The sequence below is a fragment of the Anaeromassilibacillus sp. SJQ-1 genome (assembly GCF_046693725.1).
GTDB lineage: Bacteria > Bacillota > Clostridia > Oscillospirales > Acutalibacteraceae > Anaeromassilibacillus.
In genome coordinates this window covers 1-55,387 of record NZ_JBKEIV010000035.1, presented here as the reverse complement: position 1 = coordinate 55,387, position 55,387 = coordinate 1, and the positions used below count along the sequence as shown (strand labels likewise).

Genomic DNA, 55,387 nt, shown 5'->3' with positions numbered 1-55,387 from the left:
TGTTTTTGCATCTACTCGTTGGTTGTGCAAAAACCGGTAGTTTAACCAGAACGGTTTGCATATTCGTGTGAGTTTCGCATTCTCGTGAAACGCTTTGCGCTTTTCGTCACACTTGCTACGACGGGAAGCTCTTATTGGAAAATCCGCGGGGGCGATTGTGACCGCACCGGATATTGGATATTCGGCAGCAATGGACGACCGGGAAGAGCGCCAAAACTGAAGGAGGACTCCGGCCTGCATCTGATCGATTTTTCGTCCTTCCACATGCGGGAAATCCCGCGCTTCAGGAGGCCGTGGAAGAAATTTTGCGAAATTACGCATCCTCTCTGGATTTAAAAGTGATAAGCGACCGTCAGGCGCTCTTTGTTGCGGACGGCCGTATAGAAATTCTGGAATAAAGTAAACTGCGCAGTCACAAAGCGCTGTAGGAAGAAAGGACGGCCCGGCCTTTACTTGTTCGGGAGGCGTTTCTTACCACGGCGCTTTTTTCTGCGCAGTTTTTTATTTGATAGGTACCAAAAGGAGTGCTTTTCATCCGGTGAAGATCTTTTTGCTCCTTCCGGGTCAGAAACGATGGAATTGGCAATCCAATGGCGTTCTTGGAACGGAAGATTCCACTCTCAAAGGGGTAAAACCTTTAAAAGGACGCATTTCCAAACGGGCAAACGGAAAAACATCAAACCAACCAGAAATACGCCCATTCCATCAACGGAAGAACCTACAGAAAGGAATTTTTAAAGGTTGGCGGATTCCGTTGCGCCTTTTGTCTTATGGAAAATAGATACTTTTCCCATAGGGGGCAAATACATATGGGAAACGGGCATTGGGCAATAGGGGGATTCTAACGTTATCTGCGGGCCTGGCTGTCAGGAACCATCCTTTTATTTCTTATATTTGGTGATGTCACAGCAACAGACCAAGGCGGCTGGTTCATTTCGCCATGGGATCAAGGAGGCATCGGCTAACAGCCAAGAATTCAAAAGAGGCTGGTAGATTTCTAAGACGAGGCTATTTTGCGTTTCAGAAAGGCGCTGGACAGGACAATCCGCACAGGGGTAACCCTGTTGAAAAAAAGATTCGTAGCAACGTTTTCCAATGCAGGCATTTGGGAAGATAGAACTCAGCCCGCGATTGATATAGAGCAGTTCAAACGATTTGGGATCGACCAGATAAATCCAGGAGTTCTGATTGTCCAACATGGTGCAGAGGGACTCCTGTGCCTGCATGGCCTTTTGTTGTGCGCGGTGTTTCAAAAGGAAAACGCTGAGAATCTCCGATATAAAGGCCAGCGCATCCACTTGATCCTGTGTCCAAAAACGGTTGATCGAGCAGTCGTCAAAGCCCACAAACCCCTGAAAGACCCCGTTGTCATAAATTGCGCTTTGTAAGAGCGATTTCGATCCCCTGCGGGGCTAAGATGGCATAGGGTTCCTCTTCCAAGGAACAGATGTCCCGGCAGTAGAAAATCCCATCTTCATTGAAATTGTCAAGGTAGCGGTTGTTCAAATCTTCTTCGTAAGAGATGGACTGTAAATTTTCAATTTGAGGGGAGATTCCTTCATTGCACCATTCAAAGGTATTGCAGCAGTGGGTTCCGTCCTCGCTGTTTTCAAAGATATAAGCGCGGCTGACGTTGAATTTCTTCCCCACCATTTCCAGGATGGATTGTACAGCGGTCTCGACATCATGGGCTTGGTAGAGAATACGGAAGCAATGCTCTGCCAAGCGGTCGAGCAAGCCGTCTGGCTCATCGGAATCGATCTTCCCTCCGATGTATGAGACTGGCTGGGCTGTTGTGCGCAAAAAAGTCTCCGTTGTGGAGGATGTATCGTATGCATGATATTGATTTTTGCCATTCTTTTTGGCTTGATACAGCGCCAAGTCGGCATTGTGATACAATTCCTTGAAACTTTTCCCATGCAACGGATAGACCGCAGCCCCGACGCTACAGGAAAGGTGGATGGTCGGCGAATTTTCGGTACCATTGTTTACCGTCTGGATTTTCTCCAATTCATGAATAACCTGTTCCGCCTTTTTTTGCAGGATGGAAGTGCCCTGTAAATGTTCCATGAAGATGATAAATTCATCCCCGCCAATGCGTCCGACGATGTCGGTGCTGCGGAATTGTTTTTTGATTCGTTGCGCTGCTTCGATCAGGATGGCATCGCCAAAGAGATGCCCCATGCTGTCATTGATCTGCTTGAAATTATCCAAATCGAGAATCATCAATGCGGAACAGCTGTGTTCATCCAGGGATTTTAGATGTTCTTCAATGCGCTTTTGGGATGTCCCCTTATTGTACAGACCAGTCAGGGAATCGTGCTGGGCAATCTCCAGCAGTTTTTCCGCCTGCCGCTTCTCATTGTCGATATCGATTAAAACACCGATCGCATGAATGGGATGGTTGGCCTGGCTGATCTGTGCGGTCAGACGTGCGCGGCACCAGAGGTACCGGTCGTCCGCCGTACGGATGCGTAGCTCCATATCCGCATAGTGCGACCCCTTTCGGATGGAATATAAGGATTCCACTACACGGGCTTGATCGTCAGGATGAATGTGGGAATCCCCTCGAAGGATACGCGTCAAGATCTTTTCCTGCGAAGGCATATAGCCAAATTTGCGTTCCCACTTTGGCGAGCAGATGAATGAGTCGGTTTCAATGTTCCATTCGATGATAATGTCATCGGTTTGGTCCATGATGATCTGATGTCGTTCGAGACTGAGGCGCAGTCTTCTTCAAGATTTTTGCTCTCTGTAATGTCCGCTAAAATACAGCAGTAGGTATCCGGTTCACCAATCTGACGGGTCAGACGGCCCTGCTCCAAAATCCAGAGGGTTTGTCCATTGCAGTGTTTGACCTCGGTATTTGCAAACGATGGTCTTTTCCCGTGCCGCTTTGTCGCAATAAGGATTCCATCACAGCGGCGCGGTCACGTGGGTCGATCATCTCTAAAAATTTATTTTGAAATTTTCGTTGAATATCCTCCGTCGTATAGCCAAACAGGTTTAAAAAGCCCCGGCTGACATCCAAAATGGTCCAACCGGTATCTGTATAACAGCGAAAAATCCCACCGGGAATTTCACTGCTCATCAGGTGGACTTCGCCCGGCTGTACAGAACGGCCCAATGAATCGGGAGACAGGTGATCTGCCATTTTGGATTCTCCCCTTTCGTAAAAAATGTCCCATGCATACGAATCTGCAGTGGACAAAAAAGGACGGATGTGCGCAAAAAATGCGGAGAGATCGTCCGAGCATGTTTGAAAAAAATCTTTATTTTTATTATACTGTCTGATTCTATATAAGTCAAAAAGAAATATAAAAATTCTTGTACGTTTCTAGAATCTACCATGAAAGAGGAAAATATGGTATACTGAACCGGTGAACAGCGGCTTGGAGGGAGTAAAAATGAGTACGGGAGAGGCACAGAAGGTGACGGGCCGATTTGCCCCTTCGCCCAGTGGACGTATGCATGTAGGAAATCTGTTCAGCGCCCTATTGGCTTGGCTTTCGGCACGATCGGTAGGCGGCCGGATGGTTCTCCGGTTGGAAGATCTCGATCCAGACCGCACCTCACGGGCATGGGCTGACCGGATAGAGGAGGATTTGTATTTCCTCGGATTGGATTGGGAGGAAGGGGGGCATCTGGGAGGGCCGAATGGCCCTTACTATCAAAGCGAGCGAACAGAGCTTTATAAGATGGCGTTTGCACAGTTGGAGCAAAAGGGTCTTTTATATCCCTGCTTTTGTACTCGGGCACAGCTCCATACAGCCGAAGCGCCGCACAATTCAGATGGAGAAACACTTTACACGGGCCGTTGCCGGGAACTTACCCCGGAACAGATCATGCATCTTTCCCGCCTTCGACGGCCAGCGGCACGGCTGCGCCTTCCGGATGAAACCATACGGTTTGAAGACGGCCATTATGGGCGGTTGGAGCAAAATCTAGCATCGGAATGTGGGGACATCATCCTGCGCCGGTCGGACGGCGTCTTTGCCTATCAGTTGGCTGTCGTCGTAGACGACATTGCAATGGGTGTGACCCAGGTTGTGCGCGGCCGCGACCTTCTTTCTTCAACGCCGCGCCAGATGTATCTTTATCGGCTTTTTGGCGCCGAGCCGCCTCAATACATCCATGTACCCCTTCTTTTGGCGCAGGATGGACGGCGGCTTTCCAAACGGGAGCGCGATTTGGACATTGGCGCATTGCGTGCCCATGGATTTACGGCGGAGGAGATCGTGGGGCGAATAGCATACCTTGCAGGGCTTCTTCCCCATCCTTTTCCCGTACGCCCAAAGGAGCTACTTCCGTTGTTTTCCTGGGAAAAGATCCCAAAGAAGGATTTAATGTTACCGGAAGATCTGTTTTCTTGATTGCAAAAGAAGCGATTTCCATAAGGTTGTCAAAACAAATTAAAAAAGCCATCGACGAGGGAATTATCCGTTTGGGAATCCCTTTGTGCTGGTTCTGCCGGGGGGACAGGAGGAATTCGATGGAGATTCGGTTGTTGCGAAATGCTGAGACCCAAGAGGCTGTTCGTTTGATTTGGGAGGTTTTTTCTGAATTTGAAGCCCCCGTTTATTCAGCACAGGGTGTAGAGGAATTCCGGATGTTCCTGCAAAATCGTGTGGAAATGAACGCTCTTCGGATGTACGGGGCATGGGCGGATGGACAACTCACGGGCATATTGGCCATGCGCGGAGCGCATATCGCCCTGTTTTTTGTCCGGAAGGAATGGCATCGCCGCGGTGTGGGAAGGGCTTTGTTTCAAACAATGATGGCCGATACGCCATATCCGGAGATGACCGTACATGCCTCCCCCTATGCGGTGGAGGTGTATCGGCGGTTGGGTTTTTTCGCCACGGATGCAGAACGGACAGAAAATGGAATACGGTATACGCCGATGCGTTACCAGGGGCCCGAAAAATGATCCATATGTGTTCCATATAAAAGACATTTCATGCGATAAGAACAAAAGTGAAAATCATGGGAAAAGACAGAGGACTTTTCCTAGAACTTGACGCCCATCCAACAAGGGCGCACAGGATCATTCTTCCTGTGCGCCCTTGTTGGATTTTCCAGTTTTTGCGGTTCCTATGGTTCCTACCGCAGATATAGGGGTTCATTTACCGGAGAAAAATATTCCCTCAGGGTTCGTTTTGGATTCATACGGATATAATGGTTCGCTCCATTTGCCTATAGAATTTAAGTAAGGCCTGCAACGATTGTCAAGACGATCTACATTGCTTGCCTAATAGGCAAATCCGGCTAACTACCGTGGTGAATGGCTAAACCATTGAAATCTCTGTGCCGGTTCCCTTTGTAGAGCTGGAAAAGATATTTATCGCCCCAATACATTGACCGTTGACTTTTCGCCATCCAAGCGTTTGGAGAATTTGTAATGGAAATTGTTCATTTCTTCCCGCAAATAAAATCGGTGAGCGTCCGTTCGCAGTTGATTGCTAGCTGCTTCCATTTGAGTACATCCCCAATCCTTTGCAATTTGACAACCGATCGCAAACATATCCTTTCCCACGCCCCGGCTTCGATAAGCATCTGCAACGGAGAATTCCAATATTTCTGCGATGGTTTCTGCGTGGTGCAGTTGGTCCTCCATACGTAGATTCATTACAGCCACCACTGCCCCCTCTTCCTCACACACCAGGCAATAGTAGTGCTTATCCTGAACTTGACGGGTATAAATATCACAAAAGCGTTCATAGGGGAGTTCCTTCTTTTCCAGGTCGCAAATCAAGTCGTAAATGGCTTTGCAGTCCGCCAGGGTACTTTTTCGAAACATAAATGCCTCCGTCCTTTTGTTTGCTAGCTTTCAGGGGAAGTCTTTTCCATAGAAATACCGTTATGTATAAAATAGAGCGTTCCCCCAGGTCTTAATGTCGAAATCCACAGAGAAAAAACCGCCCTATCAAAAGAGCGGTGGGATAAGAAATTTTTTAGAGACAGCCTGCGGCCATCCTCTCTATTTTCTTAAAACAACGCCCTAAAAGGCACGTTGAGATCGGAAAAACCAGTGTGGACGAAAATCCATCTTCCCTAGGCGGGCCGTTAGCGCCCCTACAAGTTTCCTTAAAATGACGCTCTAAAAGGCACGTTTAGATTGGAAAAACCTGTGTGGGACGAATATCCATCTTCCCTAGGCGGGCCGTTAGCACCCCTACAAGTTTTCTAAAAACAGCGCCCTAAAAGGCACATTGAGATCGGAAAAACCAGTGTGGACGAAAATCAATCTTCCCTAGGCGGGTTGTTAGTGCCCCTACAAGTTTTCTAAAAACAACGCCCTAAAAGGCACGTTGAGATCAGAAAAACCTGTGTGGGACGAATATGAATCTTCCCTAGGCGGGCCGTTAGCACCCCTACAAGTTTTCTAAAAACAACGCCCTAAAAGGCACGTTGAGATCGGAAAAACCTGTGTGGGACGAATATGAATCTTCCCTAGGCGGGCTGTTAGTGCCCCTACAAGTTTCCTTAAAATGACACCCTAAAAGACGCATTGAGATCGGAGAAACCTGTATGGGACGAAAATCAATCTTCCCTAGGCGGGCCGTTAGCGCCCCTACAAGTTTTCTTAAAACAACGCCCTAAAAGGCACGTTGAGATCGGAAAAACCTGTGTGGGACGAATATCCATCTTCCCTAGGCGGGCCGTTAGCACCCCTACAAGTTTTCTAAAAACAGCGCCCTAAAAGGCACGTTTAGATCGAAGAGACCTGTATGGGACGAATATCCATCTTCCCTAGGCGGGCCGTTAGCGCCCCTACAGGTTTTCTTAAGACAGCGCTCTAAACAGGGCGTTGTTTTAATTTCTATATGCGTTATTCCTCTTCAGGCATATCCATCAGTTTGCTTGGATCAGAGAGCACCTGCTGTGCGGCGATAGCGGCGGCACCCATCAATACAGGATTTTCCGACATAGTGTCCAACTCGATCACAATTTCGTTGTAGATCAATGGATTTACGCAGTCGTGGACACGTTTTTGGACGATGGAGAGCAGCAGTTCCCCATCCACTTTGGTCAGCTCATCACCGATTACAATCAACCCAGGGTTGAACTGGTTAATCAGATTGATGATACCAATAGCAAGGAACCCACAGACTTTCTCATATTCCTCGCGTGCGACTTTGTCGCCCGCTTTGACAGCTTCAGAAATTTTAGCAGTACTCAGGTCGTCCAGTGACAACAAGGTGTCCTCCCCATCACGAATGCGTTTTTCAATGTTCTCACACAAAACTATGTAGGAACAATACTTTTCCAAACAGCCGTAGTTGCCACATTCACAGCGTGGACCGTTGAAGTTAATGGTGTTATGACCAAATTCGCCAGCCAGTCCACGGTGCCCTAAGACAAGCTTTCCGTCCGTAATCATACCACAACCGACTCCCTGACCAGCCAGGACATAGATCATATTGCGGATACCATATTCCTTGCTGCGATACCACAATTGCGCAAAAGCGCCTGCATTAGCATCATTGACAATTTGGATCGGCACGGAAAAATCTTTTGTCAGAGCATCCTTGATTGGGAAATTGTGCCATCCGGCCAGTTCCGTTACAAAGAAGATGCTATCCCGCTCTTCATAATACGGGCCCGGCATTGCCATGCAAACGACCGGGATTTCTGTGTCCGTATTTTCTTGTAGCATGGTATAGATCGCCGTGCGGATGCGCGTAATCGTAATCTGTACATTTTCCTTTGGGCCTATTTTGTACTGCTTGACGCCGTACAATTTTCCGGACAGGCCTGCCAGGCAGAGATAAAACGCGCTGCGCGTCATGCGGATACCGATCACTTTATATTTTTGGTCGTTGAGTGCTATACCAATGGAGCGGCGTCCCTTGCTACCGCTCATCAATCCGGTTTCTACGACTAGCCCGCAGGTGATAAATTCATTGATGATATTGGTGATGGTCGCCTGTTTCAGGCCGGACAGCTGTGAAAGGGTAGCGCGCGAACAAACCCCTTCCTGCCGCAGCAGATCCAACACCAGTGCGCGGTTGATTAATTGACTTTTTTCTTGATTGATACTTTTCCGGGTATTGAATTCGTTCATTATTTTTCCCACCCATCTAAAAGAAATGTTTGGCAAAGAAACTGGTAATTTCTTTTATTATACACGTAGCAATTCGACAAATAATTCTCATATTACAATAAATATGTACAAATAGCACCATTTTCTCGAAAAAATTTTATTTTTTATATGAACCATTTAGAAAGAACACATAAAATCTATTTTGAATAGGGAAGGTTTTAATTCATAACATATAGATAACAATTTCTGCCGGTATTTTTCATTGGACTCTCTGTGTTCCTTTGTGCAATATTCCTATTCTGTTCATCGTGCATTTTTCAAAAACTATTTGATTATGGAGAAGTTCCTGAACAAGGGTTCAGAGACAGGACCAAAGTGAAACATGGAGAGGGCCGTGGAACGATCTCTTCCCAGCGAACATAGGTACAAAATAGTATGGGACGCCCTGAATCGCGGTCTGTGGGCCGGGTACAGGGCGTCCTTTTATGTGGGTGCCTTTTAGCAACTGTTTTGCAACTGGTGGGGACGGGAAGGGCCACGCATACGATCAAAATTTACGGGTAAATAAATCGTCATTCTCTAATAGGCTCTCGACCGTTGGGAATCCTAGGCGATCCAACAGGTCGATCACATAGAGATTATCGATAGGGGTGGGCGCCGGCGCCTCCTCCCCATACCGATCGACCTCTTCACGTGCAAACTCCTTGTCGATCAGAGCGCGGGGGCCACCGACACAACCGCCGACGCAACCCATACCTTCCAAAAAGTTGGCGTCCAGCTTGCCTTCTTTTAAATCGTTCAACAGCTGTTTACAGGCAGGCACACCGCTGGCCTGTACCGCATGTACTTTGATCTTACGGTTGGGATTTAGACGTTGTACGCAGTCCTGTACGGCCTGGCTGACGCCGCCGGCACGCGCATAAATACGCCCACCCATGGAGGAATGTTCCCGATTGTCCTCAGCCATCTTTTCGGGGTGAATATCCGCAAAAGCGAAGATGTCGCGCACCTCCTGGAAGGTGAGCACGTAGTCCACTGCATCCGCGATGTCGGGTTCGCGCGCTTCCGCCTTTTTGGCCAGGCAGGGACCGATAAAGACCACTTTGGCCCCCGGCTCCAGGCGTTTGATGACCCGTCCGCAGGCGATCATGGGAGATACGGCAGCCGGCACATGCGGCATCAATTCCTTGTAGACCCGCCGCAACATGGCAATCCACATCGGGCAGCAACAACTGGTCAATTGATAGTCTCGGTCGGTTAGAATGTTTGCATCGAATTCCAGGGCTTCTTTTAGTGTCAAGATGTCTGCAAAGAGTGCGACCTCCACCATCCCGGTAAATCCCAGTGCTTTCAGGGCCGTGCGAAGCTTACCCGGGGTCACCTCTTCGGTGAATTGGCTGATGACGGCGGGAGCCACAATCGCATACACCGGCGCATCGCCCCGATGGATCATGGCCAGAGTGGGAAGAATATCTTTGCTCTCCACCAAATTTTTAGCTTTACAGCGTTCTACACAGGCGCCACAGCCTACACACATTTTACTGTTTACTGCGACATTGCCCTTTTCATCGGTATAGAGGGCGTCAAAAAGGCATTTTCCCGCGCAATTGGCTGCTTCCTCTTGCGAGCAATTGCAGTCGCCGACGCGCCAGACCGTCGGATATTTTTCTGGATTCAGCAGGCAGTCCAACTGGTGGGAATCAAAATCCTCCTGCCGGAGTTTTTCCAACTCCTCTTCGGTTTTATGGTTTACAGATGCGCGAACCAACCGGTCATACAGTGCGTTAAAGGTCGGCATATGATCAAATCCTTTCTATATGGAATCCATGGGGTTTTTCCCACCATTGCTTTTAATCGGAAAAAGTTTCTTCTGAAAGAACCAAGGGCAAATTGCGCAAAATTGCTTGAACAAACAAGGGGCCAATCAACCGGTTTCTCCCTTGTTTCGCGGGACAAAGCGTTGTTTTTTCTGTTACAGTAGGGTTACCATTTTTTCGTTCCACATTCGGACGTATGGTTCAGGTTTTCCCCTCTCCTCCTGACGCGGGCACATGGGAAGAGGCTGCCTGCCGGTACCACCCGGGGGTGACTCCTTCATAACGCTTAAAGGCGCGGTTCATTGTGATGGAATTTGCGTATCCCACCATGGACGAGATGTCTCCGATGGTGTGGTCCGTGTGGAGAATGAGGTCCTTGGCGCGCTCAATCCGGTATTTGTGCAGATAATCTAAGAAACCTATGTTTAACTCGGATTTAAACAGGTTGGAGAGCACGGGGAGGCTCATATGGAAATGCTCGGCCACCGATCCCGCGGAGAGATTGATGTCCTGGTAATGTTCCTGTATGTATTGGATAATCGGTTCGATGCGTTTTCCCTGTGGACGGCTTTGTTCCTTCTGGGTATCCAGATAATCGAAAATTCGGCGGGTACGCCGGCACAACGACTCCATCCCCCGCGCCTGACGCAGTTGTTCGGAACAACGCAAACTTTTGAGGAGTTCCGGGTCCAGGCCGCTGTCGAAAAGAGAGAGCAAGATCGAGTCTGTAAGATAAGAAATCTGGAGCTGTGCCTGTGGTAAAACAGCCGGATGACGCGTGTAAGCGTTTTCGATCTCCCGCAACATTTCAGTTGCCTGCTTGTAGTTGGCGGATTGAATGGAGTTGGACAGTTTATTGACCTGCGCCAAAAACTCGCGGTTCCCACTTCCTGCGGAAAGGACTTCAGCGAGGCGGCTGTAGACGCCAATGGAGCCATATTCCCCCGTCAACAGATGGTATTCGACTACCTGCATGGCCTCCTGGTATGCATCGTGCAGGTCATTGAGCAGAATATGTTCGTTGCTCAAAGAAATGGAAACCTGCATATGAAGCTCAGAAGCAGCGAATGCTTGCATGTTTTTTGCGCACGTCTCAACTGCTTCTATTTCCTCACCATCAAGATCTACAATACCGATATAGCGGTCCAAGTCGGCCACAACATAGGAGGAAAAACCGCCGTTTAAGAAAAAGGAACGGCAGGTTTCCTGCAAAAGGTTTCCAGTTTCTTCCCTCTGTGTGGGCGGCATTTCCGCCTCTTCTTCTTCATCGATCAAAAGGACAAATACAAGAAACCGTTTACATGCAGTTGGGAAGCCACATTGCCCCAGAGCCTCCGCAATGTCGGGCGTCAAACAGATTTCTCCTTTTAATAGACGTGTCACCAAACTGGTGGCGAGCAGGTCGCTCTGCGAACTGAGCTGATTTTCATATGTTTTTGCCTTTTTGGAAAGCTCTTGGACAGTGCTGGCGACCATTTGGAATTCACTTTGGTCTCGACAGCTCTTTTCCAGCGGCAGCGCGTCCACCATACGTTCCACTGGCCGGTACAGTGTGGCCGAGAAGAAATAGGACAGGGCGCCGCCAGCCACGAAGGTGACTGCAAAGGTAATCAAGATCGAACCTAGGATCATAGTGATCCAATCCCGGGAATCTTCGTCGGGGATGACCACAATCTGTTGCAGCGTATCGTTGGTGAATCCTTGATGATAAACAAAATAGGATTGTCCGCCCCAGGTTTCCATATGAAACGCTGGCCAGGAGGCGACCTGCTCGAACTCGAACGGAAGCTCGGGCTGTTCGTCGGCCGGTTTGGAGGTGATAATCTGGTTGTTCCGTGTTAAAAATACCGTCTGCGCGCCTTCCGGCAGATAGGAATAGCGAAGTTCCTCGGAGACCTGCTGGTCTTCCATACCGATGATCCATACAACATGGGGGTAGATCTCCCGAACATAGACGAAACGGGCAAAATCCATATTGGGATCGTGAATGATGGCACAGGCCCCCTCCTCCCCGACCTGAATCAATTGATTCCAGGTTTGGATATTCATTCCGAAATGTTCAGTGATGGTTCCATTTTCCAAGGAATCCTCTTCGGCCGTTTTACCAAAGACACGCCCGCTGTTCTGAAAATAGAGAAACATCGGAGGGTCGGTACTCGGAAGGTTGAAACGGACAGTATCGACGTATGATTGGACAAATTCTACCGCCTGCGGAGAGTCCAATGAAATGTATTCTGCACTTGCAAGTGTGTCCAGGCCTTCCAGTTGGGAGATGATCACGCTGACTTCTTCATAGAGGGACATCTTATCAGCCGTGTTGCTCATGCTCTTTTCGGCCATGGACTGATAAGAACGGATGGTTTCCTCCCGCCGGGTCTTTTCGCCGTTTAAATATTGAAGCAAAATCAATAGGCTGCACAGAAAGGTGACTGCGAAGAAAGCCGCCATCAATTTATAAAAGCTCTTTCCACGATAAGGCCTTGCTTTTTTCAAAATTGGATTTCCCTTCTTCCTCAAAAGTTTGTATAGGCCAACGGTGGTTCATAAGAGAACACCGTAAGGCGCTCTTTTGGGACAACGTTCCTATGGAATAGCTGCCGTTTGAACGAGTCATTGTGTCCCTAAAAGAGAGGATGACCATCCTACTTTTCTGGTATGGAATATTTTGAGTTATGTAGCGACAAAATCGGGTATAAATAGAACATTTCACCGAGAAATAGAAAGTTTAACTAAAAGTCTTATAATACAATGTAATTTGTTGAAGTTATAAAATGGAATTTAGACAAAATTCCATTCAAATTCGAAGATTCTATAAAAAGTTTCTTTTATAAAAAGATGTCAAGAAATATGCGCAACGATTCCGATTCAAAAAAGATGTTATCCGCAATAAATATGTCAAGAAAAAATTTATATGTCCTATTTTATCGAAAATAGTCTTCTCAATAGTAGAGAAAAAAGATTAATAAGAAAAATATTCTCTTCATTTTTTTAAAGAGCAATAGACTTTCCTGTAAAATAGTCTTAAGAGGACGTGCTATATGCAATTTTTAAGTACTAACAGATTTTTTGTTCGTGAATATAGCTAATTTACGACGGATTTGTTAGTACAAAAATAGTGATTCTTGATTTCCATCTGCACCCAACATTATACTATATCCAGTCAGATATTCAAACCGATAAATAAATGAAATTAGAAATAATGTTTTACCAAATGTTGATTTTGGCAAATCTTTACCAGAACCATTCCCTGTGAAGGAAATGCGAATTTATCGGTTTGGAATGTGTATTTTTCTATTTTGCACTGGTTGAGAGCGGACCGGTTTGGAAGGGAGGTGTTTATAGAAGAAAAATCGCTTGGGGATTCCTGCAAAAGGCCTAAAAAGGTTGGATTTACTGCCATTTTGTTAGAATGTCCAGGCAGATCGTCTGCGAATTTTCTCTTTCTCAGAAGAGGAAATTTAAAGCGTAGGACCTGTGGTTGGGGACTGGTTTTTGAAACATTCTTGGAAGACGCAATTTCAAAATGAAGGAGAATTGTATTATGAAAAGACTACGGAAAGTCGTTTCCTTGCTCCTGGCGTGCTCCATGATCGCCGGATCAACCGTGACGACCGCTCTTGCAGCGTCGCCAACGGATGAAATATCCGAGCGTGAGATTCGCAATGCAGAGCTTTCCAGAAGCGTTGCCGCGCAGGGCATGGTTCTGCTGGAAAACGAAAACAATGCACTCCCGATTCCGCAGCGGAGTAAGATCGCCCTGTATGGCGGCGGAGCTTATGCGACCGTAAAAGGCGGAACCGGTTCGGGAGATGTCAACCAGCGCTATGTGGTCAATGTTTGGGACGGCCTGAAAAATGCAGGCTATACGATCACGAGCGAGGATTGGCTGAACGATTATAAAACCGCCTATGACGAAGGAGAGGAAGATTGGCAGGGCGGAATGTGGGGCAGCTTCTGCGCTGCCGGACACGGAAATTACAGACGCAAACATCGAAGCGGCGTCCGATGCAGATACAGCGGTGTATGTAATCGCACGCAACTCCGGAGAGGGGGCGGACCGTAAGAATGAGAAGGGCGATTATCAGTTGACCGACATCGAGTATGCCAACCTCCAGAAACTGGGCGCAAACTTCGAAAATGTTGTGGTCGTTCTGAATGTGGGCGGCATCGTCGATACAAAGTTCTTCCATGAAATTGTCGGCCTCGATTCTTTGCTTGCTGATGAGCCAGGCCGGTATGGAAGGCGGGAACGCCTTGGCAGACGTCATTTCCGGCAAGGTAACCCCTTCCGGTAAATTGACTGATACCTGGGCTGTGGATTATGAGGACTATCCGTCTTCGGATACCTTTAGCAGTAACGATGGAAACACCGACACAGAAACATATACGGACGATATTTATGTCGGGTATCGGTATTTTGACAGTTTCGGCGTTGAACCGGCGTACGAGTTTGGTTTTGGCTTGTCGTACACCACGTTCGACACGGAAATCAATTATGTTCAGGCGGATGAACAGACCGTCACTGTAAATGCGACGATCACCAACACAGGAGATACCTATTCCGGAAAGGAAGTCTTGGAAGTATACTTCTCCGCTCCGGGCGGCAAAGTGGAAAAACCTTATCAGGAGCTTGCAGGATACGCCAAGACGGACGAATTGGCCCCGGGCGCCCAGCAGACCCTGACCGTCTCTTTCCCGGTTACGGAGATGTCCTCCTATGATGAGGATCAGGCAGCGTACATACTGGAACGCGGCATGTATACCATTCAAGCGGGGAATTCCTCCCGTAATACAGTGGTTGGCGGCGTTCTCAATGTCAATAAGACCGTTGTCACGGAACAGCTCAGCCATCAGCTGGCCCTTCCGGACGATGTGGAACTCGAACCAATCAGCCCGAATGCGCCGGCCGCGATGTCTGCAAAGGCGGCAAATAGCGCAGATATGCAGATCATCAATTTGGATGCATCAAAAATTGAAACCGTAAACAATGCTTCCCCATATGATGACGAAACCGTCGCCACCTATCGGGTAGAGGGCGAAGAAATTGAAGCGAACAGTTTTAACGGCAGCCATCCGGTAGAGGAAGTTACGGTTGCAAAGATTGAAAATCCGAATCTGAAAGATGTCTATGATGGAAAATACAGCCTGGAAGAGTTTGTCGCGCAAATGAGCGTAGAGCAGCTCGCCACCCTCGCGGAAGGGATTGGCTGGAGCAGCGGCGGAACACCGGTCATCGGTTCCGAATCCGATTCCGTCCCCGGCGCGGCAGGTGAAACCACGAAGAATTATCTCAAAGATTTGGGTATCCCCAACATCGTTTTGGCGGATGGCCCGGCGGGCGTCCGCATTTCCCAGAGCTTTGAAGGAGAAGACGCAGAGACCGGTGAAACACAGACCTACTACCAGTTCTGCACCGCATGGCCGATCGGAACTTTGCTCGCTCAGACGTGGGATAAGGACTTGATCGAAGAGATGGGCAAAGCGTTTGGCGAAGAACTGGAAGAAATGGGCGTCACCCTTCTGTTGGCTCCCGGCATGAATATCCACCGCAATCCGCTGTGCGGCCGTAACTTCGAGTACTATTCCGAAGATCCATTGGTCGCCGGTATGACCGCTGCATATGAGACTCGGGGCGTTCAGTCCAACAAGGGCGTCGGCGTTACTCTAAAACACTATGCGGCGAACAACCAGGAAAACAACCGCAACGCAGTGGATACGTTTGTCACTGAACGCGCCCTGCGTGAGATCTACCTCAAGGGATTTGAAATCGCGGTTAAGAATGCACAGCCGATGGCGCTGATGACCTCTTATAACCTCATCAATCATGAGCCGGCGGCGGACAGCTATGATCTGTGCACCGACATCGCGCGCGGCGAATGGGGCTTTGAAGGCGTCATTATGACCGACTGGGGCGGCGGACAGTCCCATCCGGACATCTCCATGCATGCAGGCAATGACCTGATTATGCCCGGTGGTTCAACCTCTACCATTATTTCCGGTGCAATGAATGTCCCGGCGAAGTTCAATGAGGACGGTTCCATCGCCATTGAGAAAGTCAGCAGCGGTTGGGGTCCGGCAAAGGACACCGAAATGTGGAACGATTTTGTTCCGGTAAAGTATGCGCAGGGCGAATCCTGCGGTGTGCAGGGATGCACCGAAACCACTTATAAGCATTCGCACGACGCGAGCAATAAGATCGTCTACGAAGGCTCGTATAAGGAAGATACCATTACCAAGGGCGACATCCAAAAGAGTGCAATCAATATCCTCAATATCATCATGCAGTCCAATAATATGGGCAGCGTACACGGCGTAGAAATCAACCCCTATCTGGACCAGTTCGACGATCTGAAAGAGTACATAACCGTTGAGAAGTCCGATGTTTTGGGCGGCGGTTACACCATGACCCAGATGCCGGAAGAGAACGGCGGCTGGTGGAAGGTCGAGAACAAGGGCGGCGCAACGTTGGGTGTGATGGACAAAGACATCATCATCGAAAAGGACGGTTATGCGTTTAAGGATCTAAACGGAAATGGCAAAGTGGACATCTATGAAGATTGGCGGCTCGACACCGAAGTCCGTGCACAGGATCTGGCTGAAAAGATGGTTGCGGACGGCGAGGAAGGCATTGCAGCCATCGCCGGCTTGATGTTGTACAGCAGCCACCAGTCCGTACCGAGCGAAGACCTCACCGAAGCGCAACAGACCTTCCTGCGGGACGACAATGTACGCGCAGTACTGATTACCTCTGTCGAATCCCCGGAAGTAGCGGCAAAATGGAACAACAATGCACAGGCATTTGTGGAAGGACTTGGTTATGGCATCCCGATCAATACCAGTTCCGACCCGCGCCATGGAGCAAGCGGCAAGAGCGATCTGGAATATGTTGCAGGCCAAGGCGGCACCATCTCCCTGTGGCCGGATTCGATTGGACTTGCAGCGACCTTTGATCCGGAGATCGTCGAACGCTTTGGCGACATCGCCTCTCAGGAATACCGCGCGCTAGGCATTGCAACGGCCCTTTCCCCGCAGATCGACCTTGCAACAGAGCCCAGATGGTCCCGTGTAAGCGGTACCTTTGGCGAGAACAGCGACCTCGATACGGACATGGCCCGCGCCTATGTCGACGGCTTCCAGACCACGTATGACACCCTGAATCCTTGGGGCGATACCAGCGTCAACGCGATGGTGAAGCACTGGCCGTCCGGCGGACCTGAAGAGGGCGGACGCGACGGACACTATGGCTATGGCAAGTATGCGGTATATCCGGGCGACAATCTGGAAGAGCAAATTAAACCGTTCGTAGAGGGCGCCTTTGATCTGAATAACGGCACAGATTACGCCGCAGCGGTCATGCCGTATTACACCATCTCCTACAACCAGGCGCCGGACGGCACCAACGTAGGCAATAGCTACAACAAGTACATCATCACCGATTTGCTCCGTGAAAAGTATGGTTATGACGGCGTGGTTTGCACCGACTGGATGATTACCGCAGATGCAAAGGATGACGCTTCGTTTACCGGCAAATGTTGGGGCGTTGAGGACCTGACGGTTGACGAACGCCATTACCTGGCACTCCAGGCAGGCGTCGACCAGTTTGGCGGCAACAACGATAAGAACCCGGTCATTGCAGCGTACAACATGTGGGTAGAAGACTTTGGCAAGGAATCCGCAGATCAGCGCTTCGAGGATTCTGCGCGCAGGCTTCTCCGCAACATCTTCAATCCGGGCCTTTTTGAGAATCCATATCTGGACCCAGTGGAATCTACAGAAATTGTTGGCAACCAAACGTTTATGGCAGAAGGCTATGACGCTCAGGTCAAGTCTGTAGTCATGCTGAAGGATACCAACGGCGCGATCGTTCCGGCCGCAGAGGATGAGAAAGAAACCGTCTATCTGCCGAAAGAAGACAATGGCAAGTACTGCATGAACGAAGAGATCGTTTCCAAGTATTACGACATCACGGACAATCCGGACGAGGCAGATTTTGCAATCGTAGCGATGGATGCGCCGAATGGCGGCAGCGGTTACAGCCAGGCCGACCTGGAAGCAGGCGGAAACGGATATGTGCCGATCACCCTGCAATACGGCGAATATACTGCCGATACTGCGAGAGACCCGAGCATTGCAGCGGACCCTGGTGCTGAATTTATCGATTCGGAGACAGGCGAAGTGGTCTATGTCGATGAGGTCGACAACCGCAGTTATAAGGGCAAGACCGTCACGGCCAGCAACTACTCTGAGTTGGAAAAACTCCAGGAGACCAGAGACGTTATGGGCGAAAAACCGGTTGTAGCGTACGTGAAGGTCAGCAACCCGATGGTATTTTCCGAGGTAGAGCCGCTTGCAGATGCAATCGTACTGGGCTATGGTATTCAGGATCAGGCGGCAATGGAGATCATCTCCGGTACAACGGAACCTTCCGGCCTCCTGCCGATGCAGCAGCCGGCCAATATGGAAACCGTTGAAGCGCAGTTCGAGGATGTCCCGCAGGATATGGAATGCTATGTGGACTCCCAGGGCAACACCTATGACTTTGGTTACGGCCTCAACTGGTCCGGCCAGATCTTTGACGAACGCACCGAAAAGTATGCCGACTTCTCCGGAACAGACTTCCATCAGAAGCCCGTCATGCTCTTCACTAAGAATGTAAAAGTATTTGTCAACGGCGAAGAAAACAAGATCGCAGAACTCACAGGCCGGCTTACCGGCAACTTTGAGGATGGCGAGGAAGTCACAGTGACGTTCCAGCCGTATGCGAACGGTAGAGAGTTCTCCCAGATCTCCCTGAATGGTAAGAACATCGACTTTACCGATACCAAGGAATACTCGTATACCTTTACGTATGATGCGGACGACAAGTCCACGCAACGCAACTTTGCGTTTGTTATCGTGGATAAGCAGGTTCTCAAAGCAACCATCGATGCGGCCAATGCCTGCGGCGATGAAGTGGCGGCAGCGATCCCAGAAGTTCAGGAAATTTTCAATACCGCCCTGGACGCAGCAAACAAAGTCTACGGAGACATTCACGCAACACAGGCAGAGATTGACGAGGCGTGGAGTAACCTGATGGATGCCCTGCACTTATTGAGCTTTGAAGAGGGCGACACCAGCGCTTTGGAAAACCTGATCGAAGTGGCAGAACTTATGGATCTGGATGAGTTCTTCGGCGACAAGGACGCCTTTGCAGAAGCACTTGCCGCGGCAAAAGAACTTGTCAAGGAGGAACATCCGCTGGCAGCCGAGGTAGATGAAGCGTATAATAACCTGTACAATGCAATTATGGGCTTGACGCGCGTGGCAGATAAGGACTCGCTACAGGCAGTCGTCGATAAGGCGAAGAGCCTGGATCTCTCCAAGTATATCGACAACGATGCCAAGGCAGCGTTGCCAGCCGCCATCGAAGCAGCACAGGATGTGCTCAATAATGAAGAAGCAACGCAGGACGAAGTGGATGAACAGGCAAAAGTGTTGAACGCGCTTCTCATGGATCTGCGCAAGAAGGCCGATAAGAGCGAACTGAACAGCATTCTGAGCAAAGCACAGGCGATTGACACCAGCAAGTACACAGCGAAATCTGTGGCCGCGCTCGAAGACGCTATCGACGATGCTCTGGCAGTGATCGACGATAAGGATTTGACCGAGGAGGACCAGGCGGTGGTCGATCGGGCGGCCAAAGCGTTGAACCGTGCTTACAACGGCCTTGTCGAGAAGAACGGCAGTTCCAGCTCAGGGTCCAGCGGTAAAAAGTCCTCGGGCGGAAGCTCTGCATCCACAGGCAACACCTATGGTTCCACTGGGACAGCAGTGGTTGGCGCAGCAACCGCAGCGCAGAACGTCGCAAAGGTTGTCTCCGACACAACGGTCGATTTTACTCTAAAGAGGGGCAGCGCATACTGCTTCAAGATGACCGTCACCGGCACAAATGTGGCGCCAGAACTTTACGGTTGGCAATGGCAGCGTTTTAAAGACGCAATTCCTCTCCAAGATTGGCAACGATTATTACTATCGAGTCTATGCGGTTGGTACGCCGGGCCAAAGCACGGGTGTTTATACAACGCTGGCTGGCCAGAATGCGGTGAAACACTGCACAGTGACAGTGGGCTAAGAATTCCCGCGAACAATGTACAAGTACAAAGAGCGCAGTATTCCCGGGGAAAGAACGAAAGGCTTGACGTACTTGTTATAAGCATGGATTGTACGGCGCTTGGGAAGCCTCTTTGCGAAGGATGGAAGGGGTTTCCCCCTCCCCGGTCAACACGGTAAGATTACCGGCCGTGTGATACGCATGGGAGGAAAAGGACGACAAACGGCAAAAAGAAAATTTTACTCCGGAACCCTCCGCCAATACGGTGGAAGGGTCTCTTCTTCTGTAAATAGAAAAGAGGGTGGCCCAAAAGGGTGAAATGACGGAAGAATTCTCTCGTTTTTTTAGAAACTCTGGTATTTTTTTGGCCCAAAAAAGACAGACAATGGAGTATGTTCGCATAAGTACAGTATCTATCAGTAAAACAGCGAAAGAAAAGTAAAGAAAATTACAACAAATGAAAGAGCCCTATCTATCGACTTATAAAGAGAAATACAGAGTTAAAAAATGACACTTGAAATAGAATGTCATTTCTTTTAGATAAAAGAGGATACCCCTTGCCCTTGAATTGAACAATTCGTAGTTTTGAGACACCCTCATTTTGATTCATAAAGGGCGTGTTTTTCCCATCACGGAAGCTTCCTCCTTTTTCAAGGCAAATCCGTTTGTTCTTGCAGAAAGAACGGCAGTATGGTATAATCTTTTCAAATTTTAATATGGGGAATGAAGGTCTCCCCCGGCGTTTGCCGAAACCGCTTCATAAGCTGATGACTTCTGTGATGGTTGATCGCAGGGGCATTGGCTTTTTTTATGCCCTTGCATAGGAAATATGGATGTTCAGCTGGCGTTCCTCAAAGGGGATGGTTTGGAAAGCGGTATGGATGGATGTAAGAGTCTGGAGGTGCAGGTATGTTATTGAGTCTCGCTTTCATTTTTCTCTGCGGCATGTTGTTTGGAGGGATTTTTGAAAAATTGCGGCTTCCTCCCCTATTGGGAATGCTTTTTATAGGCATTCTTTTGGGGCCTTATGTGTTTGATTGGTTGGACCCGATGCTTTTATCGATTTCCGCTGAACTGCGGCAAATCGCCCTCATCATTATATTGACCCGTGCGGGGCTAAATCTGAACGTTTCCGATCTCAAAAAGGTAGGCCGTCCAGCGGTACTGATGTGCTTTTTACCCGCATCTTTTGAGATTGCAGGGATGCTTTTGCTTGCGCCAAAGCTTTTGGGAGTAAGCCTGCTGGATGCAGCAATTTTAGGAACCGTGATTGCAGCTGTTTCCCCTGCGGTAGTTGTTCCAAAGATGCTCAAATTGATGGATGAGGGGTACGGCGTCAAGCAGGGTATCCCACAGCTGATAATGGCTGGGGCTTCAGTGGACGATGTGTTTGTCATCGTATTATTTACATCCTTTACGGGGCTGGCCAGCGGGGGTGCTATCTCCCCGTTTGACTTTGTACGGGTTCCGACCTCTATTTTTCTGGGGATGGCTGTCGGGGTTCTTTGTGGGCTCCTGTTGTCCCAGCTGTTTCGAAAGATACACCTGCGGGACAGCCTTAAAGTACTTCTACTTTTAAGTCTGTCCTTTCTATATGTTACACTGGAGGATGCGATTCCAGGTGCAATCGGATTTTCTGGGTTGCTGGCTGTCATGAGTACGGGGGTTATGCTGCAAAGAGGGCGCAGTGCGGTAGCAGATCGCTTGTCGGCCAAGTATTCCAAGCTCTGGGTAGCGGCGGAATTGTTGCTATCTGTCCTCGTCGGTGCAACGGTGGACATCCAGTATGCATTGGCCTCGGGACTTGCGGCGGTCGCTCTACTTTTTGGAGTGATGGGATTCCGGATGTTAGGCGTGTTTGTTTGCCTGTTGGGCACAAAATTACAGATGCGGGAACGCCTCTTCTGCATGTTGGCATATATGCCAAAAGCGACAGTACAGGCTGCCATCGGTTCCATTCCCCTCTCCATGGGACTCTCCTGCGGCAATATTGTGTTGACAGTCGCTGTGTTGGCGATCTTAATTACGGCGCCATTAGGGGCTTTCGCCATTGACCACACCTACCGGAAACTCCTGTCCAGGGATACCCATGAATCCCCTGTGTGATTTTTTGTCCCTCTCCCCCATCCAAGAAAATCACACGTTTTTTATAGAATCACCGGAAAATATGCAATTTTTTATGAAAAACATTTGAAAATAAATGCAAAATGGATAAAAACAAAAAGAATTGTTACCACAAAAATAGTGATTGTTGTGTTTTTTTATGTACGAGATTATACTATTTTTGAAAGCAATATAAAACTCGATGACATTATTGTAGTGGGCAGTGTTTTTTCGGTTTCCCTTTTCAGCTGAAGAAACAGCTACAAAGCCCCTCCAGGGAACGAAGAAGGGATTTCCCCACGTGGTACATGGACATTCTCTGGAAAGCGGTCTTTGGGAAGCGGACCCTTTGGCGTCCATTGAGTAGATCGCAGAGCGGAGACTGCTGCGGAATTCCCACAGCGGCAGATGCGGGCTTGCCCCGGCGGTGATAGCCGACCGTCCAGAGACAATTGTAGGCGCATTGCCGACGCCGGCCGCGGAGAGACGCTGTGCGTCGGAGGTGTGAAATCATGAATCAAAGCAACAAGCCAGCTAGTATCAACCAGGAACGCAGCCAATGGATCAAATCGCGCCTCTATTCTGAACCTTCTTCGGCAAGAAGGTATTTGCTCGCGCGCAACGCTGTCGCGCCTATCGGGGCTGAAACAGGCAACCATCACCAATATCGCAGGGGAACTGATCCAATGCGGCCTTGTGGTGGAGACTGGATTGATTGCCGGGGCGAAAGGACGGCGCTCCATCGGCGTGACTTTGAACGATGCGCGATATAAAGTCGTCGGCATCCGTATGACGCGCGATCAGTTTTATGTCAGTTTGGTGGGAATTTCCGGAAAGATGTATGAGATTCGGCCCTATCGCATTGAAGCGGAGGAGACGCCGCAGTCGATCTTATCACGCATACGTGCCGCTATTGGACAGCTTGATCAGGAGTATCCGAAGTCGGAACTCCTGGCTGCTTGCTTGGCCATGCCCGGACCGTATCGAGAAGATTTGGACCGCCTGTTGTTTGTGACGGAGCGGACGGGCATGGCAGAATTTCCCCATCCATGCAGTGCTATCCGAGGGGTTGGAGATGCCGCTCTATGTGCTCAACGATGCCAAGGCAAGTGCTTTTGCTCAGCTCTGGTTCCGCTGGCAGGAACCGGCGGTACAGAACATGGCGTATGTCCTTGCGGGCCAAGGCGTAGGCTGCGGTATGGTAGCCGGCGGCAAGCTTGTTTTGGGACAGCGCGGAATCGCTGGAGAATTTGGGCACAGCAGCATCAAATTTGACGGCCCGCTCTGCGAATGTGGAAATCGGGGATGCTTGGAAAAATATTGCTCCCTTTCTGCGCTTCGAGCAGAAATTTTGCGCCTGTTGCGCACACGGAGAAACTCCTGCTTGAAGGATGATGATTTGAGCAATGCATCCATTGCACACGCGGTTCAGAACGGAGATCCCGTGGCAGTCCAGGCATATGAGAAGGTTTGTGAGCTGCTGGCTGCGGGCGTTATCAGCTTGGTAAATCAGCTCAATCCAGGTTTGATCGTTCTGGGGATGAATTGGTAGATATTTGTCGACCGCGCCTTCTGGAGGTCGTTCGCCGGTGTGTACGCAAAGGTGTGAATGATCTGATTTATCGGGAGCTGTCCATTGAGGTCAACCATCTTGAGGAAAGTCCAGCCCTATTGGGGGCGGGCGCTTATGCGGCGCAACAGGTGTTGGCAAATCCCGGCGTTTTGATTCATGCACGGGAGGAATCCCCTGTAGAAAATGAAGAAGCGGTGGGACAGAAAGGCCGTGTGCGGGTATCAATATAATGAAAAAATGAAAAGAGGTTCATACTTAAAAAAGCGGCTGCAAAGGCCCCGGAATTCCACGAACTCCGGGGCCTTTGCGTTTAGCAGCCGTCTTTTTTCACCGGTTCAAATCGTCATACAGGCGGTGAATTCCTCGCCGGATGACGTCGGACCGAGTAGTATTCCATGCTTTTGCACAGGTATCGAGTTCATGGAGAACAATCTGATTCATACGCACTCGGATCATGGTATCCATTGGGAATTCGGGGCGCCGCCCTGGGTTTCTTTCGGATCGTCACAGTATCACCCCCAGCGTGTAGCTACAGGAATAGTATAAAACAAGCTTCTACATTTCCACTGGATACCGGAGGAATCTTCCGGGTAACGGATAATCTTAGGAATTTTCTGCCGGATTGGAAGCGCAGGATTGAAAAAAGTTCTGGCGAAGAGGAGGGAAGCGGGATCTTCTCAAGCAGGATGCAAAACCGCCGTCTCCCAAGAAACAGGACAGAGGTTGTAACGATTGAAAATAGCATCCCTTACCATCCCGTAGGGGGGCTACAGATCTGATTCTATTTCCAAAATTTTTGAGTTGTGGTAAAGGAGAAGCCGGCTTCCTGAAGAGCGCTTTGTCGGGTAAAGCTTGTTTCATAGAGGGGATGGGACCGTGGCTACCAGAAAGGGGAAGAACACAACTTGGAGGCCGCCCTCCATGCAGAGAGCGTGGATTAAAATGTACATGTCGGGCATTGTACCGACCCTTTGTCCCCATCGCTCCGTATGGAGGTAGTAAATTGGAATGCAAAGCGGCCATTGAGATGGACGGCCTACCCTCTGTCACCCTCTATGCAGAGGGCATGGGTTGAAACCTGAATGGGACCTTAAAGCACAACATGGAAAGGCGTCACCCTCCATGAGGAGGGAGTAGATTGAAATATCGTTAAAGGACACGGCCGCATGATGTCCGTCGAGCGTCCCCCTTCATGCAGGGGGCATGGGTTAAAACCTGAATGGAACCTTAAGGCACAACATGGAAATGCGTCACCCTCCATGCGGAGGGGGTAGATTGCAATATCATTAAAGGACACGGCCGCATGATGTCCGCCAAACGTCCCCCTTCATGCAGAGAGCATGGATTGAAACCTGAATGGGACCTTAAGGCACAACATGGAAATGCGTCACCCTCCATGCGGAGGGAGTAGATTGAAATATCGTTAAAGGACACGGCCGCATGATGTCCGCCGAGCATCCCCCTTCATGCAGAGGGCATGGGTTGAAACCTGAATGGGACCTTAAAGCACAACATAGAAATGCGTCATCCTCCATGCGGAGGGGGTAGATTGCAATATCATTAAAGGACACGGCCGCATGATGTCCGCCGAGCGACCCCCTTCATGCAGAGGGCATGGGTTGAAACCTGAATGGGACCTTAAAGCACAACATAGAAATGCGTAACCTCCATGAGGAGGGAGTAGATTGAAATATCGTTAAAGGACACGGCCGCATGATGTCCACCGAGCGCCCCCCCTTCATGCAGAGGGCATGGGTTAAAACCTGAATGGGACCTTAAAGCACAACATAGAAATGCGTCACCCTCCATGCGGAGGGGGTAGATTGCAATATCATTAAAGGACACGGCCGCATGATGTCCGCCAAACGTCCCCCTTCATGCAGAGGGCATGGATTGAAACCTGAATGGGACCTTAAAGCACAACATGGAAAGGCGTCACCCTCCATGAGAAGGGAGTAGATTGAAATATCGTTAAAGGACACGGCCGCATGATATCCGTCGGGCGTCCCCCTTCATGCAGGGGGCATGGGTTAAAACCTGAATGGGACCTTAAAGCACAACATAGAAATGCGTAACCTCCATGAGGAGGGAGTAGATTGAAATATCGTTAAAGGACACGGCCGCATGATGTCCGCCGAGCGTCCCCCTTTAAGCAGAGAGCATGGATTGAAATTGTCTTTCGTCCTTCGTTTCTTCCGCTAGTGCTGCGCCACCCTCCGCATGGAGGGTGTGGATTGAAATAGGTTGCCAGTGACGATGACAAATATACAAAATGCCACCCTCTATGCGGACAGTATAAATTGAAATTTTGCACCCCAAAAGGTCAAAACTGGATTGTGGGATCATCCTTCATGCGGAGAGTGTGGACGGAAAGGAAAGTCGTGCCGGTATGTACTTACGAGGTTTACGCATTACCCACACTCTCCATGTGTAGGGGGTGGCTTGCAATGCTCTTGCTTTGTCAACCTTTATCCCTCCTGTTAATGTCACCATCCTTGTGGGGGCGTTATTTGGGAATCATTTTCGTCACCTTGTTCCCTGCGTGATCGCGGGCATAAAAGGGATAGCCTACAGACTTACGATTGAAAAATTGAGCGTTTCTTTGCGCATGGAAGGAAAATCCGCTCCCAATTGTACCTTTCGTAAACGCGCTAGCGGTGTATTCTCCGGATGTATTGGCAGCACGGACAAGAGCCTTATCGTTGCCTGTATCCTGCAAAAATAGATAGAGGTTGCCGTCTTGCACCTGCCGTTGTGCTTCGATAGTAGGGGTGGAGGGGACTTCCGTCGGATGGGTCCAATTGTCGCCGGAAAGCTTGGACGTATCATAGGCCAAGGCAGCGCCAATGTCCAACATACCGCCTGTGGAAACCAACCCTGTCAAACTGGCCAAGGGTTTGACAGAGGCGAGTAGAATTTCTTTGACGTCTGCGAGGGTAATCCCATCAAACTGGGTATAGATCATAGCTGCTGCCGCGGTCACCATCGGCGCCGCCATAGAGGTGCCAGTCATGTAGCTATAGCGGTTGCCAGGTGTAGTGCTGAGGATGTGCGTACCCGGAGCCGCCAAGTCAACAGAAGATGCGCCGTAGTTGGATGTGTGGTGTAGAACACCGTCGTAACAAAGATTGGCTACCGAAAGGATGTTGTCCAGATTGTACGAGGCGGGATAGGTGGGGGATAAATCTATATTCGCCGAGTCATTGCCTGCCGCTACGATAAACAGCATGTTGGATTGGGCGATCGCTTGGTAAAGGGCGCGGTCATTTTTGGAAGAGGAAAGGCTCAGGTTACAGATGGAGGCGCCATTGGCCTCTGCATAATGGATGGCCTGAATCAGGGAAGCGGTCGTACCGCTCCCATCCGAACCGCCGAGTGCTTTGACCGGCATGATTTTCACACGTTCCCCAGGGACAATGCCGGAAATTCCGATCTGATTGTTCGATGAGGCGGCGATGGTTCCTGCACCGTGGGTGCCGTGGCTATCCTCATCCCCTGTGTAAACTTGGTTGGTATGATCGTAGAAGTTCCAGCCGTGTACGTCGTCGATGTAACCGTTGCCGTCGTCGTCTATCCCATTCCCAGGGATTTCGTCCTCATTGACCCAGATTGCGCCGGCCAGATCCTCATGAGTATAGTCGATGCCGGTGTCGAGCATGGCGACAATGACAGAACGTTTGCCCCCGTTGTAGCGCCTCCATGCTTCCTCAACGTTGACATCGATACCTGCTACAGCGGTAGAGGGGTTGTTGGTAGACCGGAGTTGCAATGTAGAAGCGTTTCCAGAGGAATCCCACCAGCCAAAATGCTGTGTCAGAATCCCATCAAGTACCGGGAAGCGGCTTTTTTGGTCCGGCGCTTGAAAGGTTCCATCGTTGGACAGCGCCCATTGTTTTCCGAGCAATGCGTCGTTGACAGAGACCTCCTGTTCGCTATAGGTATAATTCGGCTGTACCAGAAGAACCTGTTGATCTTGAGAAAGCTGCTCTAGTCCCTTGGCCAGAGCTTCCTTGGTTTGGAAGGAATGGACCTGGTAACTGCCATCCTGATAGAACGCCAGAACTTCGTTATTTTCATATGTATCCAGATCCGTTTCAACGATCGCAGAAGGCTTGGCCGCGGTAAGGGAACTGGCGGCGGCTAAGGCGGGCCTTCCGAAGGCTGGAATGACCAATAAGAGGGCCAAAAAAAGGGCTGTTTGCCGGGTTTTCATGAATGTCATCATCCTTTCCGTTCGATTCCTTTGGCAGGGAGGGTTTAAGGTGCTGGTGGCTTTTAATCGTTGGATTGGGTGGAAGTTCCATCTAAATCGTAACGGGTTTTTTTGAAGAGAGCTTGAAGAATCCGTGGAGGTTCGGGGGATTTTATTGGATGATTGAGCGTTGCGGCCCGGTTCAACGGCTCAAAATCAAAAAGGGGATGGACTTTTACTAAAAAATGGGTATGATAAGAGTAAGGAAATACTGAGAAAAGGACGATGAAGAAATGAAACGTATTGCACCAGAGGTATGGAAAGAAGATCTGGCGGAGTTTCGCGAAAAGACGGACCAATTTTATGAGGGAGAGCTGGACAAAGCAGCCTATAAGGGCTTTTCCGGCGGTTATGGAAGTTATGCCCAAAGGGGTGGAAAGGCCAGCATGCTCCGGCTGCGTTTGGCAGGCGGACGGCTGACAAAAGACAAACTGAAGTTTATTGCGGATTCGATTGCAAAGCACCACATCGACCGGGTACACTTGACTACCTGTCAGACGGTGCAGCTTCATAATCTGCATCCAGAGGCAATTTATGATATTGTGGAGTCCGCGCTCGATCACGGAATTGTGACACGCGGCGGTGGCGGCGATTTCCCGAGAAATGTGATGGTTTCCCCGCTTTCCGGCGTTGAGCAGGGGGAGTACTTTGACGTACTGCCCTATGCGGAAGCGGCGGGCGAATATTTGCTAACCTTTATTAAAGCGGAAAAGATGCCAAGGAAACTGAAGGTCGGTTTTTCCAATAGCCCGGCAAATCAGACCCATGCGACCTTCCGCGACCTGGGATTCGTAGCGCGCCCGGACGGAACCTTTGATGTGTATAGTGCAGGCGGGCTGGGAAATAACCCCCGTATGGGCTTGCAGGTTGCACAGGGCGTTTCCCCATCCAAGATTCTGTACTATATCTGTGCGATGCGTGATACCTTTATCGCCTATGGCAACTATGAAAAACGCAACAAGGCCAGAACGCGTTATATGCAGGAGACCTTGGGGGAAGAAGGGTACGTCAAAGCGTACCAGGAAAAGTTAAAGGCGGTCTTTGAACGCCACAACGACTTGGATATCAACATCACCCCCACTTCCATCGCAAAGAAGGGCGATGGTTCGACAGCGGAAGGAAAACGGGTGATCCCGCAAAAGCAGGACGGCCTGTATGCCGTGCAGTACCATCCGCTCGGCGGATGTCCGGCCCCGTCCAAACTGGGCGAGCTGTACGATGTGATTCGAGATATGGAAGATGTAGAGCTTCGTATCGCGCCGGATGAGACCCTGTATATCATTCATTTGACAGGGGAAGAGGCAAAAAGGGTTCTCGCCGCTACAGAGGACGGCGCACAAAGTCTAGTGGAGACGTCGGTAGCCTGCATAGGGGCGTCCATTTGCCAGGTTGGCTTGCGGGACTCACAGGAACTTTTGGCGGCAATTGTACGGGAGACCCGTTCAGCCGGAATTCCCGATGGAGCTCTCCCCCAGGTGCATATTTCTGGATGTCCTTCCTCGTGTGGGACCCATCAGATCGGCGAGATCGGTTTCCATGGTGGCGTGAAAATGGTCAATAAAGTGGCAACGCCCGCCTTTACATTGCATCTGAATGGCTGTGATACCCAGGGAGTAGAACAGTTTGGCGAGCAAGTCGGTATGATTCTTCAGGAAAATATTCCAGCTTTTCTGGTTGAACTGGGGAAGACAGTGGCTGCAACAGGAGGAACCTACGAGGAATGGAAGAAGGAACATGCCGCGCAGGTACGAGCCATTGCAGAGAAATATCTGGTCAAGTAAATGCGATTTTTACTTGTATCGGTGTGGACTGAGAGTAGAGAGGCCCTCCCAAAAAGGCGCTCACCCATAAGGAAGTAATTTAATTGTCGCAGGGCGGTATGGCTGAAAGGTCATGCCGTCCTGCCTTTTCTTTGCCGTTCCACGGTCTGATCATCGCCCGGCAGGGTGACTTCTCCAATAAAGTTCCAGATCAATTCAATTTTCTGCCTGCGGTGGCCGCTGGACTTATCCGGCGCATGGACAATGATCTTCTTCACAAACTCATTGACGATAGTGGGGGTCAGTTCACGAATACCCACATATTTTCGCACAATGGCTGCAAAGCTGGCGAAATCGGCTTGATCCTGTTCAAAGGTTTCTACCGCTTCCCGCCATACCTTGACCTGCTCCGTCAGTTCTTTTTGTTCTGCTTCATAGTCAGTGGAGAGTTTCAAAAAACGTTCATGGCTGATCGTCCCGCTGATGTCGTCCTCATAGATACGCTTGAAAATCCGGTCAAGTTCGCCAATGCGCTTTTCCGCTTGGGCGATTTCACGCTTGCGTTTCTTGGCCTCTTTTTCCGCTTCTTGAAAACGCTGCTTTCTCGCGGCTTCTTCAAATGCCATGGCATCGTCAAAGAACAATGCCGTCACATCGAAAATCCGCTGCAAAACAAACAGTTTCAGCGTTTCTTCCCGGATGAAGTGCATGGTACAGTCGCCTGTATTGCTCTTATACCGGGAACACCGATAGCAGTCTTGCTGCGGCGTCATGTTTTTGCCTGTGGCGAAATGCAGTTTGCTTCCACAATCAGCGCAGTACAGCAGACCGGAAAACAACCCTTGCCGTTCGGCTTGCTTGGCCGGGCGGCGCTTGTTCTCCCGCAACTCCTGTACCCGTGCAAAGACTTGTTCGTCGATAATGGCAGGCTGAGTATTGGGGAAAATCCGCTGATCCTCCGGGGCATTGTGCAGCCGCTTTTTCAGCTTGTGGGACTTGGAATAGGTCTTGAAGTTCACTGTGCAGCCGGTATACTCTGGCCGCTCCAATATCCCCGCGACAGACTTCGGGCTCCACTTGTGGGGCTTCTCTGGCAGCGGCTTCCCGTCCCGTTGAGCGTAGTGAGCCTTGACGGTCAGGACACATTCGGCGGTCAGCAGTTTGGCGATCTGCATAGGGCCTTTCCCCGCAATGCACAGGTCAAAAATCCGTTTGACAATCTCGGCGGCTTCCTCGTCCACGATCCACTTCTTTTTGTCTGCTGGGTCTTTCATGTACCCATAGGGCGGATTGGTGCAGAGGTGTTCTCCGGCGTTTCCTTTGGCCCGCATGACGGCCCGGATTTTCTTGCTGGTATCGCGGGCGTAGAAGTCGTTGAATAGGTTACGGAACGGGGTAAAATCATTGTCCCCCTTGTCGCTGTCCACGCCGTCATTGATGGCGATATACCGAATGTCACGCTCAGCAAAAAAGCTCTCAGTATAGTAACCAACTTTCAGATAGTCCCGGCCCATGCGGGACATATCCTTGACAATGACGGTTCTAACCTTTCCTGCTTCGGCCAGCCGGATCATCTCATTCCAGCCCGGACGGTCAAATGTTATCCCGGACACACCATCGTCAATGAAGAAAGTTGGATTAGGGAAACCATTGTCGGTTGCGTACTTCAAAAGGATTTTCTTTTGATTGGCAATACTGTTGCTCTCGCCGTCCAGCGCGTCCTCTTGGGACAGGCGGGCGTATAAAGCGGTAATGTTGTCGGGATAGTTGGTGTTTGCTGTCATGGTTCATTCCTCCTGTAATGAACGCCCGACAAACAGGTTGCTGTCCTTATTATACTGCGGTTTATCTTCTTTGTCAGCAGATGTGGCAATGGCTTCCAAGCGAATGAGCCGCACCATTTTGTCATAGAGTGGCTCCGTCCCACCGCAGGAAGTATGTACTTCATAGACCGTCCCGCCTAGCTTATAACAGACGGTTTCTTGCAGCGGATTTCCCCGTTTTGGGAGATAATCGCTCTCTTTGGTGCTTCGTTTCCTTTCCATTCCGTTCCCGTCCTTTCCGGGGAAGCCACAACAGAGCAAGCATAGGAAGTGTGGCCACACTTCCGCAAAATCTCCGTTTCCGGCCCGCTGCCGGAGCGGAGATTTTTGCTTGTTGGGAGCTTCCCAAACCCTTGTTTTTTGCTTTGCCAATATTACGCTAGAAAGGACGGAATTTGCCCGCTAAAGAGGTGAAAAAAAGCATTTTCAAATCAAAGCAGCCAGTAGCCTGCTAGATTGCTCCGCAGGTTACTGGCTGTTTTAGTTATTTTGATTTGATTAAACAAGATTCAAAGAATTGATCCATGTCTGGATTACTTCTGCCAATACATACTGCTGACGCAATACGGCCATACCCGTTGCCGGAATACTAGGTTCGTATTCCTTTTCTTTTATATTTTCTTCCAGGTAGGCTTTCAAAGTATTAATGTTTTCCTGAATCTCTGTAACGCATGCACGTTGCTTTTCATACGGTAAAGAATCCAGATTTACAATTACAGCGTTGAAGTCCAAGAAAATGTTAATTGGCTTTGAAGAGATTTCAAACATGAGCCGTTCAAATTCGGATTCTCCAGCCTCGGTCAGAGAGTAAACTGCCTTTTCCGGCATCTTGCCTTCTTTGACGACTTCGCCCCGGATTAGCCCTTTTTCCTCTAACTGAATTGTCTTTTTATAGATAGATGGGGTACTGATTTTTACCCATTTAGAGATGTTCCTGTATTCCACCAACTTCTGTATATCATAGGCACTCATCGGCTCTTTTTTTAACATTCCAAGAACAATCAAATCAATGGTAGCCATGTGGATCACTCCCTTCCACTCCAGTGCGTATTTTGAATGGCAGCACTATAAATTATAGTATTGGATTTTATAGTCTTTGTCAAGAGTGGGTGATACTCCCTTGACAACTACTATAATTTATAGTAGTATGGTCGTTACAGTATGCTATAATTTATACTACTGTAATTTATTCTTTTGGGAGGAAGTATCAACAATGAGTGAACGCAACAACAAACTTGAGCTTTTGGGCAGTGCGCCCATCCCCAAAGCTCTGATGGCCCTCGGCATACCGATTATGATTGGGATGTTGATCAATGCACTCTATAATCTGGTAGATGCCTATTTTGTAGGCGGTCTGGGCGAAAGTCAAATGGGTGCTATTTCCGTCGTGTTCCCCTTGGGACAAGTCGTGGTTGGTTTGGGCCTTATGTTCGGTAACGGAGCTGCATCCTATCTGTCAAGACTACTGGGGCGCGGAGATAAAGATACCGCCAATAGGGTGGCAAGCACCGCACTATACAGCAGTATTCTGATTGGCGCCATTATCATTCTGTTTTCTACGATTTTCCTCAAACCAATTTTGGCGATGTTGGGCGCAACAGAAACGATTATGCCGTATGCCCTGACATACGCAAGAATTTATGTGCTGTCCTGTATTTTCAACGTGTTTAATGTAACAATGAACAACATTGTAAGCAGCGAGGGTGCCGCAAAGACGACCATGTGCGCCTTGCTGCTGGGAGCCGTATTGAACATAGGATTGGACCCTCTTTTCATTTACGCTCTGAACATGGGGGTAGCGGGTGCAGCAATTGCCACAGCAATTTCGCAAATGGTATCCACACTTGTTTATCTAACCTATGTTCTTCGCAAAAAAAGCGCATTTTCCTTCAGTGTAAAAGTGTTTTCTCCTACGGGACAAATGATGGCGGAAATTTTGAAAATTGGAATTCCAACTTTAGTGTTCCAACTGCTGACAAGTCTTTCGATTGCGCTAATTAACCGTGCATCTGGTGATTATGGCGATTCGGTCATTGCAGGCATGGGGGCAGTCACGCGAATTACCTCCATGGGAACGCTTGTTGTCTTTGGATTTTTGAAAGGGTTTCAGCCTATTGCCGGATTCAGCTATGGGGCAAAGAAGTTTGATCGCCTGCGCGAAGCAATCAAAACCTCAATCATTTGGTCTACAAGTTTCTGCTTAGTCGTGGGCTTAGTCATGGCCGTTTTCTCCACGCAGATTATCTCTCAATTTACCGAGGGAGATACTCAAATGATTTTAGCCGGTCAAAAATCTCTATTTGCGAACGGCCTTACATTCATTCTTTTCGGTTTCTACACGGTATACTCCTCTCTGTTTCTTGCTCTGGGCAAGGGGGCGGCAGGTTTCTTTTTGGGCGCATGCAGACAAGGCATCTGCTTTATTCCTGTCATTTTGCTGCTGCCTATGGTATGGGGAATGAACGGAATCCTATATGCCCAACCCATTGTAGATGTAATTTCCGTAGTAATCACTGTGGTTATGGCGTTGCACCTTCATCGGGAATTATCCAGGGCTGAAAAACAGATTATGTCCAATTCGGAAATGTAAGTTACGCCCCTTGACTTTTACTATTGTCAATAGTACTATTGTTAATAGTAAAAGTTGGAGGTGGCGTTATGTCGTCAATAGATTTAGTCATACTTGGTATTGTATTGGAAAAACCGCAAAGCGCCTATGACATTCAAAAAGATGTGGAATATCACCATTTTTCCCGCTGGACGAAAATAAGCGTCCCCTCTATTTATCGAAAAGTACTCCAGTTGAGCGAGAAGGGTTATCTCCAAAGCGATATTGTCAAGGGTGATAAGTTTGCGGATAAGGCCATTTATTCTATTACCGATCAGGGCAGAGCGTATTTCAAGGAGCTGATGGCCTCTTGCGCCGCTGGCCCGGTGCCCCTGTTGTTCGATTTCAATGTGGTCATTACCAATTTGAATAAGATGGACAAAGCCGAAGCGTTGGAGCTGGTTTCGGCTTTGCGCCGGAGCATACAGTCCTCGGCTGAATCGAACGAGGGCTATGCGCGGGAATTTGCAGACATTCCTTTGGTTGGGAGAACGATTTTTGAGCAGCAGCAGCTTCTCTATCGCGCCCTTCTGGAATGGCTGGATCACTTTGAAGGACAGTTCTTAGAAGAATGAGTACAGGCCCCCAAAGCAGTTTGACCATCCTGTTTGAAGCTCCGTTTTGGATCGGTCTATACGAAAGAACAGATAACGGTAAGTACGAGGTATGCAAAATCACTTTTGGCTCAGAGCCCAAAGATTACGAGGTCTATGAGTTTCTGCTGAAGAATTGGCATAAGCTGAAATTCAGTCCTCCAATCCAGGCCGAGATAGCCATAGAGCGAAAAATCAATCCCAAACGTATGCAGCGTGAAATTCAAAGCCAACTGCAGGATAAAGGCATTGGAACAAAGGCGCAGCAGGCGTTGAAACTCCAGCATGAGCAATGTAAGCTGGAACGGAAAACCAAGAGCCGTGAGCAGAAAGAGGCGGAGAAAGACCGCCAGTTTGCCATCCGGCAGGGAAAGAAGAAAGCCAAGCACAGAGGAAGATAACATGAAGATAGAATGGATTTTATGCCCTTTTTGCGGCAGCAAAACGCGATTGAAAATCCGCGATGATACAGTTCTGGAAAACTTTCCGCTATATTGCCCGAAATGCAAACATGAAACCTTAATTGCAGTAAGACAACTGAATCTATCCATCATCCAAGAGCCAGACGCTAAGACGCAGAGCCGATAACTTGCAAGAGTATTTCTTCTTGTAGTTATCGGCTTTTTCTATTCCTTAACACATGATCCAATTATCCCGCCCGACGGGGAAAGAAAAAACCGTTGCCGGGCAGGTTGTTTTTGTGCGCTCTATTTCACATCCTAGCGGCGGTTTTGAGAAATCAAGACCGCCGTTTTTGCTTTGCTTACTCTATGCAGGATCGGCAGTCCACGGAGGAGACCACCATGCTGATACAGTCTGTTTATCGACTATATAGCTTATCAAAAAAAGCTTATCTTCAGCACTGGAGAGGTTTGGACAAAAAGATGTACTATACGGTGTAAGTTGTCGGCATATTACATTTACTTTTGCTGATCTGTTATGGCGGTCTTTCGGTGCGGGCCGAAACTGCCGTATCAACATAGACACAAGGGGTGGTGGCAACAACTCTGACTTCTCATTCTCCCGCGGATCGGGGGTGAGAAGATGAAGTATATCTCTGATAGTTATGGAGAACGCTGCCGGTTTGACGCTTTTTGCAAAACCGTTCTCCGCAACGAGGCCAAAACCTATCTGCGAGATTTGTGCCGCCAGCGGAACCGTGAAACGGAGTTCAGTGCCTTATCGCAGCAAGAAATGGACAAGCTCTGCACAGTGGACGAATACCCAAGCGACAGTGTTGTGTTCACGGTTTTTGGCTGCGACCTGTATATCCGGGACGAGCTGGTGGCCGATGCCTTTGCAAGCCTGCCGGAACGGGAGCAAAGCATTTTGATTCTGTATTGTGTGTTGGAACTGACAGATGGTGAGATTGGTGGTATTGCAGGAATGTCCCGCAGCGCCGTCCAGCGGCACAGGACAAAGACACTGAATGAACTGCGAAAAGATTTACAATCCAAAGGAGTGAGGCACTAACATGAAGCAACCAACTTTTAACGGCAGAGTGCTTTTGACAATGGACGTGATTGAAGCGGCCCGCGCCGGTGATCCGTTAGCATTGGAGCGCGTCTTGCGGTACTACGACCGCTACATCAACAAGATTTGTACGCGAACGCTCTGTGACAAAGATGGTTTGCCGCACATCGACATTGATGAGTACATGAAGCATCGCTTACAGGCAAAATTGGTGGAAGCCATCGTAGTCAAGAAATAGCAAAGACGGAGGAAGCCGTCAAGGGTCAAGATGAACGCTTCGCGCCCTTGACGGCTTCCTCCGTCTTTGCTGCGTGGTAACCAAGCGGGCGCAAGCAGAAATCCGCTTGCGCCCGCTGCTATTATGGTGTTTATGTCTACGCATTTAGAGGGGGAAAAGTACCGATAGCATAAGGCTTTTACAGTATGAATGGGCAACCAGGAATAGCCTGACATTCAATCCCTTATAGTTACAACTTAAAATGCGTAGAAATTAAAATTTCCAAATTGTATCATATGCAAGTTTTGCCATATGTTTTCCGCGATTGGTTATATTACTCTCAGGCCAATCTGCTAATTCTCCGTAACGTTCTACAAATTTTTTTGTTGAAACAAAATTTGATCTCTTATAATAAGGAATCTTTTCGGTATAAGTTTTATCAGCAGCACCGCCATTTATTGGTTCTGCAAGCATAAGCAAATTTCCAATCAGACAATGAGTATCTGTTCCGTCATCATTGGCTATGTGTTCGATAGAGAATTTGTGGACAGTTAGTTCCTGATTGGAGGATAAATAGTATTCTTCAATTCCAGAAAGGATGTATTGAACCTCTTTTTTCCGACTTGGAGTCTTATAACTTTTTACCCGGTGTGACCATCCCAAAAGTATAAAATTTGCTTCAAATGTATTGTAATCTGGGTAATATTGGTATAGTTTTAATTTTAATTCGTTTAAAGCAGTGGTAGCATCCTCATTTTCAATTTTACGAGCATATTGGTATACCATATCTTCTATGGTATTTGATTTACCATTACACACAACACCGTATCCAAGATAGAAATTTCGGATAAAAACAAAAAACTTTTCCGCTTCGCTTTCTGTGATTTTATGACGTTTGTATGCGGAAATTACCGAAAGGAATAATGGGCGGAATTGTCGATGATTATTACTCAAAAAGAATTGCAATGATTCTTTAATAATTGGATTGTCGCATTCGTCTGGAAAATAAAACATCCGATAAAAGGAGGCCTTTTCATACAGGTCATCCAAAAAATCCCCCATATGTTGGCGATCGCAGAACTGCTTCACAATTCGGAATTCTGTATTATCCTTGTTAGGCTTTTCAAATCGGTGTGAGACATAATGTGTGAAAAAGCTATCTAATGTTGATCGCCTATTTATATACAGTTTAGCCTCCGTAGAATCCCATTTCATTTTGGCTGTATCAATATTGGCGCGAGGATGAATATACTTAAAAATGTAATTTTTTATCAGCTCATGCTGCTTCAAATCAACGCCACGCGCATTTAGAATTTCGAAAATATTGTAACTTTCTTGCTGATTTGAAGCACGGATGTCTATTACATCTAATCCCATAATTTTATCTTTAATGTTTCCAAGTTCAGCAGCAGCATCTTTACTGTTATGAATCAACTCTTGAAACTGATTATAGAAAAAGAAAAAGCATTGCTTTACATTAACATTGTCTTGTGGTGAATTTTCCAAATATGCTCCGGAAAACAAATTGGATTTAGATTGTAAGCTGTTATATTCTGTTGATTCCGCAACAATAAATTGGAAATTATTCAGGTCTTGATTATCAACTCGTACATAATCTGCTCCCATATCATCTGTGCCAATAATATACTTTGTTACACCGCGAAAACGAGCTTCTTCTCCTATTTCATTGAAAAGTGTACATATAGCACATAACATAAGGGTAATGGTTGTTAAACGCTGTTGGCCGTCAATCACGATTAGATCTTTCCCACTACGCTCAAAAACAAAACTTCCCAAAAAATGAGTCCATTCAATTTCTTGACCTTTTTCTTTGTACTCATTGGAAACATCAAGACAATATTTTATATCATCAAAGAGTTCCCGCCACTGCTTCTCTTGCCATACATATTTTCGCTGATACCTTGGAATTACATACTTGACATCTCCAGAAAGAACATCATTAACTTTTTTCTGTTGAGCATCAAAGGCCATTTTCATCTGCCTCCTATTTCAAATATTCCCCAAAAACATCCCATCTATAATTTAACAAAATTATACCACGATAATGATTTATCGACAATTGCTAACATAAAAAAGCCGGTACTGACCCAGTCTTATCTGATTCAGTACCGGCTTTTTCTAAAGCATTAGCAACCCTGTTTGTCGGCTATTAAGTTGGGGGTATCTCTACTACTTCCTTATTAGCGTTCCCCAAAAGGAGGGCCTCTCTTTTTCGATGGATTCCTAAGTAAAAAGGGAACAACCGCTTTGATTTTCCAGGGGAATTGTATAAAAAGTATAGATTTTTCTAGCTAAATACAATAATATAAGAAAAATATTTGCATAATAGCGGAAAAAATTTGGATTATTATATCATTTTCGATAAAGATATTGACAAAATTCAACAGATTTGTTTTAATATTTAACGAAGTTAATCGGATAAATAAATTGATTCGAAAGGCTCATAAGTCGCCGATAGAAATATGTTCATGAATGATACATAAGACGGCGAGCAAATAAATAGCTTATAAGTTCTTTTCTTCATATTCCTTCCCAAATAGCTGAAGCCGGCTCCGTGTTTTACCTCCCGGAGCCGGACGAAAGCTTTCCCTTATTGGGAAGGGCGGATTATTCGAATTCATACATTCCTTCTTAATAAAATATTTCACAGCAACGGCAGGGGCGAATTCACCCCTGCCGTTGCTGTTTGCTGAGGCTGAAGCCCTGTGCAGAAAAGATGACAAAAAGCAGGGGAATCGCAAAAATCTGTTACCTTTTCAAATGGCTTTGTTTCCCCTTATCAAGAATATAAATTCAACCAGTTCTTTTAACTGCTGGAAATAGGAGCCAGGGTTCACGGCCCAGCCAAAGAATGAAAATATGGGGAGTCAGGTTTCAGCTCCGAGGCTGGAATGAAAAAGAAGGAGAATTGCTAGTTTGTTCAAAAAAGAAATCGAATTCAAATAGATTGTTAGGCATAGAGACATATTTTTTGATATAAAAAATTGAAATACAAAAAATATTCTTACAGAGGCAAAAAATGCAAGAGAAACGCAATATTTTCTATTGACATAAAGAAGTATTTTTGGTTCTATTGTTGTAGAGCTATTAATTTGAAGAATAAATTCATTGCAAAATGAATTGACAGAAAAGAGGGATACCCATGCAGAAAAGGAAGCCCTAAAGGGGGCTGTAAGCAGTGTGGATTCGGAGATAAGGAGGATCAAAAGTGAAAGCAATGAAGAAGAAATGGTTGTCCATATTACTGGCGGCGTCCATGCTCTTTTCACCGTCGTACTTGTTGACGGGAAACGCGCAGGCGCTGGCAACAGAAGCGGGAACCTCCAAAACCGTCCAGGCAGCGCCGATTGACCAAGAGGTTTACGAGGCGGAAGAGGCCTCCCTTATCAACGCGGTTACGGCCAAAAATCTGGACGACTTCTCAGGAGACGGCTTTGTCGATGGCTTGGGGACTGGCTCCAAAGTGACGTTTACCGTGGATGTTCCAGATGCAGGAGACTACGCGGTTCGTCTGCGCTATTCCAATGGCTCTGGAGAAAATAAGACTATAAGCCTGTATGTGAACGGTGAAAAGGTTCGAACAACTACGTTGTCAAAGATGATCAATTGGGACACCTGGGGGGCGCAGACAGAAAATGTGCCGCTACAGGCAGGTGAGAATACCATTGCTTTTTCGCTCGACAGCGGGGATACGGGTTCGGGTGTAAAGCTGGATTGTATTAGTCTAGCGTATATGTACGAGGCGGAAGAGGCGGAAGCCCTCAATGGGAATAAGGTGATGGCGGATCATCAAGGATATTCCGGTACGGGCTTTGCGGCTGGTTTTGAACAAAACGGCGCGGGTATCCGCTTCCATGTGGAAACCCCGCAGGCAGGCACCTACACCATGGTGGTGCGGTATGCGAACGGAAAGAACGATGCCTATGCGCAGAAACTGACCTGCTCCGTCAACGGCAACGCACAGAAGGTTCGCTTTAGCGACCTCGGCAGTTGGGAAGAGTGGGAAGACCGTACGGTCACCGTGGAGCTGAAGGAGGGAATAAACACCATTGACTTGGTCAAAAACAGCGATGATAGCGGTGGGATGAATGTCGACTACATCACGCTGAAAAAGGCCCAATGGACGTATATTGGCGACGTTGTCTCGGTGAAAAACGCCAGCGACAGCGAGCTGATCTTCGAATGCGACAACGCGGCGGTCAGCATCAAGTCCGTTTCCCCCAGCGCGCTAAAGATTTGGTGCGAACCCAGCAAGCGTTTTGACCGCAAATATGATTCCTTTGCCGTCCAGAACGAGGCGGTGGCTCCGGAAACCCTAACAGCGGAAGACCGGGGCGACCATTATATGGTTTCCACCGGCACGGTGGACGTGCAGATCGATAAGAGCCCGTTCCGCCTCACATATTGGGATAAGAACGGCCAGCTGCTCTGCGAGGGCGGCGAACAGAGCATGGGCTGGAGCACGGACGGAGAGATTTTGGTACAGAATAAAAAGCAGGCCGACGAGCGGTTCTGGGGATTGGGCGAAAAAACCGAGGCCTTTGAAAAGACCGGCCAGCGTTTGATTATGTGGAGCAATGACGGCCCCGGCCACGAGGGCGATTCCTATGTCCAGGAGACGGGGGAAGGCCGTTGGTATATGTCCGATCCCCACTTCATCAGCTCCAAGGGCTATTCGGTTTATTTTGACAACACGAGCCGCACCGTGTTCGATTTCGGCAAGACCGACCCGGACGCCTATTCCTTCGGTGCGCTGAATCCGGCCCCCGGCGGGGAGCTGTTGTACTATTTCATGTACGGTCCGTCCATGAAGCAGATTGCAAAGACCTTCACGGACATCATCGGGAAATCATACTTCGCGCCCGAATGGGGTTATGGAAACATCCAGTGCCATTACGGGTATACGCAGGCGGACATCGAGCGCGTGGCGCAGGCCTATCGCGATAAAGAAATCCCGTTGGATATGATGATGGCGGATATTGATTGGTATCAATACAAGTGTAGCCCGACGCAATGGAATACCACCAATTTCCCCGATCCCGAGGGGATGATTGGAAAACTCCATGATCTCAATGTACGTATGGGTGTGATAGACGACCCGAACGTTACGGATGCCCAGCCGGAGGATTACCCATACGGTGTGGAAAATGGCTACTTTATGCATAGCCGCACAGGCGACCAGAAGAATGTCATTTGGCCTTGGGGCGCTTCCTCCGGCTTGACGGACTTCTTTAACCCGGCAGCTCAGGAATGGTGGGGCGAACAGCACAACATGATCTTGGGGCAGGGTGTGGAAGGTTTCTGGCTCGACATGAATGAACCGGCGCGTATGCGCCCGGATTGGGTGGGCTGGAACGAGGAAGGCAAAGCGTGGGGCGATATTGAGGAACTTCACAATGTCTATGCCATCCAGCACAACGAAGCCATGTACAATAAGGTGACCGAAGACGGGAAGCGCCCGTTCCTGTTAACCCGCTCCGGTTTCACTGGGAGCCACCGCTATGTTTCTCCATGGACCGGAGACATCGGCTGCGGTTGGGAGGATATGTACCAGCAGATCCGCCTGGGCACCAGCTTGTCCTTGTCCGGTTTCAATTATTGGGGTTTCGACATCGGCGGATTCAATGGCACGCCTTCCAGCGACCAGTTCAAGCGCTGGATTCAGCTGGCCACATTTACCCCCATCCACCGCTTCCATTATTCTGTGGGGCTTCCCGCAAAAGAGCCCTGGGAGAACGGCGGCGAGGATGTAGCGCGCGAGTACATCAACCTGCGTTACCGCTTAATCCCCTATATGTATTCGCTTACAGCGGACAATATCATTGGAATCGGGATTGAAAAGGGCCTTGGAGAAGGCGGAACGGGCGTGCCGCTCGTGCGTCCTATGGCTATGGAATTCCAGGATGACCCGAATACTTACAGCATAGATACCCAGTTTATGAATGGCCCCAGTTTCCTGGTGGCCCCGGTGGTGGAAGATTCCACCATCAAAGAGGTTTATCTGCCGGAAGGCGATTGGTACGATTACAGCAATGGCAAGACCGTTTATGGCGGTGGGGGACGTTGCGCTATTCTGCGCCGGTTACGCTGCTCCCGGTCTTTGTCAAGGCGGGCTCGATTATCCCGATGCAGCCGGAGATGGAATATGTCGGCGAAAAGCCGGTGGACGTCCTGACGCTGGACGTGTTCCCCACGTTGGAGGACGGCAGTTTTGACTTTGTCCTCTATGAGGATGACGGTGAAACAGACGCCTATAAGAATGGGGTATACACGACGACTCCGTATACCTGCAACGTCAAGGTGGACGGAGACGGCACGTCGATTTTCTTCCAAATCGGCGAACGCACCGGGAGCTACACAGATATTGCCCCGCGCAGTTACCTGATGCAGTTCCACAAGGCGGCGTATGAAGACGTCTCCGTCCAGCAGGACGGTCAGCCGCTTGTCGCTTATGACTCCCTGGAAGCGCTCCAGGCGGCGGAGTCCGGCTATTATGCTGATGCTTCCAGCGAGATCTGTTATGTGAAGGTGCCCGATACAGCTAAGGCATCCGCCATAACGCTGCACGGCACGTCGATCCCCACGTATGAATTCGAAGCGGAAGACGCGGAGATCCTGGGGAACGCGCAGAGCGAAACCGTATTCGGCGGCTACACAGGTTCTGGTTATGTGGCATGGCTGCACGATGCAGGAGACGGCGTGCGCTTTTCCAACATCAAAGTACCGGAGGAGGGCGACTATACGGTATTCCTGCGGTATGCCAACGGTTCTGGCGCGACACAGACGATGAGCGTCTATGCAAACGGAAACGAAGAGGACGCGCAGCAGGTGTTTTTCGCAAGTATGAAGGATTTCACCCTCTGGGATGAGGTTCCGGTGACCGTTCACCTCAACGCAGGGGAAAATACCCTTACCGTCCTTGTGCAGGAAGGCGATACGGCGAACATCAATCTCGACCGCGCGACGGTGAGCCGCGAGCCCATGGTTATGACTCAGATGCCTGTCCCGAACGGCGGCTTTGAAAACGGAAGCCTGGACAGCTGGACGGTGGAGAATATCTCCGGGACGGCGGGCCATGGCGTGGATAACAACGACGCGTTCGGCGGCAACTACAAGTTCTATTTCTACAACTCGGGCGCCTATGAGGGCCGGCTCAGCCAGACGGTTACAGGATTGCCGGATGGGGTCTACCGTGTGAATGCGACGGTCAAGATGTCCAATGCAGCGGCTGACATCAGCCGAATGGAGTTGACAGGCTATAACGGCGAGCAGGAGACGCTGGTCAATATCCCATTCAACAGCATTTATCAGAAATTCTCCACGGAGGTTGAAGTAACGGACGGCCAAGTTAATATCGCGTTTTATTGTAAGGCTCCTGGGAACACCTCCATGCAGATCGACAACGTGGAGCTGTGGAAGATGGACGCCGAACGGCCGAGCGAAACCTATGCGATCCAGGTGGCGGACGGCCAGGAAGCTACTTTGACCGCGCCGGCGCAGGCCGTGTTGGGCGAAACGGTGACCGTTTCCGTCTCCAATATTCCGGAGGGCAAGACAGTGAAAGAAGTCAAGGCTGTTAGTGCAGATGGAATGGAGTTGGATGTCAGAAAAATTATTCCAGACAAGTCCTACAGCTTCGTGATGCCAGCTAAGGCGGTGACACTCTCCGTAGAGCTGATCGACATTGAAACCGTGGCCAAGGCAGTGGTCAGCCGCGATACAGTCACCCGCATTGAAGCGGAGGATTTCGACGAGCAGGGCGGCGACCCGGCCATGGGCGACAAGGCGGGCGTCAAGGTCGAAAGTTGCGGCGAAGGCGGCCAGAATGTCGGCAGTACGGACGCGGGCGACTACATGCTCTACCACAATATCTATGTTAAGGAAGCAGGCACCTACCAGTTCCGCCTTCGGGTTGCAAGCAACAATACCGACGGCGGTGTGGAGGGCTCTCCGGATGGAGTGACGATCCTGACAACGGCGGCGCCCGAGGGCGTAGTCGGCACAATCCCGTTTACGGGCGCATGGCAGACCTATACCGATATTTATCTGGATGTTCCTCTGGAAGCTGGCCTACAGACGATCCGATTTAATGTGACGCATGAGGGTTGGAATTTCAATTACTTTGATATTCAGGCCGAGGCAAAGGCAGTCGTCACACCGGACGGCGTGACAAAGATCGAAGCAGAGGACTTTGACGGCCAAGGCGGCGACCCAGCCATGGGCGACAAGGCGGGCGTCAAAGTGGAAAGTTGCGGCGAGGGCGGCCAGAATGTCGGCAACACAGATGCGGGTGACTACTTCTATTATGACGACATTCTCGTCATGGAAAAAGGCACCTACCAGTTTACACTGCGCGTAGCAAGTCAAAATACCGACGGAGGGGTACAGGGTTCTCCGAACGGCGTGTCCATCGTGACCACCGCAGCGCCGGATGGCGTGTCGGCCACCATTCCATTTACAGGGGGCTGGCAGACGTATACCGACGTAAAAGTTATGGTTCCGTTGGAGGCAGGGCGTCAAACCATCCGCTTCAACGTGACACACGAGGGTTGGAACATCAATTATTTCACCATTTCTGTTCCGGTAGAAATACCGTCCTATGAAGGTGTCTCCATGGTCAACCGTTGGAAAAACCAGTATCTGACAGATGATGGAAGTGGCGTACTCAAGTACGCTGGAAATATCGACAGCGACAATATCGATGCATATAGCTGGGACTTTATTCCGGATGAGGATGGCTATTATACCATCCAGAACCGGGCGACCGGCAACTATATTGTCAATGATGGTTCCGGCTTTGCAGCCTGTATGGCTGAAAGCGGAGAGGGCGACTCCGGCAAGTGGATTCTTCGCAATGTGAGCGGATATACCAAGGTTACCAGTCTATTGGATGATACGCTCTCTTTAGCGCTTGAAAATCAAGACTCCCAAAACCGGGTGGAGCTGGACGAAGCGCCGGACAGCTGGTACAGTGCACACTTCACGCTGAACAGCACGCGTTTTGACTACGATATTTACCCCGACAAGATTGTCGATGGTCCGTATACCATGACCGCCGACAGCGGGAAAGAACTGCATTCCACCTATGAAAATAATACCTGGAAACTGACCGAGGACATCTCCGGACTGCCACAGTTTACGGCAGAAAATATGCCGATCTCCGAGGCGTTGTACAATATGGCGTTGCAGGAGTCCCTGGAGGACATCTTTACAGAAACCAGCGTCCACACAGGGGAAAAGGTCGAAGTATTCAATACTGGCGCGAACTGGAACAAGGTCTGGACGCGTGATACGGCGATGTCTGTTCAGTATTCTTTGGCGTGGGCGTTCCCGGAGCAGTCCGGCAACAGCCTGCTACAGAAGATCCAAGGCGACCCGCAGGAGTGGGTGGAGGATACCGGTACCGGTGGTTCGTATCCAGCTTCTACGGATTGTATTATCCTAGCTATGGCTGCGTGGGAGACCTACCTTGCCACAGGGGATACGGAATTCCTGGAAAAAGTCTATGATGTGACCGAATATACATTGGAAAAGGACTTCCATGTAAACTATGACCCGAATACTGGCCTCTTTAGGGGGAGACTTCCGGTCTTGACCATCGTTCTAAAACGTATCCCGACTGGATGGACGAGGGCTATTTCTCCGACATCATGGAATCCAAGTCCTGCAATACCAATATTGAGTATGCAGTGGCGTTTAAGGTAATGGAGCAGGCCTCGGAAATCCTTGGAAAGGACCCGGCCGAGACAGAAAAATGGGCCAAGCATTTTGAAGCACTCAAGCAGGCGATTAACGATACCTTCTGGATGGAGGAACATGGATATTATTCCTCTTGGCAGTATCCGGAATATATGGGCAATGTCCTCGCAGAAAAGACGGATGTCATTGCAGCCGGGTATGCGGTCTATTTTGACATTGCAACCCCGGAAATGGCCGAAAAACTGATGGAAAATTATCCGCTTGTCAAATATGGTGCGGATACCGTTTATCCACAGAAGACCGGCAAAAACTTCAGTGCGATTTACCACAATCGCGGCGTGTGGCCCGGTTGGGAAGCGGCCCTGATGGAAGCGGCAATGGTCGGTGGGAATCATGAGCTTGCGGGCGAGATTATGAAATCCATCATGTACGGGGCGGCAAGAAACCTTTCCAACGAAGAGGTTATTAACTACGAAACGGGCGCGGGCAATGATGCGCACCGCCAGCTGTGGTCGGTAGCAGGTCAGTTGGCCGGTTACTACCGAGTATTATTTGGTATGACGTATGATCTGGACGGCATCCATTTTGCACCGTATGTTCCGGATTGGATGGTCGGACCGTTTGAATTGAGCAATTATACGTATCGTGATGCGACCTTGACCCTCAAGGTTTCCGGACAGGGTGATTCCGTCGCTTCCCTGAAGGTAAACGGAGAGGAAAAGGGTCCGGACTATGTATTCCCTGCGGACGCTTCGGGCAACTATACCATTGAGATCGTGGTAGAGGACAGCGGCGAATACAATGAAGTAAATCTCAAACAAGAGAATTTGGTCATCTGCCCAGAACTGCCGGAAATGCAGCTCGAAGATGGCGTGCTGTCTTGGACGCCGGATACACGCTACACCTACAAGCTTTGGACCGGTACGGAATATATTGATGTAACGGGTCAGGATAGCTATACCATTCCACAGGATGTCTATGGAAGCTATTCCCTGGTGGCAGTGGACGAAGACGGGATTGCGTCCGAACTTTCCGAACCTATCGTTTGGAATCCGGAGGGGACGGTCCTCAAGTATGAGGCAGAGGATGCAAGTTACAACAGCGACTGCTTTGCAAACTCCATCAAGGGCTATTCCGGGACCGGTTATGTGCAGGATAACCGTCCCAACGGTGGTACGGACATCACCTTCAAGGTCAATGTCCCAGTTGAAGGCGATTATCTGGTGAGCGCCCTGTACAACAATGGTGGCGATACCACCAGCGGAAACTATGCGGCAATCCGTTCGGTCCTGTTGGACGGTGAGGATTATGGCACCATGTCGTTCTCGATTACATTTGACAATGTATTCTATCGTTCACCCCGCATGAGGATGCACTTGACAGAAGGAGAGCATACCATTACCTTTACCTACAATTATAATGGCAATATTTACGACCAGAACATGAACATCAGCCGCAACAATCTTGCGATGGACCAGCTGATTCTGGAAGACATCAGCACCATGTCAATTGCGGAAGCGCCCGTGCAGATGGGACTGGATGGACCGGAGACGGTGGAGACAGACAGTAGTTTTATGGTGAAGAATACCATAAGCGGACTGGAAGAACTGAAAGAGCCCATAGGGTCGTTCCAGATGAGCCTGATCTATCCGGAAGGGATGAACTGTGAGAGGGTCACGTTAAATGAAAACGTAACGGGATACTTTGCATACAACATCAAGGACGATGAACATATGGTAAAGTTCTTGTATTTGGGAGAGACCGGCGAAGGATTGCCGCCCGATTTGGACAGCCTGTTCACAGCGAAGTTCACGACGGACAGCGATTTGGCAGAGGGAGATTATACCTTGTCAATCCAAGATGTGACGATGGGATGCTGGAGCGGAGAAGAGATTTCGTGTGATCTCCAGGATATGACTGTACATGTAGAGAAGGGTGAACCGAAGGAGCCACAGTTGCTGACCGTACAGTGGAGCGGCAATGCAGCGGTGGAAGTGGAAGGAAACGCGGACGTGGTGATCTCCACGGATGCAATCTACGGCGCGAAGGTGATGCCGGGCGAAGAGTTGACCTTTACCTTCACCCCGACCGATGGCGCGTTTGCCAGTGCACAGCTCAACGGGCAAGACATTCCATTTGAGGCAAATGGCTTTACGTACACCTACACGATGCCGAATGAGAGCGCAAGCCTGCGCTTTACCTTTACGAAGGTGAATAAGGACATCTTGAAGATTGTCCTGGATGAGGCGAACAACGTCACACAGGAGGACATCGACCGGCTGGTGCCGGAAGTACGGGAACTCTTTGTGAATGCCCGGACCAACGCACAGGATGCCTATGACGATCCGGCCGCAACCCAGGAGGAAGTCAACAAGGCCTGGAGCGAACTGCTGGAAGCGATGCACCTGTTGGAATTCGAGGAAGGCGACAAGGAAGTTTTGCTGCCGCTGATCGAAATCGCAGAGCAGTTGGCGGAGAAGCTGGATGCATTCAAGCCCAGCAGCACGGAGGGCTTCGAGGAAGCACTCAATGAGGCAAAGGATGTCTATGCCGGGGAGCACCCGCTGAAGGCGGAAGTGGACGAGGCATATGAGAACTTGCAGAAGGCGATTGAAAAGTTGGAATACCGTGCAGACCTGTCGGCACTCCAAACCGTGGTCGATGAAGCGAATAGCCTGGATATGGACAGCTATATCCAGGACGAAGCATTCCAGACCTTTAATGAAGTGCTGGAAGATGCGGAAGCGATGCTTGAAAATCCGGAAGCTGGACAGGAAGAAGTCGATGCAATGGCGCAGAAGCTTGCGGAAGCAATGGCAGCCCTGCGGAAGACCCCGAGCAGAGAAGAGCTGCAGAAGCTCATCGAAGAGACAGAAGCGATCGACTTGAACGGCTATACGGACCGCAGTGTGGCAAACCTGGAGGCGGCGCTACAGGTAGCAAAGGCAGTCGCCGGGGATGAAACCGCAGACAAGGAGACAATCGCAAAGGTATATGTAAACCTGGAAGCAGCTGTAGCAAGTTTGGAGAAGGCGGAGACGCCGAAGCCCAACCCGAAGCCGGACAACAAGGGAGGAAAGGGAAGCAGTTCTGTGAATGCCTCCAACTCCTATGGAGCGGCAGGCGTCGTTTCTGCGGCACAGAACGTCTCGACCCAGAAGGCGCATGTGGTGAGTGACACGACAGTGAACTTCACGCTCAAGAGAGGCAGCGCATACTGCTTCAAGATGACGGTGGTAAATGGAAACAACCAGACGCCGGGCTTTACGGTAGGCAACGGCAGCGTTCTCAAGACGCAGTTTGTGGCGAGGGTTGGAAACGATTACTACTACAGAGTCTATGCAACCGGCACCCCGGGCCAGAGCACGGGCGTCTACACGACACTGCCGGGACAGAATGCAGTCAAACACTGCACAGTTACAATCGGCTGAGTACCAAATCTGTTCTGAACGGCAGAAAGGCGGACTACATCCGATCGAACCCAGTAACCAGCAGCAAAGAGTTTCGTAGGCAATATCCTAGGTACGAAAGACGCTGTACATTTGTGGGAGAAGAAGGGCATCTACTGCCCTATCGCATAGCCGATGTGTTTGTAAAAGGATAAGCCTAAAGACAGAAACCAAACATACGGATAACCGTCCTGAGAAGAGAGGAAGCATTCAAGGGACGGTGTGGGTTCAGACGACCCTGGTGGAACGCAATTGAATAAAGGCAAAAGACCCGCTTCGGTTTTAGTCGGAGCGGGTTTCTTTTATATTCTGGATAAACATGTAACAAAAAATGAACTTTCTTTATTGATCCGATCAAAGAACTCGACTAGGAATGAATTGTCAATTATAGTACTTCATTTAAGTCCATGATTCTGTAGACGATGTGCATGTAATATTCTTTACAAAAACCCATTGCATGGCCTTCAAAAAGAAATTTTATTCTCTCTTTTCACTATGCATCGTTCTACTATGTTTTACTTCTAATTTACACTTAAATGCTAAAAAATTGTATATTTACACTTGTTTTTTATAAATACAAGCTAAATTTTTGTGGCTATGATGTAAATAACAAGGAAAGACGGAAAGGAGGTTCATGCGAACTAAAAGGTTATATATCAAAAGAAACATGTTAAAAGGAGGAGCTTTATGAAAAAGAAACTTGCAGCGTGCTTGCTTAGTGCGACCATTTTGTTCTCTAGCGCATCACCGGCCTTTGCTGCGCCAGCCTCAGCTACAGAACCACAGGAACCTGCAAAATCAGTCGATTTTACTCATGTAAAAATTACAGATGATTTCTGGACTGCGCGTCAGAAACAGTTTATCTGTAAGGTTATTCCTACTGGCATTTCCAACGTTGAAAAGGCAAGCGGTGGAATACCGAATATCATCAATGCAGCTAAAATGCACCGTGGTGAAGCATATGAAGCGTTTCAAGGGGCATTTTACGTGGACTCCGATGTGCATAAGGTTTTGGAATCCATGTGTTATGCGTTGCAGATCGACCCGATGGGAGATGAGGAGATCCTCGCGGGGCAACAGTATATCCGAGACAAATTGGAAGAATGGATTCCCTACTATATGGACGCACAAGAGGAGAATGGATATTTTGACACCTATTTTATATTAGGGGCCAATGGCAATACACCTAAATGGTGGGATTTTAATCTCCATGAGCTCTACTGTGCGGGGCACTTCTATGAAGCCGCTGTGGCACATTATCGCGCAACGGGCGGCAAAGATACTCGTTTGTTTGATATGGCCATCAAAAATGCGGACTATGTTTGTTCCCTGTTTGGAGAAGGAAAGTGGAAGCAGGTACCGGGCCATCAGGAAATCGAACTTGCTCTCGTGAAGCTGGCAAACCTTTGCGAGGAGATTGGCGGCGAGTATTCGGATAAGGCAAAGGATTACATCGCTTTGGCAGAGTTCTTCTTGGATACTCGCGGAGATTTTGAAGACCGCCATGGAACAAATCACAATAGCGAATACGATCAGGATCATCTACCCGTTACAGAACAAAAAGAGGCGGTCGGTCATGCTGTGCGTGCAGGATATATGTATACAGCAATGGCCGACATCAATCTTTTAGAACAGGATGGCCGGTATGATGAGGCGCTGCTCGCCTTGTGGGATGATATTGAAAACAAAAAGACCTATGTCACTGGTGGAATTGGCTCCAATCCAGCCAATGAAGGTTATGGAAGTGCCTACGATCTGCCCAATGATACCGCTTATTGCGAGACTTGCGCCAACATTGCCAATGTGATGTTCAATCAAAGGATGAACCTCCTATATGGAGACAGCAAGTATGCAGACGTTGTGGAACGCGGCTTGTACAACAGTATCATCAGCTGTGTGGATTTTGAGGGCGAAACCTTCTTTTATGGCAACCCCATGAGCAGCGATGGGAGTAAACATCGCTCCGAATGGTTTGGTACAGCCTGTTGTCCTCCAAACCTGATGCGCACAGTGGAATCCTTGGGCGGATATATTTATACCCAACAGGGGGATATTCTCACACAGAACTTATACATTGGCAATGAAGCCACACTACAAGTGGACGGCAAAACAGTCCGCCTGCATACAGATACCGATATGCCCTGGGAAGGGACGGTATCCATTGCGGTGGATGTGGATCAGCCTACAGAATTCACCTTCCGCCTGCGAGTTCCCTCTTGGGCAACGGATGAAAACACCCTCTCAGTAAATGGAGAAACGGTCTCTGCCGAGCCGGACGAACAGGGATATGTTGTCTTGGATCGCACATGGAACGAAGGCGATTCGATTGATCTGAATTTTACAATGGAGACAAAACGCGTCTATTCCGATCCACGTGTAGAGGCGAATCAGGGGAGAGTCGCGGTCAAACGTGGACCCATCGTTTATGCAGCAGAAGATGTGGACAACGAATATCCGGTCACACAGTATTATCTGCCCAAAGATGCGACCTTTACCACCAAATGGATCGAGAATTTGGAGGATGAAAAATTCGACCGCCCCATTACATACCCGCCCTATGTTGAGGCAAATTTGAATGAGGATTTTGAAGATGCACAGGCGGCGTCCTCCCGTTGGCTCAATGTTGACAATACGCAGACCATTGAAATTGCCAATGGAAAAGTCCATATGGAGAAGGGGACTAACAATAAGTTGGTTGCAGGAGACGAGGCCTGGAGTGACTTCGCTATAGAGGCGCAGGTAACTCTTGGAGAAGACGGAACCGATTCGGGAAATGCCGGCGTGCTAGTCCGTTCTTCTCAGGAGGGGTCCGGACCGGACAATTACCACGGCTATTACTTTGGAATTGGCCTGGAAGGCGCAGAGTACGGAAAAGCAAATGGCAGTTGGACACGATTCGGAAAGAAAACCTGGGATATTGAGCTTGGGAAAACGTATACATTGAAAGTACTTGCTTATCAGAATACGTTTCTGTTCTTTGTCGATGGAGAAAAGGTAGGCTCTTTCAAAGACTTGGAGCATCAGGCGGGCCGTATCGGTCTGCGCAGTTACAACCGGGAGGTTACAGCGGATAATGTTACCGTTCGCCCATTGACAGATGAAGAGATCCTCCTTGCCCAGGCACCGAGTGAAGATCCCTATCAGATCAAGTCTACCATGCAGATTGTAGCAAATGCTAAGGTGCAGGTTGATGAGCAGGACCTGGATGCGCCTTTGGTGATGACCCCTTACTACGCATGGGACAACCGTGACAGTGGCGCAATGGCGATTCATATCCGTGAGGAACGTGTCGAATTCCCGCTCGAAAGCTATGCGACGCCTTCTGCTTCCGCGGTTTCTCAGTACGATACCATAGAGGCACTCAATGATGGAACAGATGCGCGCTGGACATCCTATGAGACGCCGCTCAATCCATGGGTGCAGTATGACTTTGAAGAACCGGTCAGTCTGTGGGGATGTGACATCAAATGGTATGATGACAACGGTGGCGTACAAATTCCGGACGGCTTGGAAATTGCCTATTGGGATGGAGAGACGTTTGTACCGGTTAAACCGGTTGAAGAGTACAATTATTTCTCCAAAAATGCATACGATTCCTATGAATTTGAACCGATCATCACAACAAAGATTCGCCTCAATATTAAAAATGATATAAAGAAAATTGCTTCGGGGATTATGGAGTGGAAGCTCCAGGGTGAAAAAGGTGTTGTAGACTTCCAGGACATCCCGCTTCAGGAGGTCTGTTATGGAAACAAACCCTATGGAACAGAATACGATGTACTCAATGTAGCCGATTTTACCCCAGTTACTGCCCAAAGCTTCCGTGTCTTGATGGACGGATATAAACCAGTCGGTATGAAGGAATTCCGCCTACAGAAGACAGACGGAACATATGCAGAACAGGATGCAACTGTCAGCGCTTCCTACACATGCACTTGGACCAGCCTGGATGCGGTTAATGACGGAAAAGGATGGGATACCTCTGACGAAGGAGGAAACGCGAAATTCACTTGGTCCACTTATCCAAACAGCGGAGAACACTGGGTACAGTACGATTTTGCAGAGCCCATTACTGTTCAGCAGGCGGAAATCTGTTGGTACCGTGCTTGGGATAGTGGGGTCATTGCACCGGACACCTGGAAAATTCAATATGAAAAAGACGGCGAATGGGTGGATGTACCACACGTTACAAGGAGTCTGTCCGATTTTGACAACGATGTATTGGAATATACCGTCAAAGTGCCGTCGGGAAACGAAATTCCAACTGTAAGTGCAAAAGTGGAAGAACCTTATGCAAGAATTTCTATCCAACAGGCAGAGTCCATCCCGGGAACAGCAGAAATTACCGTTTGGGCCATAGGTATTGAGGACAGCAAACGTACCTATCGGATTCACTTTGTAGAGGAGACTGAGAAGGAGCCGCAGTTGTTGACCGTACAGTGGAGCAGCAATGCAGCGGTGGAAGTGGAAGGAAATGCAGATGTGGTGATCTCCACGGATGCAATCTACGGCGCGAAAGTGATGCCGTGTGAAGATCTGACCTTTACCTTCACCCCGACCGACGGCGCGTTCGCCAGTGCACAGCTCAACGGGGAGGACATCCCGTTTGAACCAAACGGCTTTACGTACACCTACACGATGCCGAATGAGAGTGCAAGCCTGCGCTTTACCTTTACGAAGGTGGACAAGGACATCTTGAAGATTGTCCTGGATGAGGCGAACAAGGTTACGCAGGAGGACATCGACCGGCTGGTACCGGAAGTACGGGAAATCTTTGTGAATGCCCGGACCAACGCGCAGGAGGTCTACGACGATCCAGCCGCAACCCAGGAAGAGGTCAACAAGGCCTGGGACGAGCTGCTAAAAGCGATGCACCTGTTGGAATTCGAGGAAGGCGACAAGGAAGTGCTGCTGCCGCTGATTGAAATCGCAGAGCAGTTGGCGGAGAAGTTGGATGCATTCAAGCCGAGCAGCACGGAGGGCTTTGAGGAAGCGCTGAATGAGGCAAAGGACGTCTATGCGGAAGAGAACCCGCTGAAGGCGGAAGTGGACAAGGCATATGAGAACTTGCAGAAGGCGATTGAAAATCTGAAATACCGTGCAGACCTGTCGGCGCTCCAGACCGTGGTCGATGAAGCAAGGAGTCTGGATATGGACAGTTATATCCAGGACGAGGCATTCCAGACCTTTAATGGAGTGCTGGAAGATGCAGAGACGATGCTTGGGAATCCGGAGGCCGGACAGGAAGAAGTGGATGCAATGGCGCAGAAGCTTGCGGAAGCAATGGCAGCCCTGCGGAAGATCCCAAGCAGAGAAGAGTTGCAGAAGCTCATCGAAGAGACAGAAGCGATCGACTTGAACGGTTATACGGACCGCAGTGTGGCAAACCTGGAGGCGGCGCTACAGGTAGCAAAGGCAGTCGCCGGGGATGAAACCGCGAACAACCAGACAATCGCAAAGGTATATGTAAATCTGGAAGCAGCTGTAGCAGGTTTGGAGAAGGCGGAGACGCCGAAGCCCAACCCGAAGCCGGGCAACAAGGGAGGAAAGGGAAGCAGTTCTGTGAATGCCTCCAACTCCTATGGGGCGGCAGGCGTCGTTTCTGCGGCACAGAACGTCTCGACCCAGAAGGCGCATGTGGTGAGTGACACGACAGTGAACTTCACGCTCAAGAGAGGCAGCGCATACTGCTTCAAGATGACGGTGGTAAATGGAAACAACCAGACGCCGGGCTTTACAGTAGGCAACGGCAGCGTTCTCAAGACGCAGTTTGTGGCGAAGGTTGGAAACGATTACTACTACAGAGTCTATGCAACCGGCACACCGGGCCAGAGCACGGGCGTCTATACGACACTGCCAGGT

The 55,387-nt window shown here is 49.2% G+C and carries 32 protein-coding genes, 1 pseudogene and 1 riboswitch; of the genes and pseudogenes, 19 read left to right on the top strand and 14 right to left on the bottom strand.

What is annotated here, in order from left to right; translation table 11 throughout:
* The 4 genes and pseudogenes from ACGCCZ_RS09180 to ACGCCZ_RS09165 form a co-directional block, all read right to left on the bottom strand.
* The coding region (locus tag ACGCCZ_RS09180; protein ID WP_411655861.1) for a hypothetical protein at positions 1-264 on the bottom strand (264 nt) is incomplete at its 3' end.
* A gap of 617 nt (positions 265-881) precedes the next feature.
* Positions 882-1,346: a hypothetical protein gene (locus ACGCCZ_RS09175; RefSeq protein WP_411655860.1), complete on the bottom strand. Its 465-nt coding sequence runs from the start codon at positions 1,344-1,346 to the stop codon at positions 882-884.
* A gap of 22 nt (positions 1,347-1,368) precedes the next feature.
* Positions 1,369-2,730, bottom strand: a complete 1,362-nt coding sequence (locus ACGCCZ_RS09170; RefSeq protein WP_411655864.1) for a GGDEF domain-containing protein — start codon at positions 2,728-2,730, stop codon at positions 1,369-1,371.
* A 59-nt stretch (positions 2,731-2,789) separates the two neighbouring features.
* Positions 2,790-2,906, bottom strand: a pseudogene (locus tag ACGCCZ_RS09165) (hypothetical protein); the annotation flags it as partial.
* A gap of 501 nt (positions 2,907-3,407) precedes the next feature.
* Between ACGCCZ_RS09165 and gluQRS the strand changes: the two are divergent.
* Both gluQRS and ACGCCZ_RS09155 read left to right on the top strand, forming a co-directional pair.
* On the top strand, positions 3,408-4,373 hold the full coding sequence (gene gluQRS, locus ACGCCZ_RS09160; RefSeq protein ID WP_054324633.1) for a tRNA glutamyl-Q(34) synthetase GluQRS: 966 nt from the start codon (positions 3,408-3,410) through the stop codon (positions 4,371-4,373).
* 119 nt (positions 4,374-4,492) lie between these two features.
* Complete coding sequence (locus ACGCCZ_RS09155) at positions 4,493-4,930, top strand: GNAT family N-acetyltransferase (RefSeq protein ID WP_054324632.1); 438 nt, start codon at positions 4,493-4,495, stop codon at positions 4,928-4,930.
* A gap of 411 nt (positions 4,931-5,341) precedes the next feature.
* Here the strand turns inward: ACGCCZ_RS09155 and ACGCCZ_RS09150 are convergent, their stop codons facing one another.
* The 4 genes from ACGCCZ_RS09150 to ACGCCZ_RS09135 all read right to left on the bottom strand — a co-directional run bounded on the left by ACGCCZ_RS09150 (position 5,342) and on the right by ACGCCZ_RS09135 (position 12,357).
* Positions 5,342-5,800, bottom strand: coding sequence for a GNAT family N-acetyltransferase (locus tag ACGCCZ_RS09150; RefSeq protein ID WP_054324631.1), 459 nt, complete (start codon positions 5,798-5,800; stop codon positions 5,342-5,344).
* A gap of 1,032 nt (positions 5,801-6,832) precedes the next feature.
* Entirely contained in the window at positions 6,833-8,068 is a 1,236-nt protein-coding gene (locus ACGCCZ_RS09145) for an ROK family protein (protein ID WP_411655859.1), read from the bottom strand.
* Between the two features lie 526 nt (positions 8,069-8,594).
* On the bottom strand, positions 8,595-9,845 hold the full coding sequence (locus ACGCCZ_RS09140) for a [Fe-Fe] hydrogenase large subunit C-terminal domain-containing protein (protein ID WP_085531042.1): 1,251 nt from the start codon (positions 9,843-9,845) through the stop codon (positions 8,595-8,597).
* A 220-nt stretch (positions 9,846-10,065) separates the two neighbouring features.
* Entirely contained in the window at positions 10,066-12,357 is a 2,292-nt protein-coding gene (locus tag ACGCCZ_RS09135; protein ID WP_411655858.1) for a helix-turn-helix domain-containing protein, read from the bottom strand.
* A gap of 1,048 nt (positions 12,358-13,405) precedes the next feature.
* On the opposite strand from ACGCCZ_RS09135, the gene ACGCCZ_RS09130 reads away from it, so the two are divergent.
* The 6 genes from ACGCCZ_RS09130 to ACGCCZ_RS09105 all read left to right on the top strand — a co-directional run bounded on the left by ACGCCZ_RS09130 (position 13,406) and on the right by ACGCCZ_RS09105 (position 23,860).
* The gene (locus ACGCCZ_RS09130) at positions 13,406-13,927 is read left to right on the top strand and encodes a glycoside hydrolase family 3 C-terminal domain-containing protein (protein WP_411655857.1); all 522 of its coding nucleotides are present in this window, start codon (positions 13,406-13,408) and stop codon (positions 13,925-13,927) included.
* Positions 13,884-14,159, top strand: coding sequence for a hypothetical protein (locus ACGCCZ_RS09125; RefSeq protein ID WP_411655856.1), 276 nt, complete (start codon positions 13,884-13,886; stop codon positions 14,157-14,159). The genes ACGCCZ_RS09130 and ACGCCZ_RS09125 overlap by 44 nt, the downstream gene beginning before the upstream one ends.
* The gene (locus tag ACGCCZ_RS09120; RefSeq protein WP_411655855.1) at positions 14,119-20,133 is read left to right on the top strand and encodes a glycoside hydrolase family 3 N-terminal domain-containing protein; all 6,015 of its coding nucleotides are present in this window, start codon (positions 14,119-14,121) and stop codon (positions 20,131-20,133) included. Before ACGCCZ_RS09125 ends, ACGCCZ_RS09120 begins: the two co-directional genes overlap by 41 nt.
* Positions 20,134-20,664: 531 nt before the next feature.
* Positions 20,665-20,738, top strand: a riboswitch (Fluoride riboswitch).
* A 125-nt stretch (positions 20,739-20,863) separates the two neighbouring features.
* On the top strand, positions 20,864-22,060 hold the full coding sequence (locus ACGCCZ_RS09115; protein ID WP_411655854.1) for a cation:proton antiporter: 1,197 nt from the start codon (positions 20,864-20,866) through the stop codon (positions 22,058-22,060).
* 1,072 nt (positions 22,061-23,132) lie between these two features.
* Entirely contained in the window at positions 23,133-23,609 is a 477-nt protein-coding gene (locus ACGCCZ_RS09110) for an ROK family protein (protein WP_411655863.1), read from the top strand.
* 53 nt (positions 23,610-23,662) lie between these two features.
* Positions 23,663-23,860 carry a hypothetical protein gene (locus tag ACGCCZ_RS09105; protein ID WP_411655853.1) on the top strand — a complete coding sequence of 66 codons (198 nt, stop codon included), beginning with the start codon at positions 23,663-23,665 and terminating at the stop codon, positions 23,858-23,860.
* Positions 23,861-23,957: 97 nt separating this feature from the next.
* On the opposite strand, the gene ACGCCZ_RS09100 is transcribed toward ACGCCZ_RS09105, so the two are convergent.
* On the bottom strand, positions 23,958-24,095 hold the full coding sequence (locus ACGCCZ_RS09100) for a CopG family transcriptional regulator (RefSeq protein WP_411655852.1): 138 nt from the start codon (positions 24,093-24,095) through the stop codon (positions 23,958-23,960).
* A gap of 2,041 nt (positions 24,096-26,136) precedes the next feature.
* Complete coding sequence (locus tag ACGCCZ_RS09095; protein WP_411655851.1) at positions 26,137-27,843, bottom strand: S8 family peptidase; 1,707 nt, start codon at positions 27,841-27,843, stop codon at positions 26,137-26,139.
* Between the two features lie 272 nt (positions 27,844-28,115).
* On the opposite strand from ACGCCZ_RS09095, the gene ACGCCZ_RS09090 reads away from it, so the two are divergent.
* The gene (locus tag ACGCCZ_RS09090; protein ID WP_411655850.1) at positions 28,116-29,663 is read left to right on the top strand and encodes a nitrite/sulfite reductase; all 1,548 of its coding nucleotides are present in this window, start codon (positions 28,116-28,118) and stop codon (positions 29,661-29,663) included.
* A 110-nt stretch (positions 29,664-29,773) separates the two neighbouring features.
* Here the strand turns inward: ACGCCZ_RS09090 and ACGCCZ_RS09085 are convergent, their stop codons facing one another.
* From ACGCCZ_RS09085 to ACGCCZ_RS09075, 3 genes are all read right to left on the bottom strand, one after another.
* Positions 29,774-31,426, bottom strand: coding sequence for a DUF4368 domain-containing protein (locus ACGCCZ_RS09085; protein WP_411655849.1), 1,653 nt, complete (start codon positions 31,424-31,426; stop codon positions 29,774-29,776).
* A 3-nt stretch (positions 31,427-31,429) separates the two neighbouring features.
* Positions 31,430-31,687 carry a hypothetical protein gene (locus ACGCCZ_RS09080; protein ID WP_054324716.1) on the bottom strand — a complete coding sequence of 86 codons (258 nt, stop codon included), beginning with the start codon at positions 31,685-31,687 and terminating at the stop codon, positions 31,430-31,432.
* Between the two features lie 276 nt (positions 31,688-31,963).
* On the bottom strand, positions 31,964-32,485 hold the full coding sequence (locus ACGCCZ_RS09075; RefSeq protein WP_054324713.1) for a PadR family transcriptional regulator: 522 nt from the start codon (positions 32,483-32,485) through the stop codon (positions 31,964-31,966).
* Positions 32,486-32,678: 193 nt separating this feature from the next.
* Between ACGCCZ_RS09075 and ACGCCZ_RS09070 the strand changes: the two genes are divergently transcribed.
* The 6 genes from ACGCCZ_RS09070 (at position 32,679) to ACGCCZ_RS09045 (ending at position 36,377) form a co-directional block, all read left to right on the top strand.
* On the top strand, positions 32,679-34,055 hold the full coding sequence (locus tag ACGCCZ_RS09070) for an MATE family efflux transporter (protein ID WP_411655848.1): 1,377 nt from the start codon (positions 32,679-32,681) through the stop codon (positions 34,053-34,055).
* A 68-nt stretch (positions 34,056-34,123) separates the two neighbouring features.
* On the top strand, positions 34,124-34,648 hold the full coding sequence (locus ACGCCZ_RS09065; protein ID WP_054324710.1) for a PadR family transcriptional regulator: 525 nt from the start codon (positions 34,124-34,126) through the stop codon (positions 34,646-34,648).
* Positions 34,645-35,067, top strand: coding sequence for a YjdF family protein (locus ACGCCZ_RS09060; protein ID WP_054324709.1), 423 nt, complete (start codon positions 34,645-34,647; stop codon positions 35,065-35,067). The genes ACGCCZ_RS09065 and ACGCCZ_RS09060 overlap by 4 nt, the downstream gene beginning before the upstream one ends.
* 1 nt (position 35,068) lies before the next feature.
* The gene (locus ACGCCZ_RS09055; protein ID WP_009260154.1) at positions 35,069-35,254 is read left to right on the top strand and encodes a cysteine-rich KTR domain-containing protein; all 186 of its coding nucleotides are present in this window, start codon (positions 35,069-35,071) and stop codon (positions 35,252-35,254) included.
* Positions 35,255-35,710: 456 nt separating this feature from the next.
* Positions 35,711-36,139 (top strand): RNA polymerase sigma factor, encoded by a 429-nt coding sequence (locus ACGCCZ_RS09050; protein WP_054324708.1) that lies wholly within the window; start codon positions 35,711-35,713, stop codon positions 36,137-36,139.
* A 1-nt stretch (position 36,140) separates the two neighbouring features.
* Positions 36,141-36,377, top strand: coding sequence for a helix-turn-helix domain-containing protein (locus ACGCCZ_RS09045; protein WP_054324707.1), 237 nt, complete (start codon positions 36,141-36,143; stop codon positions 36,375-36,377).
* Between the two features lie 252 nt (positions 36,378-36,629).
* On the opposite strand, the gene ACGCCZ_RS09040 is transcribed toward ACGCCZ_RS09045, so the two are convergent.
* Positions 36,630-38,348 carry a DUF262 domain-containing protein gene (locus tag ACGCCZ_RS09040; protein ID WP_054324706.1) on the bottom strand — a complete coding sequence of 573 codons (1,719 nt, stop codon included), beginning with the start codon at positions 38,346-38,348 and terminating at the stop codon, positions 36,630-36,632.
* A 1,246-nt stretch (positions 38,349-39,594) separates the two neighbouring features.
* Here ACGCCZ_RS09040 and ACGCCZ_RS09035 point away from each other — a divergent pair.
* The 4 genes from ACGCCZ_RS09035 to ACGCCZ_RS09020 form a co-directional block, all read left to right on the top strand.
* On the top strand, positions 39,595-42,552 hold the full coding sequence (locus ACGCCZ_RS09035) for a TIM-barrel domain-containing protein (protein ID WP_411655862.1): 2,958 nt from the start codon (positions 39,595-39,597) through the stop codon (positions 42,550-42,552).
* A complete protein-coding gene (locus ACGCCZ_RS09030; protein WP_411655847.1) occupies positions 42,441-46,082 on the top strand; it encodes a carbohydrate-binding protein in 3,642 nt (1,213 codons plus the stop codon). Before ACGCCZ_RS09035 ends, ACGCCZ_RS09030 begins: the two co-directional genes overlap by 112 nt.
* Positions 46,028-49,507 (top strand): hypothetical protein, encoded by a 3,480-nt coding sequence (locus ACGCCZ_RS09025; protein WP_411655846.1) that lies wholly within the window; start codon positions 46,028-46,030, stop codon positions 49,505-49,507. The genes ACGCCZ_RS09030 and ACGCCZ_RS09025 overlap by 55 nt, the downstream gene beginning before the upstream one ends.
* Before the next feature lie 705 nt (positions 49,508-50,212).
* Positions 50,213-55,387 (top strand): beta-L-arabinofuranosidase domain-containing protein (locus ACGCCZ_RS09020; protein ID WP_411655845.1); only part of this gene is annotated, 5,175 nt, incomplete at its 3' end.

What these genes read in the sequence shown, in the direction of transcription:
- gluQRS (WP_054324633.1), top strand. Translation starts at nt 3,408, where the DNA reads ATGAGTACGGGAGAGGCACAGAAGGTGACGGGCCGATTTGCCCCTTCG.
- ACGCCZ_RS09155 (WP_054324632.1), top strand. Translation starts at nt 4,493, where the DNA reads ATGGAGATTCGGTTGTTGCGAAATGCTGAGACCCAAGAGGCTGTTCGT.
- ACGCCZ_RS09150 (WP_054324631.1), bottom strand. Translation starts at nt 5,800, where the DNA reads ATGTTTCGAAAAAGTACCCTGGCGGACTGCAAAGCCATTTACGACTTG.
- ACGCCZ_RS09145 (WP_411655859.1), bottom strand. Translation starts at nt 8,068, where the DNA reads ATGAACGAATTCAATACCCGGAAAAGTATCAATCAAGAAAAAAGTCAA.
- ACGCCZ_RS09140 (WP_085531042.1), bottom strand. Translation starts at nt 9,845, where the DNA reads ATGCCGACCTTTAACGCACTGTATGACCGGTTGGTTCGCGCATCTGTA.
- ACGCCZ_RS09130 (WP_411655857.1), top strand. Translation starts at nt 13,406, where the DNA reads ATGAAAAGACTACGGAAAGTCGTTTCCTTGCTCCTGGCGTGCTCCATG.
- ACGCCZ_RS09115 (WP_411655854.1), top strand. Translation starts at nt 20,864, where the DNA reads ATGTTATTGAGTCTCGCTTTCATTTTTCTCTGCGGCATGTTGTTTGGA.
- ACGCCZ_RS09110 (WP_411655863.1), top strand. Translation starts at nt 23,133, where the DNA reads ATGCCGCTCTATGTGCTCAACGATGCCAAGGCAAGTGCTTTTGCTCAG.
- ACGCCZ_RS09100 (WP_411655852.1), bottom strand. Translation starts at nt 24,095, where the DNA reads ATGGATACCATGATCCGAGTGCGTATGAATCAGATTGTTCTCCATGAA.
- ACGCCZ_RS09095 (WP_411655851.1), bottom strand. Translation starts at nt 27,843, where the DNA reads ATGAAAACCCGGCAAACAGCCCTTTTTTTGGCCCTCTTATTGGTCATT.
- ACGCCZ_RS09090 (WP_411655850.1), top strand. Translation starts at nt 28,116, where the DNA reads ATGAAACGTATTGCACCAGAGGTATGGAAAGAAGATCTGGCGGAGTTT.
- ACGCCZ_RS09085 (WP_411655849.1), bottom strand. Translation starts at nt 31,426, where the DNA reads ATGACAGCAAACACCAACTATCCCGACAACATTACCGCTTTATACGCC.
- ACGCCZ_RS09080 (WP_054324716.1), bottom strand. Translation starts at nt 31,687, where the DNA reads ATGGAAAGGAAACGAAGCACCAAAGAGAGCGATTATCTCCCAAAACGG.
- ACGCCZ_RS09075 (WP_054324713.1), bottom strand. Translation starts at nt 32,485, where the DNA reads ATGGCTACCATTGATTTGATTGTTCTTGGAATGTTAAAAAAAGAGCCG.
- ACGCCZ_RS09070 (WP_411655848.1), top strand. Translation starts at nt 32,679, where the DNA reads ATGAGTGAACGCAACAACAAACTTGAGCTTTTGGGCAGTGCGCCCATC.
- ACGCCZ_RS09065 (WP_054324710.1), top strand. Translation starts at nt 34,124, where the DNA reads ATGTCGTCAATAGATTTAGTCATACTTGGTATTGTATTGGAAAAACCG.
- ACGCCZ_RS09060 (WP_054324709.1), top strand. Translation starts at nt 34,645, where the DNA reads ATGAGTACAGGCCCCCAAAGCAGTTTGACCATCCTGTTTGAAGCTCCG.
- ACGCCZ_RS09055 (WP_009260154.1), top strand. Translation starts at nt 35,069, where the DNA reads ATGAAGATAGAATGGATTTTATGCCCTTTTTGCGGCAGCAAAACGCGA.
- ACGCCZ_RS09050 (WP_054324708.1), top strand. Translation starts at nt 35,711, where the DNA reads ATGAAGTATATCTCTGATAGTTATGGAGAACGCTGCCGGTTTGACGCT.
- ACGCCZ_RS09045 (WP_054324707.1), top strand. Translation starts at nt 36,141, where the DNA reads ATGAAGCAACCAACTTTTAACGGCAGAGTGCTTTTGACAATGGACGTG.
- ACGCCZ_RS09040 (WP_054324706.1), bottom strand. Translation starts at nt 38,348, where the DNA reads ATGGCCTTTGATGCTCAACAGAAAAAAGTTAATGATGTTCTTTCTGGA.
- ACGCCZ_RS09035 (WP_411655862.1), top strand. Translation starts at nt 39,595, where the DNA reads ATGAAGAAGAAATGGTTGTCCATATTACTGGCGGCGTCCATGCTCTTT.
- ACGCCZ_RS09025 (WP_411655846.1), top strand. Translation starts at nt 46,028, where the DNA reads ATGGAATCCAAGTCCTGCAATACCAATATTGAGTATGCAGTGGCGTTT.